Genomic DNA, 54,948 nt, shown 5'->3' with positions numbered 1-54,948 from the left:
GTCCATCACACCGGGCGTCGGCAAAACGCATGCTCGCCAGCCCGAAGGCGGCACCCACGCTAAGAGCCAGACACCCAGTGATCAGGAGCCAACCACCGCAACGCGGCAATGTCACCCTGACACTGACTCCACGCTAGAAGCGCGCCCGCCTTCCGGCCTATGGAACAACGGACAGCGACCGCGGAACTCCCGCCAGTACGCTCGACCGGGTGACCGACGAGACGCCGCCGAAGCGCCGCCGGTTCGTCGACACCACTCCCCTGCGCGTCTCACCCGCGTTCGCGCGGCTCTGGTTCGGCGGCGCGATCTCGGGCATCGGCGCACAGCTCACGATCGTCGCGGTGGGTCTGCAGATCTACGACATCACCGGGTCGACCTTCGCGGTCTCGCTCGTCGGCGGCATCGGTCTCGTGCCGATGATCATTGCGGGCCTCTGGGGCGGCATGATCGCGGACGCCTTCGACCGCAAGCTGGTGCTGCTCGTGAGCGCCCTCGTCGGCTGGAGCTCGACGATCGGTCTCGCGCTGATCGCCTGGTACGACACCGGTCTCGCCGAGGGCGACGTGCCGGTCTGGCCGCTCTACCTGCTCGCGACCCTCGGCTCGGTCGCCTCGACGGTGCAGATGACGACCCGGCAGTCGGTCACTCCCCGGCTCCTCCCCGGCGAGCTGGTGCCCGCGGCGAGCGCGCTGAACGGCATCGCGTTCGGCATCCAGCTCACCCTCGGCCCGGCGCTCGCGGGCGTGCTCGTCGCGAGTGTCGGCTTCGGCTGGACCTACCTCGTCGACGTGCTGCTGTTCTCGACGATGTTCCTCGGCATCATCACGCTGCCGCGCATGTCGCCCTCCGAAGGGGCCGAGCGCCCCGGGTGGAAGTCGCTCAAGCAGGGCGTCGAGTTCCTGCGCAGCGCCCCCAACATCCGCATGTCGTTCATCGTCGACATCGTCGCGATGGCGTTCGGGCGACCGCACGTGTTGTTCCCCGCCCTCGGCGTGCTCGTGTTCGGCGGCGGGCCGGTGACGGTCGGCGTGCTCACCGCGGCGATGGCGGTGGGCACCTTCCTCGCGAGCTTGTTCAGCGGGCCGGTCGGGCACGTGCACCGGCACGGTCTCGCCGTCGGGCGCGCGATCACCGTCTACGGCGGCTTCGCGCTGCTGTTCGGTCTCACGGTGCTCGGCATGCAGATCGGCCTCGCTCAGGGATGGGTCGCCGACGTCGGCGAGGACTTCGGCGAGGTCAACCCGGTCGCCCTCGGCCTCGCGGCGCTCGCCCTGCTCGGCATGGGGGCGAGCGACGAGATCAGCGCGATCTTCCGCGGCACGATGCTGCTCATGGCCTCCCCTGACGAGATGCGCGGGCGACTGCAGGGCATCTTCATCGTCGTCGTCACGGGTGGCCCGCGCATCGGCGACCTCTACATCGGGGTGTTCGCGGCCGCGGTGGCGCTGTGGTTCCCGCCGGTGCTCGGCGGCATCCTGATCATCGGGCTGATCGCGGTGCTCGTGCGGGCCCAGAGTTCGTTCCGCGACTACGACGCCCGGCATCCGACGCCGTAGCGCGCGTATTCTGCAGACCATGGCCGATCGGCGCACCCGAGCGTGGCTCTTCCCCGCGATCGCCGGGGTCGCCGCGGTGGCGTTCGGCCTCGGCGTCGCGGAGCTCGTCGCCGGCCTGCTCGCCCCGCGGGCGAGCCCGCTGCTCGTGGTCGGCGCGCTGCTCATCGATCTCGCCCCGCCGTGGGCGAAGGATGCCGCCATCGCCCTCTTCGGCACGGCCGACAAGGTGGCGCTGTTGGTGGGGATCGGGCTGGTGCTGCTCGTGCTCGCCGCAGCCGCCGGGGTGCTGCAGAGCCGGAACCCGTTGCTCGCGCGGCTGCTCATCGCCGCCGGCGGGGTGTTCGGCATCGTCGCGGCGGTGACGCGGGCGGGCGCATCCGTCGTGGATGCCGTTCCCGCCACGGTCGCGACCGTCGCGGCCACCCTGGTGCTCACCGCCCTGCTCGGGCAGCTGCCCGCGCCGCAGCCGCGCGAGGGTGACCTGAGCCGGCGGCGGTTCCTCACCTGGGCCGGCGGGGTGGGTGCGGTCGGCGCGCTCGCGGCGATCGGCGGATACGCGCTGGCGTCCGGGGCCCGGGTGGTCACCGCGGTGCGCGAGACCTTCGCCCTGCCGCAGCCCGAGGTCGCGGCCGCCCCGGTACCGGCGGGGGCCGAGCTCGACGTCGACGGCCTCACCCCGGTGATCACGCCGAACGCCGACTTCTACCGCATCGACACGGCGCTCCAGGTGCCCAATCTCGACCCCGCCCAGTGGAGCCTGCGCATCCACGGTCTCGTCGAGAACGAGGTCGAACTCACCTGGGACGAGCTCATCGCGCTGCCGCTCGAGGAGAGCTACACGACGCTGATGTGCGTCTCGAACCCGGTCGGCGGCGACCTGGTGGGCACGGCTCTGTGGCTGGGCTACCCGATCCGCGAACTGCTCGCCCGCGCGAAGCCGACGAGCGGCGCCGACATGGTGCTCTCGGTGAGTTCCGACGGGTTCACCGCATCCAGCCCGATCGAGGCGCTCACCGATGACCGCAACGCGATCCTCGCGGTCGGCATGAACGGCGAGCCGCTGCCCCTCGAACACGGCTTCCCGGTGCGCATGGTCGTGCCCGGGCTCTACGGCTATGTCTCGGCGACGAAGTGGGTGACCGAGCTGAAGGTCACCCGGTTCGACGAGGCCCGCGGCTACTGGACCGACCGCGGCTGGAGCGCCCGCGGCCCGGTGAAGATCTCGTCGCGCATCGACGTGCCGCGCGGTCAGGTCGCCGTGGGCGAGGTCGTCGTCGCGGGCGTCGCCTGGCACCAGCACACCGGCATCGCCGCGGTCGAGGTCTCGGTCGACGACGGGCCGTGGCGGGATGCCGAACTGGCGTCGGCGATCTCCGACGACACCTGGGTGCAGTGGCGCTATGTCTGGGATGCCGCCCCCGGGGATCACGTGCTGAAGGTGCGCGCCACGAGCGCCGACGGCGAGGTGCAGACCGCGGACCTCGCCGGCGTCGCCCCCGACGGCGCCACCGGCCACCACACGGTGTCCGTCTCGGTGGTCGAGTAGCGCCCTACTCCTTCGCTCCCGTCACGGCGAGCACGCCGCCGAGCCCGATCATCATCACGCCGCCGGTCGCGCCGAGCCGCTCGATGCGTTTCGGCGACCGCGCGAACCAGTCGCGTGCCGAGCCGGCGGCGAGCGCCCATGCGCCGTCGCTGAGCAGCGCGAGCACGAGGAAGATGCCGCCGAGCAGCAGCATCTGCCCGGGCACCCAGCCGGCTTCGGGCGCGACGAACTGCGGCAGCACGGCCACGAAGAACGCGATCGTCTTCGGGTTGGTGATGCCGACGACGAAGCCTTCGCCGAGCATCCGCCGGGTCGACTTGGGCGCGACCCCCGCCGTCATGTTCTCGGCGGTGCGCTTGCGATGCCGGATCGCCTGGATGCCGAGGAAGACGATGTAGGCCGCCCCGGCGAACTTCAGGATCGTGAAGAGCACGAGCGACTGGGTGATGAGCGCCCCGACGCCGAACGACACCGCGACGATGATCGGCACGATGCCGATCGCGTTGCCGAGCACGCTGAGCAACCCACCGCGGCGCCCGAGCGCGAGCGATCGCCCCACGACGAACAGCACCGTCGGGCCGGGCATGATCACGAGCACGACCGCGGCTGCCAGGAATGCGAGGAGGTTGGGCAGGGGAAGCATGGCGCCACGGTACTCCGCCCGGAAACGACCGAGGAGATGCCAAGCTGAAGGTATGACGAATAAGGGACTTCGCTGGGGCATCCTCGGAGCGGGCTGGATCGCCGGTATGCAGGTCAGCGACATGCAACGGCACGGCTTCACGATCACCGCAGTCGGGGCTCGTGACCTCGCGAAGGCGCAGGCGTTCGCCGCCGAATTCGGGATCTCCACCGCGTACGGCAGCTACCAGGAACTGGCGGCCGACCCGAACGTCGATGCGATCTACGTCGCGACGGTGCACCCGGCCCACGCAGCGAGTGCACGCATCGCGCTCGAGAGCGGCAAGCACGTGCTGGTCGAGAAGCCGTTCACGATGGATGCCGCCGAGGCACGCGAACTCGTCGACCTCGCCGCCTCGAAGAACCTCGTCGTGCTCGAAGCGATGTGGACACGCTGGCTGCCGCACATGGTGCGCATCCGCGAGATCCTCGCCGAAGGCCTGCTCGGTGACGTGCGCACCGTGCTCGCGGACCACGACCAGAAGAACGAGCACGTCGAGCGAATGCACAAGCCCGAGCTCGGCGGCGGCGCCCTGCTCGACCTCGGCATCTACCCCGTGTCGTTCGCCTGGGACGTCTTCGGTGCCCCCGACACCGTCATCGCCCATGCCACCATGACGGCGGCCGGTGTCGACCGAGAGACTGCGGTCATCCTCGGCTACCCGTCGGGCGCCCATGCCGTGCTGCACACCCAGATGAGCGGCACCGGCCCGAACCGCGCGGCGATCGTCGGCACCGACGGCCGCATCGAGATCGACTCGGTCTGGTACAACCAGGTGGCGTTCACCCGCTACGACCGGGATGGCCAGGTCGTCGAGCGCTTCGACGAGCGTGCCGAGGGGCGCGGCATGAACTTCCAGGCGGCCGAACTGGAGCGCATCGTCGCCTCGGGGAAGCTCGCCGGCGACATCCTGCCGCCGTCGGAAACCGTCGCGATCATGGAGACCCTCGACGAGATCCGCCGACAGATCGGGCTCACCTACCCGAGCTGAGCCCGCCGACGCCTGCGGGTCAGACCATCGTCGCGACGTCGATCACGAAGCGGTAGCGCACGTCGGACTTCAACACGCGCAGCCACGCCTCGGTGATCTGGTCGGCCGCGATCAGCTCCGTCTCGGGCACGACGCCGTGCTCGGCGCAGAAGTCGAGCATCTCCTGGGTCTCGGCGATGCCGCCGATGCTCGAGCCGGCGAACGAGCGCCGGTTGGTGAACAGCGCGAACACGGGCACCGGCAGCGGCTCGGGCGGGGCCCCGACGTTGACGAGTACACCGTCGAGCCGCAGCAGCGAGAGGTACGCCCTCATGTCGATCTCGGCCGAGACGGTGTTGATGATGAGGTCGAACTCGTTCGTGAGCTCGCTGAACGTGGCGGGGTCGCTCGTCGCGAAGTAGCGCGTCGCGCCGAACGCGCGCCCGTCGGCCTCCTTCGACAGCGTCTGCGAGAGCACCGTCACCTCGGCGCCGAGCGCGTGGGCGAGCTTCACCGCCATGTGGCCGAGCCCGCCCATCCCGACGACGGCGACCTTGCGGCCGGGCGCCGCGTTCCAGTGCCGCAGTGGCGAGTAGGTCGTGATGCCCGCGCAGAGCAGGGGCGCCGCCACGGCGAGGTCGATCGCCTCGGGGATGCGCAGCACGAAGTCCTGGTCGACGACGATGTGGGTCGAGTAGCCGCCCTGCGTCACCGTGCCGTCGCGGTCGATGCTGCCGTAGGTGCCGACGTTGCCGCCCTCGCAGTACTGCTCGAGGCCCGCGCGGCAGTTGGCGCACTCCCGGCAGGAGTTCACCATGCACCCCACGCCAACTGAGGTGCCGACCGCCCACTTCGTGACCGCCGACCCGACCTCCGCCACGACACCCGCGATCTCGTGACCGACGGTGAGCGGGTAGGTCTGCGCGCCCCAATCCCCGCGCACGGTGTGGATGTCGGAGTGGCAGATGCCGGCGTACTTGATCTCGATGAGCACGTCGTCGGGGCCGACATCGCGACGCTCGATCGTGGTGGGCAGGATGTCGGCGGTGGGGGATGCGGCGGCGTAGGCCGTGACGTTCAGCACCTGACCACGTTAGATGCTCGCTGTCGACCGGCCGCTCTGCCACGATGTGCGCATGTCAGCGTTGACAACCATCGGCCTCCCGGTCGCCCTCGGCATCATCATGTTCGGGCTCGGCCTCTCGCTCACGCCCGCCGACTTCGCCCGGGTGGGGAAGCATCCCAAGGCGGTGCTCGTCGCGCTCGCCTGCCAGCTCGTGCTGCTGCCCGCGCTGTGCTTCGGGCTGGTGGTGCTGTTCCGGTTGCCGCCGATCCTCGCGGTCGGCATGGTGCTGCTCGCGGCGTCGCCGGGCGGCACGACGGCAAACCTCTACTCGCACCTGTTCCGCGGGGATGTCGCACTCAACGTGACCCTGACGGCGATCAACTCGATCGTGGCGCTGTTCACGCTGCCGCTGCTGACGAACCTCGCGATCTCGATCTTCCTGCCCGAGTCCGAGGGGCTCGGCATCCAGTTCAACAAAGCCGTCGAGGTCTTCCTCATCGTGCTCGTACCGGTGCTGCTCGGCATGCTCGTGCGCCGGCTCTGGCCGCGCTTCGCCGACCGCATGAACACGCCGGTGCGCATCGGGTCGATGATCATCCTCGCGATCGTCATCGTCGGGGCGCTCGTCGCCAACCGCGACCTGTTCTTCCCCAACCTCGGCGCGCTCGCCGGCATCACGGTCCTGTTCTGCGCTCTCAGCCTGACGATCGGGTTCTTCGTGCCGCGGCTGTTCCGCGTCGAACCCCGGCAGGCGGTCGCGAGCGCGTTCGAGATCGGCATCCACAACGCCACCCTCGCGATCGTCATCGCGCAGACCGTCATCGGCAGCGTCGAGATGTCGCTGCCCGCCGCGATCTACGGGGTGCTGATGTTCTTCGTCGCCCTCGCGTTCGGCTTCCTCATCCGCGGTCGCGTGCCGGTGACGAAGGACGCGCCCGCCGCTACGGCGTGATCTCACCGGCCGGAGGCAGGTGCTCCCGCCGACGGTTCGCCGCCCGCACGGCGCCTATCGAGGCGACGACGACGAGTGCGATCGCGACCAGATCCCAGACCTCCAGAGTCTGGTGCAGCACCACGAACCCGGCGCCGGCCGCGAGCGCGGGGGCCAGGCTCAACAGGATCGAGAAGGCGTCGGCGGGCAACCGGCGCAGGGCGAGCAGCTCGAGCCCATAGGGAATCGCCGAGGACAGCACGGCGACCCCGAGCCCGAACAGCAGCACCGACGGATCGAGGAACGCCGAACCGGCCGTCGCGATGCCGAACGGCAGCACCCCGAGCCCGCCGATCGCCGCCGCGATGGCGAGGCCGTCGAGGCGGGCGAAGCGTTTGCCGGTGCGCGCCGACATCAGGATGTAGCCGACCCACAGCACCCCGGCGGCGGCGGCGAACCCGACCCCGATCGGATCGAGGTGGTCGAACCCGCCGCGTCCGAGCAACGCCACCCCGGCGAACGCGAGGGCCGCCCAGAGCCAGGCCGAGGCGCGGCGTGCGACCAGGACCGAGAGCACGAGCGGGCCGAGGTATTCGATCGTGACCGTCGGCCCGAGCGGCAGCCGGTCGAGGGCGAGGTAGAAGAGCACGTTCATCGCGCCGAGTACGACTCCGAACCCGGCAACCGTGAGCCAGTCCGCGCGCGTTCTGCCTCGAAAGCGCGGGCGGAAGATCGCGAGCAGCAGCACCGCCGAAAAGACCAGGCGCAGCGTCACCGTGCCAACGGGTCCGGTCGACGGGAACAGCAGCACGGCAACCCCGGCGCCGACCTCCTGGCAGATCAGCCCCGCGACCACCATCCCCGAGGCGACGGCTGTCCCGCCGAATCGGTCCGAGGCGCGCATGGGGCTCAGCCTAGGTCGACCCGCCGACGTTACTGAGGCAACGGAAAGGGCCCGGACGGAGCCGGGGCCTTCGTGTGCGCGAGGGGGTGTCCAGTTTCAGGACATAGGAAACTCTCGGCCACGCTCTGAGGGGTGTCGAAGGCTCGTCTGCGCGAGGGTGATGCGGCGTTCCAGCCACGTTCGCGGCCGCGGTCCAGCCCGAATTGCCTCGCACCCTCGATGGTCGAGCTGATCCTCGAGTTGCGTCACCGGCCCACCGCGAAGCGGCTCGACGCCGGGGACCCACAATCGCCTGGCACCTGCAGCACCACCACCACGTCACGGTCTCCGCGTCGAGCATCTGGCGCACCTTGAAGCGCGCCGGCCTGGTCGAGCCCGAGCCGAAGAAGCGGCCGAAGTCCTCCTACAATCACTTCGAAGCTGACCTGCCGAACGAGTGCTGGCAGTCCGACTTCAGCCACAACAGACTCGACGACGGCACCAACACCGAGATCCTGACTTCCTCGACGACTGCACCCGATACGCCATCAGCGTCACAGCACACCGAGCCGTGACCACCCGATCGTCGTCACCACCTTCCGCGCAGAAACCCACGGAAACCCTTCTCGACGCTGACCGACAACGGCATCGTGTTCACCGTCAAGCACATGTCGGGACGTTCTGTGGGCATCCTTTGGTTTCATGCACCCACGACGGCGTACGCACGGCCTGGGCCGCCAGACGATCGCGCAACTTTAACAGGTGCGAACATGAAGATGCTCGGAACGTCGAGAATGAGGTCGAGATTTGCCAGGCACTCGACGAAGACCATGCCGCGCCCAAGCCCGGCGAGGTGGGTGGGTGCGGCATCATGCGCCGCACCCATGCTCGGGGCATCGGTGCCGACGCACCGAACACCCGAGTCCGCAAGGTAACCCATGGCGGCGGGTGTGAAGGCGGGCCAAGCTGGTTCTGTCAACGAGACGATCGAGTTGTGAACATAGCTTCTTCCCGCGGGTCCCCGTACGTATCGCTTATCCCAGCCTGTCAACAGAAGAACGACGTCACCTCCCTCGAGGCTACGAGTTTCCCTCTCCCACTCCACCACCCGGCCTAGGTCCACCTCAACACTTTCTCCAGGGTGCTCGGACAACTTGATATGCCGTGCGTCAAGGATGCGCGATCTTCCCCGGAATTGATCGAGGGGCACAACCTCACCTGACACGTCCCCGAAATGCGAGGCATTCGGAAGGCCCGACCTCGAAGGCGGAACAAAGTGCGCAGGCGCGTCGAAGTGAGTCCCAGAGTGTTCGTCGAGGATCATTAGGTGGGACCGATATGGGCCGCCGTCATTGCAGAGCACTATCTGGCTCTCGTTGGACTCCTCCTTGAACCAATGTTCCGTAAAGTGGCGGAACGGGACGGCACCGGGCCAGCTGGCCGGCAGTTCTGAGGCTAAGGTCAGCGATAAGTCAACGACATCGCCATTCGCAAGGGATGGCTTTTCCATTGAGGGCTCCGGTCGTTTGGGTGGATCAAGTGAGACTATGACCCAGCTCAGGCGAGATCGTCCTCTATTGCCGCTATCTTCGCGGCAGACGGCGAATCGGGGTCAAACTGATAGCCCAGCCATTCACGCACCAGGCGTCGCGCAACCTCGAGGCCGATGACGCGCTGTCCGATGCACAGTACCTGAGCGTTGTTGGACAATACGCTTCGCTCAACGGAGTAGGAGTCATGCGCGGTGACGGCGCGAACCCTTTGGAGCTTGTTCGCCGCGATTGCCATCCCAAGGCCGGTCCCGCAGATGAGCAAAGCACGATCAGCCTGGTTCGTCTGTATCAACCTTCCAGCCGCTGAAGCCACGTGGGGATATGCAGTGTGCTCGTTCGCGCGAACTCCTAGGTCCACCACCAACCCGACCCGCGAGTCCTCATCCAAGTCACTGAGGATTCGCGTCTTGTACTCAAAACCTGCGTCGTCACTTCCGACCGCCACTCGCCAACCCAATACGCTCAACTTTCGGCTCCTATCTCCACATCGGCCAGCGCGGATACGGCGAGCGCGAACGAAACTGCTCCCGGATCTGCTGTCCCAACACTGCGCTCTGCGAGAGTTCGTGCCCTTCCCCGGCGCGCTCGGAGAGGAGCGGTCGACTGTGCCGCTTGGGTTGCGGCATCGCTCGCATCTCGCCACGTTGCTGCGGCACCATCCGCGGAGGTTCGCGCGAGTGCCTCACAGAAGGGAACGATCGCGTCGACGAAGGTCTTGTCGCCTACCCCGGCTCCACCGAGCTGAACCACGGCATCTGCGAAAGCGGAGACCGCTTCTTGGACGGACTGATCGTCGTATCGATCTCGACTGTCGCCCAGAGCGTCAGCCGCAGCTTCCAGGCCAGCCCCCCAAAGGACGCCAGATGTACCACCAGCACGCGTCGCCCAGGCACGACCGGCCGTTCGAAGCAAGAGAGCGACGCCGGTGGAACTCGGAAGGAGGTTAAGCGCCTCTACCGCGGCCGAGGCCCCGCGAACCATCCCGCGTCCGTGGTCACCGTCACCTGCCACTGCATCGAGTCGGCCTAACTCATCTTCATGACCTCGCAGAGTGTCAAGAACTGCAGACGCTCCGCGGCGCACAACACCCGAGGCAGCGAGCGAAGCAGTACTTGCCGGTTCTACGACTGTGAGGGGATCCTGTGACACGCGTGCAAGTGACTCTTGCAACCCCTCGATAGGCGCGCGCAGTTTGCGATAACCGGGTGCATATGCATCAGCGCACCACAGCCTTTCAAGCTCATCATCTAGCCACATGACGGTGAGCGAGCACCCGCCCATGTCCAAGCTAGTCACCAACTCTCCGACCTCAGGTGCCACGACCTCCAACCCGCGATCAGCCAGGTACCGCGCGACGTGTCGGTAGAGCAAGAAGAGTTCCTCATGCTTGGTCGTGCCGAGGCCGTTGAGGATGACAGCTACGCGCCGAGAAGCATGGTGCGGCGCTTCGGCCAGGACTGCATCGACTAGCACCGCGGCCAGCGCGGAAGCAGGCAGACGGTCAACATCACGCAGCCCGGGTTCGCCATGAATCCCTAATCCGACGCTCATCTGCCCTGAAGGTACGACAAACAAGGGACTAGGTGCCCCAGGCAGCGTGCATCCTGAGAACGCGACGCCGTGAGAGTACGTTGCCGCGTTCGCTTGCCGGCCCATTCGTTCGACATGGTCGATGTCAAGTCCTTCGGCGGCGGCCGCGGTGAGTACCTTGAACACAGCGAAGTCACCGGCAATACCGCGTCGATCCTCCACCGCCCCGGCGGACGCGACATCATCTGTGACGACGACAATGCGCGTGTCGATGCCTTCACTCCGAAGGCGCTGGGCAGCGATGCCAAAATTCAGGACGTCCCCCGCGTAGTTGCCAAAGGAAAGGACGACACCTCTGCCTTGCTCAGCAGCTTTCGCGACGGAGTACACATCGGCAGCAGACGGTGAAGTGAAGATGTTTCCGACAACCGCGCCAGAGGCGAAGCCCGGACCCACCAGACCCGCGAACGCCGGGTAATGACCCGAGCCGCCGCCGACCACAACAGCTACTTGAGGGGTCTCAGATCTGTGTGCCACGACGCCGCCGGGTACTCTGCTGAGTCGGTCGCTGTAGAGAGAGCAGAAACCCTCCAGTTGATCATCCGCGAAGTCAGCAGCATCGTCGTAGATGACAGTCATTTTCCTCCCACCCTTCCAACGCCTCTCCCACTTTGGTCAGCAAGCAGCTTCACGATCACCGAGTCATCCTCAGCTCCACGGCCAGCGACCTCCCCCGCTCGATACAGTTGCTCAGCAGCGGCCGCTACCGGGGTGAAGACCTTTGACCTTCTCGCGGTTGCACCCACGATTCCCATGTCTTTGCTGATTACATCGAGCCTGGACCGAAGACCGGGGCTCTGGCCTCGCAACTGCTCGGCGATGCGCGGGCCGCGGTCGGCGAACATGAATGACGCAGCGGCGCCCGCACTCAGGGTCTCGAGCACGAGATCGAGGTCCAAGCCCATCGAGTGTGCTAGAGCAAGGGCCTCTGCGGCCGCGGCCGTGTGTATTCCACAGAGGAGTTGATTGACGGTCTTCAGTTGTTGGCCTTGCCCAACCGCTTCGCCGACAATGCAGAGAGTGCTTGCTAACGCGTCAAGGACCGGCTGCGCCCTGTTGCGCGCCTCAATCGGACCACCGACCATGACAAGCAGGTCGCCACTGCGCGCGCGTATCGGCCCCCCCGACAGGGCGGCATCAACACAGTGCACTCCTTGTAGTTGCAAGCGAGCCTGGGCATCCAACAGGGGGCCCTCCCCAACCGTGGAGGTGATCACAACCACGGAACCGCGCGGGAGTGTCTCCGCAGCCCCGGCTGAACCGAACAGAGCCATGTCGAGTTGAGCCGCGTCACGAACGATCAGTACCGCTATTTCCGCTCGCGCGGCGGCAACTGCCGCGGTCGCTGCCGTGTCGATGCCGCTCTCAGTAGCTCTACCCATCGCGTCCGGATTGACGTCGTGAGCTGAGACTGAGAACTCTTCAGCCAATCGTTGAGCCATGGGTAGACCCATAGCTCCAAGCCCGATGACAGCAACCCTCATGATCCTTTCGCCACCCTCTCGTTCACACGCCGGTACGCCTCGCCCATGGCGACAGCAATCATCCGCTGCAGGTACTCGCGATTGCGCGCGGCGACAGAGAGTCCATCGCCCCCGTAGTGCTCGACGCAGAACGGGCCCGAGAACCCGCCGCTTATTGCCGAGGCTATTGCCGCGCGATAGTTCATGGAGCCGTACTCCATCGGCGCAGGAACTGTCGTGATGAGGTCACGCGTCCGGTCCACGTCGCGGAAATAGCTCTTGACGTGCCAATAATTTGCTCGGGGCGCACACCGAGCGGACGATTCGAGGAAGTCCTCGACATCTCGATGCAACCGATAGAGGTTGGCTAAGTCCGGATTGATGCCAACGTTCGGTAGATCAACGTCATCGACCAGCCGCAGTGCGCCGTCCACCGTGCCAATCAGGGTATCTTCGTACATTTCCAAGGACAGCTGAATTCCCAACTCCTCTGCGTGCCGACCCAACTCACGGATTCGCATCGCGGCGAGTCGCCAAGTCTCAGGTGACGTGTCGTCTGAGGGTCCGGGTTCCGTCCAGAACCAGTGGGCATCACGCTGGGCGGGTGTGAGTGCACGGTGAAGTCCGATGCTCATCACGCGGATTCCCAGTGCAGCTGCCGCATCAATCGTGCGATGGCTATAGCGAAGGTTCTCGACCCCCTCAACCGGGTGGATGACGCTGCGCCTGATCACTGAGATGGCAATCGGTCGCAATCCCACGGATGCGAGGCATTCATCCATACTGCTGAGCCGGTGCGAATCGAGATCCCCGACTTGAACCCACGAATCTGTGAGATCGACCTCTGTGAACCCCTCGTAGGCAACCTGAGCGAGCTGTTGTGTCCACGTCTCACCGGAAGCGTCCTGGCTGGATGGAAAAGGCAGCATCGCTGCCGCGATCGGCCAGTTCTGAGCGGTGTGAGGTGTCACGTGCGATCCGCCTTCTTGGGGTTGATTGCGAACGGGCGGGCAGGGCATTCCCGAGCGATACGCAAGCGCGCCCGGCCAACCCGCCCCGCGCAGACTTGGGACTGTTATTTCGTGATAAGCATAACCACGTTTCACACTCTTGGGAAGCGAGAGCTACTGCCGCGCAAACGCAAGGAAGGGGTTCTTGGTCCAGATTTGGTGTACAAGGTCGTCGTCGAACCCGCTGCGCCGCATGAGCGGAATCAGCTGATCGTGAACTCGCGTGTACGGCCCATTGACTAGACCCCCGCCGGGATCTCCTGGGTTGTACCAACCAGCGTCTTGCGACACGAGAATGCGATCCGCAAACCCGTCGTCAGCTAGATCGCTGATGAGACTGACGTACTCCTCCAGGCGTGGCCATACCCCGACCCCGTCGTACTCGATCCAGCACCCTCGCTGGGCAAGAGCCCGGTGACGATTGCGATCTGGCTCCAACTGAGCATGAATCCAGATGAATCGATCCGCGGGAAACCCTTCGCTCTCAAGTAGATCAAGTTGAGCCTCCACCAAGTCCGCACCTGTCGAATGGCTTCCGATCGCTGCCCCCGCAAGCTGGCCAGCCCTTGCGGCAGCTCGAAGGATGCGTCGCTCCTCGGGAGCCATTCCGTCATCACTGGCGCTCAGCTTGATCCAGCCTGCCGGGACGCTGCCTCCTACGACTCGGTCCGTAAGCTCGGTCATCAGCCAGTCGACCAATTCCGTGTAACTCAAGTCCCGTATCCATCCCGGGATCCAAGGTTCGCGGTATACGCCAGTTGCCATGCAGAACGGCATGCCGGTTGCGGTCGAGATCGCCTCGACTGCGTCGGGCCGCCGACCGATTCCAACTGGCGTTGCGTCGACGATCGCGGTGACACCGCGCGAAAGAGCTTGAAGGACCTCCGGTTCGATGAGCGAGCTGATGGCCCTCACAGGATGAGCCGACCTCGGCTCCCGCTCCCTCAAAGCCCGGAAATCTGCGACGACGTGTTCATGGGGCAACACCTGTCCGAGGTCGTCCATAGCAAGTCCACCCAGCGTCGTCACCAAGTTCATGAGGTCAGTTTTCGCTTTCGCTGGTGTGCCATTGCTTAGTGGCTCCTGACGTCACACGGCGCGGAGACCGGGGCGACTGTCGAGTCGCGTCAGCGGTACGGGCGCCGGCCGCTCCACACTGGTCGCAATCTGCACCACGCGGCCTGCCGTAGCCGATGCGAGCAGTCCTTCCATCACCTCGAGCACGTGAAGGGCAAGTCGACCCCCCGTCCGCGGCTCGACGCCGGTCGGAGTCTCGGCGAAGTCCAGGAGACCGATCCCCCGCTGGCCGTCGATGTATCCGGCGGACGGTTCGTGAGTTGTCCAATCGTCGTCGCCAAGAGTGAAGATCTCGACAGGCCCGTCGAAGCGGTTCGGGTCAGGCACGACCATGGAGCCGAGTTCGCCGTGCACCTCAATGTGCGGTGCTCGGGTGCGGACGGCATCAAAACTCATCACCATGGTGGTGACCGCGCCACCGCGATGGTGGAGGATGCCTGAAACATGAGTGTCCACGTCCACTGGGATCACCTCTCCGCGGCGGGGGCCGCTGAAAATATGGCGATCGCCTCGCATTCGCGTCCCGACTCCCAAGACCGAGGTCACGGTCCCGAGCAGACTGACGAGCGCCGTCACGTAGTACGGCCCCATGTCGAAGAGGGGACCACCGCCACGCCGATAGTAGAAATCGGGATTGGGATGCCAGAGTTCGTGGCCAGGCGTGACCATGGTCGCGGTCGCGGAGATCGGCCTGCCGACGTGTCCCGCGTCGAGGGCCTGGCGTGCGGTTTGTAGGCCGGTGCCGAGAACCGTGTCGGGCGCACATCCGATTCGCACGCCCGCCATCCCCGCTGCGTCGAGAATCCGCTGGCCGTCGACCGTAGTTGTCGCCAGTGGTTTCTCCCCGTAGACCGCCTTCCCCGCCTCGATAGCGGCCAGCGCAACGTTAGCGTGAGCCGCAGGGAGTGTGAGGTTGAGTACCACGTCAACGGCGTCGTCGGCGAGCAACTCCGGCACGGTAACGGCGCGGACCCCCTGTCGGTCGTCTGCAGCCTGCTCGGCGCGCGCCCGGTCGAGATCGGCCACCGCCACCAGACGAAGACCGGAGAGCGAGTCGAGCGTCTTCAGGTACTGTGCGGAGATCGCCCCCGCGCCGATCATCCCCACGCCTAGCGGCTCGCCCACAGCATCCCTCGCTCGATGATCGTTCGGACGTTGGGGTCATCCAGAACCTCCACCCGATGCCCCGCAGTGCACACGAAGATGCGGCCCTTTCCCCACTGCCTCGTCCAGACGGCCGGGCAGCGCACTTCTGTGCGCCACGCGTCGAATGGCCGACTCGCGACAGTTGTTGTTGCGAGAACATCGTTGTAGCTGTCACTCAGAACCCAGTACTGCTCGGTGGTCAGGCGAAAATCGTGAAGTCCGCGAACGATGGGGTGATCTCTTCGCTCGGAGACAATGTTCACGTCGTAATCCAGGTAGTGGTCGGACTGCTCACCGGTCCGCAACGCGGGATCGATTGCTGGGTGATGAGCAAACTGGCCCCCGATCAAATGCAGATAGTCGGCGCTATTGCGATACGAGTCAGCGATCCCACCGTGCCAGCCTGCTAGCCCCGCGCCGGCCACGACCGCGGCGACCAGTCCGGCCATTTCGCCGGCGAGGATCGTGTTCATGGTGTTCGCCTGGACGATGAGATCCACTTCCCCGAGGAAGGCGGCATCGGAGTAAACCCGAGTGGACTCCTCGATTCGAACCTCGTAACCACTGCGCTCAAGGAATGGCACGAAGCGGTTTGTGGCTTCGATGGGCTGATGCCCCTCCCACCCGCCACGGACGATCAGGGCGAGTTTGGGCTCCGATCCCAGATCATGGATCGGCCGCTCCCCCTCGTTTGGAATCTCAGAACCAGAACTGGCCTTGATCGTCGTCAGAACGCCAGCCCCTCAGGTTCCTTGCCGAGGGGCGCTTCTCGTGGCTCTAACAGCGCGAAGCCGTTCTCGCGGTAGCTCTCATAGTCGAATGCTTCACACTCGTCATAGCCAATCTTGTGGTACTCGTAGAACCCATCCCACGCCTCGTAGCCATCGCCGAGCGAATTCTCGAGAAAGGCATCAGCCATGGCCATCGCCAAGCGGGGGGCGGTGAAGAACGCGCCCATTGCCAGCACGTTCGCGTTGTTGGCGGTGGCAGCGCGTCGGGCTGCGGACACGCTTTCACACACTGCCGCATGGACATGCGGGCACTTGCTCGCCGCGATGTGAATTCCCATTCCAGATCCGCAGAAGATGAGTGCCTTCTCAAAGAGCCGTTCCGAGATCTGTGAGCCAACCAAGAACCCCACGCGGTGATACATCGGAAGGTTGTCGTTGGCGGGGGTGAGATCGGTTACCGTCCACCCACGCTTCTCGAGGTGGTGTTTGACCGCTTCTTTGAGCGGAAACCCCGCGAAGTCGGCTCCGACCACCACCTGCTTTTCGTGCGTCGCTTTCATCACTGCTCCATCTGTCCTTCTGGGTAGAACTGGTTGCTGGCCAACCTTGACGGTATCTCTGTGGCCCAACTCAACGCAGGAACGCCGCCGCCACCCCGGCATCCACGGGGATGTGGAGTCCGGTAGTGTGCGACAGCTCGGGTCCGGTGAGCACGTATACGGCGTTGGCGACGTTCTCTGGGAGCACCTCGCGTTTGAGGATGGTGCGTTGCGCGTAGAACATGCTGAGTTCCTCCTCCTTGATCCCGTAGGTGTTGGCACGGTTAGCGCCCCAGCCAGCGGCAAATATCCCGGAGCCGCGCACGACGCCATCCGGGTTGATGCCGTTGACCTTCACGCCGTGCTTCCCGAGCTCAACCGCGAGGAGGCGCACCTGGTGGGCCTGGTCCGCTTTCGTCGCCGAGTAGGCGATGTTGTTGGGGCCAGCGAACACCGAGTTTTTCGACGAAATGTAGATCACGTCGCCGCCGAGCTGCTGGTCGATGAGGACGCGCGCCGCAGCCTTTGAAACGAGGAACGACCCCTTCGCCATGACGTCGTGTTGCAGGTCCCAGTCCTCCGCGGTGGTGTCGAGCAGAGGCTTGGACAGGGCCAGGCCCGCGTTGTTCACGACGAGGTCGAGCCCGCCGAAGGCGAGCACGGTCACCTCGATCGCTGCCTGCACCTGCGCCTCGTCGGTGACGTTTGCCTGCACCCCGATCGCGACGTCGGTGCTGCCCAGCTCTGCCGCGGCGGCCTGCGCCTTCTCGAGGTCGAGGTCCGCGATCACGACGCATGCGCCCTCGGCCGCGAGCCGGCTGGCGATCGCCTTGCCGATCCCGGAGGCGGCGCCCGTGACGAGCGCGACGCGGGAGGCGTGCGACTTCGGTTTCGGCATCCGCTGAAGCTTGGCTTCCTCGAGCGCCCAGTACTCGATGCGGAACTTCTCCTCATCCGAGATGGGCGCGTACGTGGAGAGCGACTCGGCGCCGCGCATGACGTTGATCGCGTCCACGTAGAACTCGCCGGCGACCCGGGCAGTCTGCTTGTCGGCGCCGTAGCTGAACATCCCGACGCCGGGGACGAGCACGATGAGCGGGTCGGCGCCACGCATGACAGGGGAGTCCGGGGTCGCGTAGCGGTCGTAGTACTCCTGGTAGTCGGCGCGGTACGCCTTGTGCAGCTCCTTCAGCCGTGCGACGGACTGCTCAACGGACGCGTTCGCCGGGAGGTCGAGCAGCATCGGCTTGACCTTAGTGCGCAGGATATGGTCGGGGCAGCTGGTTCCGAGGGCGGCGAGGCGAGGGAGCTCGGCGGAGGCCAGGAAGTCGAGAACGACGTCCGCGTCGGTGAAATGCCCGACCACGCGCCGGTCCGTCGAGGCGAGCCCGCGGATGATCGGCGCCAGCGCGGCCGCCTTGGCGCGGCGCGGCTCGTCGGGAAGGGGCTCGAAGCCGGCGAGCGGGGCGCCGAAGGGGTCATTCCGACCGTGCTCGGCGATGTACTTCTCGGCCTTCGCGATGATCTCCAGTGAGTTGGCCTCCGCCTCGTCGCTCGTGTCGCCCCACGCGGTGATGCCGTGGCCACCGAGGATCGCACCGATCGCACCGGGGTTCGCCTCCGTGATGGCGGCGATGTCCAGGCCCAGCTGGAAGCCGGGACGACGCCAGGGCACCCACACCGCCTTGCCGCCGTAAATCTCCTTCGTCAGCGCCTCCCCGTCGGTCGCAGTCGCGATCGCGATACCGGAGCTGGGGTGCAGGTGGTCGACGTGGGCCGCGTCGACGAGGCCATGCATCGCCGTGTCGATCGACGGGGCCGCGCCGCCCCTACCGTGCAGCGTGTAGTCGAGCGCGGCGATCATCTCGTCCTCGCTGTCGACGCCCTGGTACACGCCCTTCAGCGCGAGAAGCCGGTCGACGCGCAGCACCGCGAGCCCCGACTCCTTCAAGGTGCCGAGGTCTCCGCCGGAGCCCTTCACCCAGAGTAGCTCGACCTGCTCACCCGTCGCCGGGTCGGTCTCGGTGCCCTTCGCGGATGTGTTGCCGCCCGCGTAGTTCGTGTTCTTCGGGTTCGAGCCGAGCCGGTTCGAACGGGCCAGCAGAGCGGCGACGGTCGGATTGGTCATGGGGAGTTGAACCACCCTGCCATCGGACGATGGTGCACGTTCGGCGCCTCCCTCAACTCCCCCGGCGCGAGCCAGCGCACCGCGTTCGAGATGATTCGCTTCACACCGGGCTGGTGATAGGTCGGGAAATCCTGATCCCCTGGACGGAAATAGAAGACGCGTCCGCGGCCTCGCCGGTAAGCGCAGCCCGAACGGAACACCTCGCCCCCACCGAACGAGCTAATGAACACGAGCTCGTCGGGCTGGGGCACGTCGAAATGCTCGCCGTACATCTCCTCGCGCTCGATGACGAGAGGGTGCGGCACCCCCTCGGCGATCGGGTGGCCGGGTGCGACAGTCCAGATCAGCTCCTGGTCATCCGCGCTGCGCCAGTCCAGCGAACAGGTCGTGCCCATCAGCCGGATGAAGATCTTTGAGAAGTGGCCGGAGTGGAGGACGAGGAGCCCCATGCCGGACAGCACCGCCTGGTGCACCCGGGCCACGACCTCGTCCGAGACTTCATCGTGGGCCGCGTGCCCCCACCAGGTGAGGACGTCGGTCTCGGCGAGGACCTCCTCGGTGAGCCCGTGCTCAGGCTGCTGCAACCACGCGGTCCTCACCTCGGTCTGCTCTCCCAGATGCTCCCGGATGCCCGCGGCGATCGTCTCGTGCATCGTGTCCGGGTATATCTCCCGGACACTCGCCTCCCGGTCCTCGTGGACGTTTTCGCCCCACACCGTCACCCGGATCGGCGTCTGCATGATCTCCTCCATCTATCTCAGCCGCTTACGGCGAACTCGTAACGCCCGGATCCGAGCTGGACCCGAACTCCGTTGCCTTCGGCGGACACGTGGCGCACGCCGGGGACCGGCTCGCCCGGCCGCCCATCACGCCACACCACCGCGTCGCCCTCGCGGACCTCGGTTACCGCATCCTCTCCGGCGCGCGGGAGGAGGACGGAGGCGTGGGCGTTCGGCGGAACCACAACGGTGAAGCGCACCCCGCCATCGGTCCGGCGCCACGCGGACCGGAGAAGACCACGCGGGGTCTTAAGCTCGACCTCGGCCTCGCTCAGTCCCTCGGGTACCAGCGGCTCAATCAGAATGGTGCCGAACCCGGGCTCCTCCGGCAGAGGCGTCAGTCCGCCGAGATACCGATAGAACCACGCGTCGACCGCCCCATACATGGGGTGGTTGTGCGACCCCATGCCGGCGAGGACCCCGCCGGTGACGTGTTCCCAGCGTTCCCAGATCGTGGTCGCGCCCATCTCGACCATAAACCCCCAGCTGGGGTAGGTCCGCTGCGTGAGCAGCTTCATCGCGACGTCGGCGCGGCCGAAGCGGGCGAGGACGTCCATGGCGTACTTGGTACACAGATTGCCGGTCGTGAGGTGGTAGTCGTGCTCCTCGATGTCCCGAACGAGGTTCGCGAAGACCCGCTCCTCGTGCTCCTCGGGCACGATGCCCAGGTACAGCGGGAACGCATTGGAGGACTGGTTCCCCGGGCCATAACGCGACAGCTCGGGATCGTAGAAGCGGGTGTTGATCGCGTCGCGGACCTCGCGCGCTCTCTGCTCGTAGTCGGCTACGTCCTCGGTGCGGCCCAGCGCCGAAGCGATGTCGGCCATCAGGCGGAGATTGAGGTAGAGGAAGCCGGTGGAAATGAGCCCGCCGGGAGTCACCGCCGACATGGCACCTGAACCAGCACTGCCCTCGACCGCCTCGCTGACGGGCGGCGCCCAATCCCCGATCTCCGACTGCTCGATGATCCCGTCCACACGGAGGGAGTCGAGGTAGGCGACCCACCTGCCGAGGTCCCCAAAATTGCGCTCGATCTGACGGCGCTCCCCGTAGTGCAGGTGGAGCAGCCACGGCACGAGCAAGAAGCTGCTCACCACCGGGTCGGCAGGACGATGACCGTACCGGACATGGGGCGCTGTGTCGGCGATGACGCCTGTCGCGGCGCCCTGGGTGTCGAGGATGTCGAGGAACCACTTGCTATAGAGCCTCGCGAGGCCGAAGTTGTGGACCGCCTCCTCGCCTCGGACCGTCATGTCGTTGAGCCAGGCGAGGCGCTCGTCGCGCTGAGGGCAGTCGGTGGGCAGGCCATGCAGGTTGCTACCTTCCGTCCACACCACGTTGCGATGGATCCGCTCGAGCAGCTCGTTGTCGCAGCGGAAGGTCCCGATCGGCTCGACGGCGGACCGGACGACGCACCCGCGTACGTCCTCGAGTGATAGATCCGCCGCATACCCGTCGACCTGCACGTAGCGGAAGCCGTGATACGTGAAGTGCGGCTCAAACCACCGGGCCTCGCCGCCCGGAAGGATGTAGCGGTCCGTCGCCTCGGCCGTTCTCAGGTTGACGGTGTTGACCGTGCCATCCTCGTGGACCATCTCGGCATGACGGAGCGCTACGGTCGTCCCCTCCGCGCCGCTGAGCCGAACTCGGACCCAGCCGGCGAAGTTCTGCCCGAAGTCGAGAACCTGGGACTCGGGTCCCACGCGATGGACCGCGACCGGGCGGAGCTCGTCTACGATGCGGATGGGCTCCAGCTGCTGAGCCTGAAGAACGCCGCCCGGCGGCTCCACCGGGATCGCCCGCTTCCACCGGGCACCCGACGCCGCGACATCGAGGCCCGCTTCCGCCCAGCCCGCGATCTCCCGTCGGGCGTCGTAGGTCTCGCCCCCGTAGATGCTGTGGCCGAGGATCGGCCCGTCGATGGTGGTGAGCCACTCCGAGTTCCGGTCGGTGACGATCGCCAACGTTCGCCCGTCGGCGAAGTCGACGTGCAGCTCGAGGATGACCTGGGGCTGCAGCTGGCTCGGCAAGGCCGAGGGCATGGGCTCGAACCAGCCGTTGCCGAGAGCAACCCCGACTGCGTTGGCGCCGTTCACGAGGTGCTCGGTCACGTCGTATGTCGCATAGAGGGCCCTGGATCGGAAGTCCGTCCACGCGGGGTCCAACACAGAATCTCCGATGCGGGCGCCGTTGACGTAGAGCTCGTAGTACCCAAGTCCGCTGACGTACACGCGGGCGCGTTCGATCGCGCCAGCGAGATCGAACTCGCGGCGCATTAGGGGCGCGACCACTCTGGGCGTCATCGAGACGCACGCCAGCCACTCACCGCGCCACTGCTCCGGGGACAAGAAGGCCGTCTCGAAGCGCGCAGTCGTGCTCTCTGCCTCGGAGCCGTCAGCGGTGCGGACCCGCACCTGCCAGGAATACGCGGTTCGGCTCGTGAGGGGAGCACCCCCGTACTCGACCCCCAGCTGGTCAGCGCTCTCAGTCCAGCCAGAGTCCCAGCACTCCGCTCCCGCGTCCTCGCCGGATTCGGTACGGACAGTGACGCGGTAGGCAGTCTGACGGACGTCGCGCAGCGTGCTCTCCAGCCGCCAGGAGAACCGGGGCCGGGGCTCGTCGATGCCGAGCGGCTCTGGTGCGTGGTCGGTCAGCAGGCCGGTCACTACGAGGCCGGTCTGCCGCGCCTGCGCCCCGACGCTCACCGCCGGACTCCGACCAGAGGACGAAGGGTGTCCCGCGCGATCTCGAGACCGCGCTTCACGCGGTCGGCGGACCCGGTCCAGACGGGGTCGCGGAACTCTGTCGTGATGCGGTCCGCTGCACCGGCGTCCAGCTGTGCCGCATCGATATGGGCCAGGCCCGGTCCGCCTGGCAGCCGAGCCGACACCTCAAGGGTGTCGAAGCCGCTCCGCGCTGCCCGCCCGATCACGTCCGCGAGCGGCACGTCGGACATGCAGCCGGAGACGAATCCGAGTTTCATCGGTTCCTCACTTTCACGCCTCCGTGAGGCGGACGACTAGCTCCCTGGCAGCCGCCTGCAGCCGTCTCGGCGGGAGCCCGCGCGCCAGCATCTCGAGGTCGTCCACCACGAGAGTGCCGAGGTCCCACATGCCTTCCCGTACCGATCCTGCGCGGTGCGCCGAGAGCACCACCGTCTCGAGGGAACGTATCGGGTGGTCGGCGGGGAGCGGTTCTTCGGGGAAGACATCGATGCCCGCACGGAACCGGCCGGCCGCGAGGAGGTCGGTGAGCGCCTCGAAGTCGACCACGTGTGCGCGACTGATCAGCAGGAGAACCGCGTCCGGTGCGATCAGCTCGAGCAGGTGCCGATCCAGGACGGCACGATTCTCCGAGCTCGGTGCCGCGAGCACGAAGATCACCTTCGACTCGGAGATGAGCTGCTCGAGCCCGACCGGCGTTACGCCGCAGGATCGCAGGTACCCGTCGCCGAGCCACGGATCATGGGCAGAGATCGGTCCTCCGAAGGGTTCGAGAAGCGGACGCAGTGCCTGCGCGATCCCGCCGTAACCGATGATCCCGATCGGCTTGTCGAACAGCATGAACGTCGTCTCGTTCCCAAGATGCATGTACTGCTCGGTGCCCGCCCGCATCGCGCGATCGCCGATCGTGATCTCGCGGCACGCGGCGAGCGCGAGACCCAGCGCCATCTCGGCGACCTGGCGGCCGAAGCCCGGGGCGGCCGTCAGCACGTGGATCCCGCGCGTGAAGGCCTCCTCGTAGTCGAGGCCCCGAGGAAGGCCTCCGCCGACGTCGATGATCGCGCGAAGTCTCGGGAAGCGCCCTTTCAGGTCGCCGTAGCGCCACTGCGAACAGATCAGGATGTCGGCGGACTCCAGCGCCGCGCCCGCGGCGTCAGCGGGCATCGCTTCATCCCTCGCCCAGACCACGTCGACCGTTTCGCGCAGCCGACCCAGGTCGGCTGCCGAGAAGACCTCATCGACCCGACGACCGAAGATGTCGACGACGGCTCGTGGCAGTGCGGTCATGATTCTCTTTCCCTCGTTGCGGAGCCCGGTCAGCCTCGACCCGATCAGCCCTTGACGGAGCCGCTCGCGAGCCCTTCGACGAAATTGCGTTGGAACAACAGGAACAGCACGACGACGGGCGCGGAGAGGATCAGTACTGAAGAAGAGAGCAAGCCGTAATCAGTGGTGAAGCGGCCGGTCAGAAGGAGCATGCCCACCGGAAGGGTTCGGACGCTATCGGTGGTGAGAAACACCAGGGGCAGGATCAGGTTGTTCCACGACCAGAGGAACTCCAAGAGAGCCACAGTGAGCACCCCGGGCCGCACGAGCGGCAGCATGACGTTCCAGAACACCCGGATCTCCGAGCACCCGTCGACACGGGCGGCGTCCTCCAGCTCCGGTGGGAGCCGCAGGAAGAACGCCCGCATGATGAACGCGAAGAACGGCGCCCCAATCGCCACATGGGCGATGATCACGGAACCGTAGCCGTTGAGCAGACCGAAGTCCCGCATCACGGTGTAGAGCGGGAGGATGATCGCGGTGATCGGGATGGTCAGTCCGATCAGCAGGACCACGATGACCACCCGGCGTCCCCAGAATCGCATGCGCGCCAAGCCGTAGCCGGCTAGCGGCGCCACGACGATCATCGCGAGGACGGAGACGACCGAGATGATGACGCTGTTCAGGAAGTACTCGCTGAATCGACCGCTGATCCACGCGGTCTCGAGATTGTCGAGCGCCGGCGGGATTGGTGGACCGTACGGGTTCGTGACCACTTGGGCGCGGTCCTTGAACGCAGTCGACCACGCGAGCAGGAGCGGAATGATGGAGAAGGCCGCCACGACCGTGAGGTAGAAGTACAACAGCCCGCGGGTGGTGCGGCGTCGCCCGGTCAGCTTGCGCGGCCGCGGGCCGCGCTCGATCGCGCGGGTGCGGCGGGCGGGAAGTATCGATGAGCTGGCCACGAGAATCAGTCCTCTCCCCGCTCGCGGAGGATGATCGAGATGACCGCCGCCACGAGCACGATCACCATGAATGTCACCGCGATCGCGGCCCCGTATCCGTACTGCCCCTCGGTGAATCCTCGCTTGAACATATAGGTGGCGAGCACCTCGGTGGAGTTCACAGGTCCGCCTCGGGTCGTCGCCCAGATGATGTCGAACGCCTGGAACGCGCCGATCATCTCGAGCAGGAGGACGACGGTGATGACCGGTCTCAACTGCGGGATGGTGACGGCGAAGAAGGTCTGACGCACATTCGCTCCATCGACTTTCGCCGCGTCGTACAGGCTCCGGTCGATCCCCTGGATGCCCGCGAGGAAGAGCACCACCGCGAGTCCGAAGCCCGACCAAGCCGCCGCGAGCGCCAAGGCGGGAAGGGCCGTATTCGGGTCGCCAAGCCATCCTTTGGTAAAGGCGCCGAGCCCGATCGTCTTCAGGAAGCTGTTGATCAGACCGCCGGGCTGATAGATCCACTCCCAGACCAGCGCGGTGACGATCGACGCCTGCACCACGGGGAGAAAGAAGATCAGTTGGTAGATCAATCGACCCCGGGTCGCCCGAGCGAGCGCTGAGGCCGTGATCAGCCCCACGACGAGGTTGAACGTCACGAGCAGCAACACGAAGAGCAGGTTGTTTCCGAGGGCCTTCCAGAACAGGCGATCCTCGAAGAGTCGACCGTAGTTGTCGAACCCCACGAACTCACGGGTCGGTGAGACGCCGTTCCATTCGAAGAGCGACAGCCCGAACAGGCCGAGCGTGGGTCGCAACACGAACACCAAGAAGAGAATCAGTGCCGGCGCAAGGAAGAGGTACGCAGTCAGGGTGCGCTTTCCCCCGCGCCGCATTTCGCGCAGGCGAGGACCCCGCCGCGTCGGCACTTTGCTCGCAATCGAGACCACGCGCTCTTCCCTTCCTTCCGATTCGATGGGGTCTGGGCGCCCCATGCGCCCAGACCCCACGTTGCCGAGAATCTGCTCCGTGTTAGCAGACGGGCGGGGATCCCGCCTTCAACGTGTTGCCGTTCTCCTTCTCGGTCTCCCAGGTCTGCTGGATCGTCGCGAGTAGCTGCTCGGCGTTGACCGAGCCGGCCAGGACTCCCTGGCTGCCATCCATCATGTTCTCGAAGATCGATCCGGGGGTGACGGCCTCGATGAACGCAGGAACTGTTCCGTTGTCGCGGTACTTGGCCATCTCAGCCAGGAGCTTCTCAAGCACCGAAGGCAGTTCGACCTCGTCCAGCGCCACCTCACCGACGGGAACCAGCCCGCCTTCGAGGATCACTGTCCGGTTCTCCTCGTCGAAGAAGAGGTAGTCGATCAGACTCGCCGCATCGTCCGCGACGTCCGAGTTCGCGTTGACATACCAGCCCTCGCCCGGACTTGCGTTGGCGTAGGTCGGGGCTCCGTTCGGGCTCGGCAGCGCGAAGACTCCGATGTCGTCGAAGCTCTCACCCGCGTCCTCTTGGGCGCCCGGGATCACGAAGCCACCCGTGTAGGTCATCGGGACTACTCCGGTGTAGAACTCCGCCATCGTCGCCTGGTAGGTGTACGAGAGCGGGTCCGGTCCGAAGTAGCCGGCCTCCTGCAGGGCGACGAACGCCTCGGTCGCCTCGCGGAACGGCTGGTCGGTCCAACTGCCGTCGCCGTACAGCGTCTCAGCGATCCCGTCGGGGCCTGCCGCCCCGCCCCACGCCGCACTGAGGATCTGGGTGACCGGCCACGCATCCTGGCCGGCGGCGCCGAGCGGCGTGTTGTAGCCCGCATCCATCAGGTCGTCCATGAGACCCGTGAATTCATCCCAGGTCGTCGGAATGGCCAGGCCCAGCTCCTCGAAGATCGACTCGCGGTAGAAGACCCCGGTCGATTCGATGCTGTTGGGAACCGCCCACAGCTTGCCATCCGACGAGACGAGAGCCGCCAGGTCCTCGGGCAGGGTGTCTCCCCACCCGTTGTCGCAGTACTGCGACGTGAGGTCGAGCACCAGACCGGCGTTGATGTACGACCACGAGGCCGACAGGTCGCCGGCCCAGAGGTCGGGGCCGTCGCCGGACGTCAGCGCCGGCAGCAAAGCGGGAGGATTGATGTCGGGTCCCATCGCGGTGACCTCGACCCTGATGTCCGTGTTCTCCTCGTCCCATTGCTCGATGAGCCCGGTGATCGCGTCCACCTGTCCGGGCTCGAAGCCGTACCAGATGTTGAGGACTCTTTCTCCGGTGTCGCCATCACCGCTGGTGCATGCAGTCAGCGTGAGCGTCGCGGCTCCCAGCGCGGCAACCGCAGCGAGAACCGGACGTCGGAGGTGCTGTGGGGTCATGCGAATACCTCTCTTCATCGAGTCGCCTCCGTCGGTCGACGTGAGGGATTGCGAGAATAGTCGCATAAGTTAACATAGGTTGGCAAGCAGTCGGGCCCGCCCCGTCGGCACAGCCGTCAGCAGGGTTCATATCGAACGGATCACGAATGAACGTCGAACAGAGGCCCGGAGCTCGCTCGGGTCTCCGTGGATCATCCCGATCGTCCGTGCCTGAACGAGGCAACTTCTCCTGGGCCGAGATGCTCGCGGAGAAGATTCCGGAGCGGTCTGGACACACCCGAATTGTGAAGGTCGGCCGGTCAGCACGCCAGGAGGAACACCATGAAGAACTGGGCTGAGAACATCGAGTACACGGCGACGCGCGTCGCTCGCCCGCGCAACCTCGACGAGCTCGGTGAGCTGGTGCTCGCGAACAGTCGGGTGAAGGCTTTAGGCAGTCGCCATTCGTTCAACCTCTGCGGGGATACGACCGGAACGCTGCTCGACATGAGCGCCTTCGACTCGACGGTCGAAGTGCATGGTGAAACCGTCAGGGTCGCTGCCGGCGGGACATTTTCCCATGTCGTGGAGGCCCTCGCCCGGACTGAGCTGGCACTGCCGAACCTCGCATCGCTGCCACATATTTCGGTGGCAGGCGCGGTTCAGACGGGCACCCATGGTTCGGGCGTGCGCAACCCAGCGCTGAGCGCCTCAGTCACGGCGTTCGAGATGATGCGGTCCGACGGCACCATCGGGCGGTTCACCCGTGGAACGAGCGAGTTCGACGCGTGCGTGGTCGGCATCGGCGCCCTCGGAATCGTGACCGCGCTCGAGCTGCACTGCGTCCCCGGCTTCAGCATCGCCCAGTCCGTGTATCTAGACATGCCGTGGGAGGCGGCTCTCGGGAGCTGGGACGAGCTGTCGGAGTGTGCATACAGCGTCAGTGTCTTCACCAAGTATGTGGGAGACACCATTCCTCAGGTCTGGGCGAAGCGTCGAGTGGGCGACCCGGAGGGGCTGGATCCGGCAGCGCTTGGGGCCCGGCAGGCTCAGGAGGCTCTTCATCCCCTGCCGGGAGTCCGACCGGACAACGTGACGGTTCAGTTTGGCGAAGCCGGCCCCTGGTACGAGCGGTTGCCGCATTTCCGCTCCAACTTCAAGCCCGGCCGGGGGGACGAGATCCAATCCGAGTACCTCGTTCCATCGTCGGCGGCTCGTGATGCGACGGAGGCGCTCCGTCGCATCGGCGACAGGATTTCGCCGCTGCTCCATGTGTCCGAGATACGGACCGTGGCTCCGGACGCGGCATGGCTGAGCCCCAGCGGCGACCGCCAGAGTACGGCGTTCCACTTCACCTGGCAATCCAAGCCCCGGGAGGTCGCGCATGTCGTGCCTCTCGTGGAGCAGGCACTTGCTCCTTTCGCACCCCGACCGCATTGGGGCAAGGTTTTCGCAATGTCGGGAGCCGAACTGCGTGAGGTCTTTCCCCGTCTAGCGGAGTTCTCCATCCTGGCGCGCCAGCTGGACCCGACCAGCAAGTTCAGCAACGAGTACCTCGACGGCGTGCTCTGACGTCCGGCGCGAGTCCGGGGATCGCCTGTCCTCGTCGACTGCTCATCCTGTCCGGGCGGTCAACGCGGGTCGTAGCGGGTCAGCGGGAACGATCCGCGCACGACCTCGCGGAGCTCGGCCAGCCCTCCGTGCACAAGTCCCATGGCGCGGGCCTGAACGAGGACGTTGCCGATCACGGAGGCCTCAACCGGCCCCGCGATTACTGGCTTCCCCATCCTGTCCGCCGTCGCCTGGCACAGCAGCTGATTCTGCGAGCCGCCGCCCACGATGTGGACCGACGGCACCGGCTCACCCGTGATGTCCTCGAGCGCCCGCACCGCTGCGGCGAAGGCCTCGGCAAGGCTCTCGAGCACGCAGCGCACCATGGCGGGGATGGTTGCCGGTGCGCCGATTCCCCGCAGGCGGAACCACTCACGCATTGCGCCGGAGGTGGGGCCCGGGCGCAGGAACAGCGGGTCGGCGGGATCGATCAGCTGATCCGACCGGAGGCGCACCTCCGCTGCAGCGGCGAGGATCGCCGGAAGCTCGAGCTCGGGCGCCTCGCTGACCAAATCGTTCACCATGCCGAGGCCCATCAGGTTCTTCTGAAAGAGCACCCGTCCATCCGGTCCCGCCTCGTTGGTGAAGCGCTCGACCCGCGCTCGTTCGGTCAGCAGGGGGGCGCGCATCTCGACGCCGAGGAGCGCCCACGTGCCGCAGGAGAGATAGGCCGCACCCCGCTCCGCGAGCGGCGTCCCGATGACGGCGGCGGCGGTGTCGTGGGAGGCGACCTTCCGGACCAGCAGGCCGTCTGCGCGGCCGACCGCGTACGCGCACGGCCCGACCAGCGGGCCAAGCTCCTCGCCCGGCTCCAAGATCGGGGGCAGCAGCCCCTCGGGCAGCTCCAGAGTCCGCACGAGCTCGCGATCCCAGGATCGGGTTCGCGCGTCCAGAAGGCCGCTCGTCGACGCGATGGTCGGCTCCGTTGCAATCCGACCGGTGAGCCAGTAGCCGATGGTGTCGGGTGTGAACAGCAGCGCGTCGGCGACGGCCGTGATCCCCTCATCACGGTCCACGGCGAGCTGGTACAGCGAGTTGAAGGGGAGCGACTCGAGGCCGTTCCGCCGGTACAGCTCCTCCGGTCGAACGGTGCCATGGGTGAGGGCGGCACCCCGCTCCCCCCGCAGGTCTCGGTAGGTGAACGGGAGCCCGAGAAGCCGCCCCGATCGAAAGAGGCTGTAGTCGGCGCCCCAGGTGTCGATCCCCACCGACTGGAGCGCGTCGCTCCGCCGGTTCGCCATTCGCAGCCCGCCGACGACCTCGGCCCAGATCGCGGTGATGTTCCAGTGGAACCCGTCGGCCATCGCCAAGGGCACATTGGCGAACCGGGTGACGGGCTCCACACGGATCCGGCCGCCCTCGACTGTGCCGATAAAGACGCGCCCTGTCGCAGCGCCCAGGTCGACAGCTGCGACCGTTCCCCTCATGGTGCGAGTCCCTCTCCGTCATGCGACGCGATTCAGCGTCCCGGTGATCACATGTCTAGCGGACCTCGGCGGTCGTGCTCGGGCGCACGGTGACGGGGCCGACGGCCACCCGCCCCTCCTCGCACAGAAGAGCGATGCCGCCGTACTCTAGCGGGGCCACGTCAGTGACCTCGAAGAGCGCTGTGCCATCTGCGAATGCGCTGATCGTGGCCCCTAGGGCCTTCAGTCTCAGCTGAACCTCCCGGTACAGCTCGAAGCGGAACGGCGCCTCTCCAAGCACGCGCTCGTCCCCGTCCACCGACTTCACCAGACTGATGATCCCCGAGTTCCGCATCACCAGCGAGTAGTGCCTGCGCAGTCCCTGCGTGCGGATGGCAAGACCCGTCGCCACGGCCATGTGGGGAGTGAAGCCGGCGCTCACCTCAATGTCCCGCCAGTCCTCGGACCCGTGCAGGACCATGCCCCGTCCGGTGTTCTGGATCAGCCGGTAGGGCTCGGGCCAGCCGGTGCCCCACCCCTCTCCGAACATGTCCATGGCGTCGACCCAGGCCCGGCGCCACGCCGTGCCGCCCTTCGGGTTTGGGAACGGTCGCCACGTGGGCGGGACGGGGCGAGTGAGGACCACCTCGGGCTGACCGTGCCAGTCCATTCGATCGAGGACGACGTCCGCCGAGCCCTCGACCTGCCCCTCGACCACAAGGCCGACGCTCGCGATGGGGTACCCGCCGGTGTCGGCCACGACCCAGGTCATATCGGTCCACTCCCCCGCCGTCGCGACCTGGGCAGGACCGGTGACGGTCTGAACACCGTCCTCCTCGTCGTACACCTGGATCGCGAGCCGGAGCGTAGTGTCGGCGCTCTCCGCGCGGACTGCGGCCGTGACCGTCTGCCCAGAATGGAGGCGCGGGGTGCCCTGGAGCCCGTACCCGGGGGCGTTGAGGATCTCGGGCGGGACGAACGTCGGCGTGGCGACGTGGACCTGCGCGCCGGTCGTCACCCGGATTCGCAGCCCACGGTCACCGTCCCTGCCGAGCTCGGCAGTGTTGGTGAGCTCAGCCGTCCCGGCGACCACCTCGAAGCCCTGCACCGATCCCGGGAAGTGGAAGCCGAACTTGGCGCCGTCCTTCAAAGCAAGCGGCTCCTCGCCGCGGATGCGCCGGGCGATGTTTGTGATGACGAGAGCTTCGGTCACCGCATCCGTCGTGGTCCGGGCACCATCCGCGGTCGGGAGGAACAGCCTGTCCGCTACGGGCGTTCGCCAATCGTGCCGTCCGTCGAACCCGGACAGCCCGTTGCGGATGCCGAGAAGGCAGCCGAGGTTGCCCGAGTTACAGTCGGTGTCCCACCCGCAGGTGTTGACGATCATCATGGACCGACCCCAGTCGCCCTCGCCGTAGAGGAGCGCCAGGATGATGACCCCGTGGTTGGGCACGACGTGCACGTTGCCGCCGAACTTGTCGTACCCGTACTCCGCCTCTAGTCGCTCACGTGCCGCACGCCAGTCCGGCTCGGTGCTGTGCCATTCGCGCAGGTCGCGAATGAGGCGGGCGGTGGTCGAGTCCGCGGGGATCACCGAGAGCCCCGTGTCGAGGAGGGCGTCGATGTCGGACTCGACGAAGGCCTGGGCCTCCATCGCCGCAATCACCTGGGCGGCGTAGATGGCTTCACCGTCGTGGCTGACCGCCGCCGCCCGCCGGGCGAGGTCGGCGGCGAGGTCCGGCTGCCCGGGCAGCAGCATCGCCCAGCCGTCGATGAAGATCTGCGAGCCGATCTGCTCGGCGACCTGGGGACCGTTCAGTTCGATCGATCCGCTTCGCGGAGCCGCGATCCCATTCTTCATCCGCAAGTAGGCCGTGTGCTCCGTGGAGTTGCCCATGCCGCCCCACCAGAAGATCGTGCGCTCCTCGATGGCGTAGTTGAGCCACGCCTTGCCGATCTGCTCCGAGGTGAGGGACACGTCGTAGCCGTTGTCGCGAAAGGCCGCCAGGAACGCGAGAGTCCCCGAGATGTCGTCGTCGACCACGATCAGCGGAACGCCGACCTTGTCGTGCACGTAGTACTCGATGTCACCGACTCGCTCCTGGATCTTGGAATAAAGCCACCCCTCCACCGGCCTGCCCACGTATACGCCGAGAATCTTGCCGAGCACGCCAGAGTACACGCGCTCCGCGTAGTCCTCAGGCAGCTGATTGGGGGCGGTCATGTCAAGCATCCGTTCTGTTGTGGCGCCAGCTGTGGCGGGGCTCGTAGCCGAGGTCGCGTCGCGCGTTGTCGATGGACAGGAGGGTGTCATGCTCCCCGACGTCTCGCACCGCGGGAACTCCCGGGAACTGAGCATCGAGGAGCTCTCGGTTGGGGCGTGCGGAGACGGTGTCGGCCGCAGCGATGATGTAGACGTCAGTTCCCGTGCGGTCGACGGTGAGGGCCCGCTCCACCGCCTGTGCGGCGTCCCGCGCGTCCACATATCCCCAGAGGTTCCACCGCCGAATGGCGGTGTCCTCGTCGAAACCGGGGAACTCCGCGTAGCCCTCCTCGTGGATGATGTTGGAGAATCGCAGCCCGATCATGGTCAGTTCCGGGTCCCACCGGCAGAAATGCGCGGCCATCTGCTCCTCGAGGGCCTTCACCATGGCGTATGTCGACTCCGGACGAGCGGGAACCGACTCGTCGATGGGAACCTGCGACGGCGGGATGTCGAACGGTATGCCCAGAGTGGTCTCGCTCGACGCCCAGACGACACGCTTGATCCCGTTCAGCTTCGCCGCGAGGAACACGTTGTGTGTCGCGCGAATGTTGTTGTCGAACGTCGCACTGCTCGTGGTGATGCCGGGAGCGGGAATCGCTCCGAGGTGAACGATTGCGTCCACGCCGCCCGAGTATTGCCAGTCGATGTAGTTCATGACCTCGACCACGTTGCCGAGGTTCGTAAGGTCCGCACGGACGAACCGTCCGCCCGTCACCTCCTCGCCGCGCTGATCGACCGCGATGACATCCCAGCCCGCTTCGACGAGGTGTTTTACACAAGCGCGGCCGAAGTCTCCGCTGCCTCCCGTGACCAGTACCCGCGTCATGTTCCTCCTCCAACTCGCGGCCATCCGGCCCTGTGTTGTTTCTTGTGAAAGTGTGTGGAGCCCCACTGGCCGTCAAATCCGCGAGCGTTCGCCGGAGCTGTGTGCGCCCGTCGCGCGGCGCGGGCCCGGTACTTGTTGCCGTCCACCGTCAGCGCCTCGACGATGTACCTGTGCGAACAGGGGGTTACGTTCAGCGGAAGGCAGACCACCACGACGCTAGCGAGGAGAAGCTGCTACTGCAATTGGTACCGGCCCGCCGAAAACGCACTCATCCCTGTCTACGTCCCGAACAGGTGCAGCGCACGGAGAGAGAAACACCGCCACCGCCGCGGCGGCGAGCCGCCCGGCCTCGTTGTCGCTGTGAGTTCACGTCAGGTTCTCCTCTCCATCGAGATGCGTCGACCCGGCGGGCCGAGAACATTGAGTGAATTGTTGCACAACTTCACAGCAATGAGCTACGCTGTTCCGAGAGGTCCGGGCGAGCCGGGCACCCCCAGGGGTCTTCGCGCGGCGCACAGAGCCAGCGTGCAACGCGCTGGTGCGTGCGCATCGGTGGACCCGGCGAGATGCGTTGCACGTCGTGTGTGGGAGCCAGTTCTCATGGATCCCACCCTGCTGGGATTTGATCGAAGCGACCGGCAAGGCCGAGCGCGGTCGCATCCCCTTCTCTGCGAAAGGACCACCACATGCCCCTTGAGGACCGCTTTTCTCTCCACGGCCGGGTCGCAGTGGTGACCGGTGGGACACGGGGGCTGGGCGAGGGTTTCGCTCGAGCACTCGCGCAGGCAGGTGCACAAGTGGCGATCATCGGACGCGACGACGAAAAGGGACAACGCGTCTCGGAATCGATCGCCGCGACCGAAGCTGCTCCCCTGTACCTTCACGCCGACATCACACAGCCCGATGAGGTGCGCTCAGTGCTCTCGTCGGTCCTCGACCACTTCGGCAGGGCAGACATCCTCGTCAACAACGCTGGCACCTGCATCCACTCGCCGGCCCTCGACGTCACAGTTGAGCAGTGGAGGCAAGTGATGGACCTCAACCTCGACGCGCTCTGGTCGTGCTCCCAAACGTTCGGCCGCCACTTCGTCGAGCAGGGTTCGGGGAACATCGTCAACATCGGATCGATGTCCGGGTTCATCGTGAACCGGCCCCAGTGGCAGCCTGCGTACAACGCCTCGAAGGCGGCCGTCCACCATCTCACCCGCAGCCTCGCCGCGGAATGGGCCCCGTTCGGCGTGCGGGTGAACGCCGTGGCACCCGGGTACATCAAGACCGAGATGTCGCCGGTCGACGACCCGCGCTATCGCCGCAACTGGATCGAGGACGCCCCCATGCAGCGCGTTGGCACTGTGGAAGAGCTCGCGCCCGCCGTGGTGTTTCTCGCGAGTGACGCGTCGTCCTTCGTCACGGGCTCAGTCCTCGTCGCAGACGGCGGTTACTCCGTCTTCTGAGGACTCATGGGCCGCGCGACCGTCAGATGATCTCCGCACAGAAACCAAAATCGATGCCCCTCCAATCACTGCCCCCCGTCGTTTCGTCGGCAACTTGAACGTCGACATCACGGCGGTCGCCGAGCGGCTTCCCGGTCCGCGAGACACGGTCCAGACCGCGGCTCTCGTGCCCGGACACGAAGGCAAGGGGGCCAACCAGGCAGGGGCGGTGGCCGCTTCCCCGCTTGTCGCGCCCCTACGTGCAGGCCTCACGCCTCCCGCCGCGTTCACCATGGTGTGCCGCGCAGGACCCGTGGCGGTAACCGAGCGGGCCTCGCAGCCAGCAATCATCCATCTGCGCGACTACATCCCGGCCCCCCTGCCGGCCGAGCAGTTCGCGCGCCGGGAGTCCACGAGATGACCCTCTTCACACCTGTCTCGTCGCCCAACCGGCCGATCCGCTTCCTGGTCGTCGGCGCAGGGCAGATGGGCCGCGCCTGGCTGCAGGTGCTGAACGAGTCCCCCGACGTTGAGGTGGCGGGCATCGTCGACCTCGACCTGGAGCTCGCCCGGGGGGCTGCTGAGAGCGCGGGGGGAGAGACGTCCGTCGACACCAGCGTCTCCCGCCTGGCGAAGCGGACAGGGGCGGTCGCCGCCGTCAACGTGACCATCCCCGAGGCGCATCATCTGGTCAACTCCGAGGCGCTGGAGAGCGGGCTGCACGTCCTGTGCGAGAAGCCCCTGGCCCCGACCGTGAGCATGGCGCTGCGCACCGCGGCCGTCGCCAGGAGTAGTTCCCGGTTGCTCATGGTGAGCCAGTCCCGCCGGTACCTGCACGCCCTGTCGGCCTTCCGCGGTCAGTTGGCCGAGATGGGAGAGGTGGGCTTCCTCGTCGCGGAGATGTACCGTGGCCCTCACTTCGGCGGCTTCCGGGAACGGATGCCGCACGTCCTCCTCGTTGACATGGCGATCCATACCTTCGACGCCGCGCGCTTTCTCCTCGACGGGGATGCGGTCTCCGTGTACTGCGAGGAGTTCAACCCGAAATGGAGCTGGTACGCGGGCGCCTCTGCGGCCACGGCCGTCTTCGAAATGAGCGGCGGGCGCCGCTTTACCTATTCGGGGAGCTGGTGCAGCGCGGGGTTCGAGACGTCATGGAACGGCCGTTGGCGGGCGAGCGGCGCTCGTGGAACAGCCCTGTGGGACGGCGAAGGCGCCCCACAGCTGGATCTCGACGACGGTGGCGTCCTTGTGCCTGACCTGGCGAGAACCGGCCCGGAGGGTATCGCGGGCGCCCTGGCCGAGTTCGTCACCGCGCTTCGCAGCGGCATCTCGCCGAGCGGCGAGGCCTCGCGGAACATCGGAAGTCTCGCCATGGTGGAGGCTGCCGTGCGATCCGCCCAGCAAGGTAAGCGAGTGCGTATCGCCGACGTTTTGTCGAGTGCTTTGACTCGCGCGATGGCTGACGAGCCCGACGGGGAGCAGCACGACCTGCTTGCTAGCGTGCTGCTCAACTGATCCTCGCGGGGGCCGAGACCGCACTGAGGACGGGTGACCGAAGCCGACTCCGACTCCTTTTGGAGCGAACAGCCCGATGGCGGGGATCTAAAGCACGCTGACCTGAGCGCGAAGTTCGTCAAGGCGCGGATCGTTGGGGTCGAGTTCCGTTACCACGATGTCGATGGAAGAGAGGGGCAAGGCCCTCACCATGGCCTTCGCGCCGATCTTCGTCGAGTCGACCGCAAGCACAACCATTCTCGACGAACCGGCCATCGCACGCTTGATCTCCATCTCCCCAACGGTGGATTCGCTGGAGCCGCTATGGACGTCGAGGCTCATCGCTGAGACAAAGCAGGCGTCGTAAGCAAACCCTTGAATCGCATTGACCGCGATCGACCCCACGAGGCTCACGTTCTGCTCCTCCGACTCTCCCCCGGAAAGCAGAGCTTTGATCCCTGGTCGCCCCTTTAACTCATCGAATGCCGCCAGCCCGTTTGTCACGACCGAAAGGCGTTCGACATCTCTCAACACCTCAGCCAGCTGGAAGATCGTGGTGGACGCGTCCATCGCAATCGACGAACAATCGCGCGCCAACGGAAGCAGTTTCTGCGCGATTCGTCTCTTGGACAAGAGGTTCTTGCCTTGGCGCTGTCGGAAGTCCTCTGCGCCGACAAACACTACTCCACCACGCACTCGACGTGCGGTCCCATCACTCTCTAACACGAGCATGTCGCGCCGAATCGTCATCGGATGCACATCAAGCAGCCGTGACGCGTCTTCGTAAGTGAGGAAACTCGCCTCGCGGAGCGCCTCCGTGAGTCGCTTTCGACGCACCTCGACCGACATCGTCCCAGTCATCCTCTCCATGGCCTCCGTGAGTCGTCCCTGTCATCCTGGGCTGGCCAAAACTTACTACGTCCTCGCCGGGAAGCAGTGTTGATGATTGCCCAATCTGGGAATCTCCGCTACTTTTCACAGAGGATATCTAGTCTCGGAGCAAATCATTGCCAGAATCAAAGAACGCGCACCTCGTTGAGCTTGCGCGTGCACTGGGCGATGCGTCGCTCAACTTCGTCGTGCTGGCAGAAGGCAATGTCTCGCAACGTTCGAGCGATTCCACGCTGTTGGTCAAAGCGTCCGGCCGTAGGATGGCGAGCGCGGACGAGACCGACATCGTTGAGGTGAACGAGACTCCACTCCTGGAACTCCTGGACGATCCGAGCGCGGATGACGGAGCAGTGTTTACTGCCCTTTCAGGTTCGCGGATCGATCCGACGGCGCCGATGCCCTCCGTGGAGACACTCCTTCACGTGGTGTGCCAACAACTGGCGGGCGTTCGATTCGTCGCTCATACGCACCCCGTCGAAGTTAATGCAGTTCTCTGCTCAGTTCGACCAACCGCGCTTGTGGATGGAGCGCTCTTCCCTGATCAGGTGGTGGTGCTGGGGCGGCACCAGCTTCTCGTGCCGTATGCGGACCCTGGACTTGCACTTGCGCGACTCGCTCGGCAGGCGCTTGACGAGCACGTGCTGGCGCATTCGTCCTACCCCAAGGCCGTCTATCTCCAGAATCATGGGCTTTTCGCGCTGGGAGAGAGCGCTCAGGAAGTCATCAACATCACCGTCATGGCCCAGAAAGTGGCGCAGATCACGTTGGGTGCGCTTGCCTTGGGCGGGCCGGCATTCTTGACTCACGACCAAGCGATGAGGATCGACTCGCGGCCTGATGAGGTGACGAGGCGCGCTGAGCTCGTGCGGACTCCGAAGTGAGACGCCGGCCCACCGTGCAGTCGGCCCGCATCATGGCAAACCGGAGACTCGGCCGCTCCGGTCTATCGGTGAGCGAGCTTGCGCTCGGAACGATGACATTCGGGGCAGAAACTCCCGCCCGTGAAGCGCACGCGATGCTCGACATGTTCGCCGAAGCCGGGGGGAACTTCATCGACACCGCCGACGCCTACGGCCTGGGCGCGAGCGAGGAGATCGTCGGCTCCTGGCTGCGGAGCAACCCCGAGTTGGCCGACCGCATGATCGTCGCAACCAAGGCCCGCTTTGCGATGAGTCCTGACATCAATGACCGAGGCGCCTCCCGCCGCCACTTGACACGGGCGATTGATGCGTCGCTTCGGCGGCTTCAGGTCGACACGATCGATCTCTTTCAATTGCATGCGTGGGATCCACGGACCGAGGTGGAAGAGACACTCTCGACTCTCGAGCGTGCCATGTCGGCGGGCAAGATTCTGTACTACGGTCTCTCGAACTTCGACGGGTGGCAGATCTCCAAGACCGTGATGACGGCGGTGCTGCGGGGCGCGCCGCCGCCCGTCAGTGTTCAGCCCCAGTACAGCCTCGTCGCACGTGAAGTGGAGTGGGAGATTCTGCCTGCTGCCCGTGACGCCGGCCTCGCAATCCTGCCCTGGAGTCCGCTGGGGGGAGGTCTCTTGACGGGCAAGTATGATGCGGGCTCCTCGATCCTGCCGACGACGCGCCTGGGTCGGCTGACACCGAGTTCCGCAGACAGCCGAATGAACGCCGTACCCGCGCGCTCGTGGAAGGTACTCGAAGCGGTGCGGGCGATCTCGTCGGAGTCTGCGACGTCGATAACGGGCGTAGCCCTAGCGTGGCTTCTCAACCAAGGCGCGGTGAGCAGCGTGATCGTGGGCGCGCGCGAGGCTGAGTCCCGGGGAGTGGTGGACTTTCGGGCCGAGGGCGTCGTAGCGACGTCGTGAGGGGCCACCGTGCGATGGAGTGAGAACGGACTAAGTACCTCACGACAGGAGATCGCACGATGGCCCTTGATCAGTTTGCCTTGCTCGAGTTGCTCGCCGAGCTGAACTCACCGACACGACTGACCGGATCCGGCAGATGACGGAGCGGCTCTATCAGGAGCTCATCGATGCCGAGGCTGCCGCGGTCATCGGTGCCGGCCCTTACGAGCGCACCGCGGAGCGCACGGCGACTCGGAACGGGGCGAGGCTGCGCACGCTCTCGACCACGGCCGGGGATCTGGAGCTTCGGATCCCGAAGCTGCGGGCTGGCTCGTTCTTCCCGAGCCTGTTGGAACGACGCCGCCGGATCGATCAGGCTCTGTTCGCCGTGGTGATGGAGGCGTACCTGCACGGGGTGTCCACTCGGAAGGTCGATGACCTGGTCAAGGCGCTCGGGGCCGACACGGGCATCTCGAAGTCCGAGGTGTCCCGCATCTGCGCCGGGCTCGATGCTCAGGTGGCAGCGTTCCGCGATCGGTCGCTGGCCGAGATCGCCTACCCCTACGTGTTCCTCGACGCGACCTACTGCAAGGTCCGCATCGATGACCGGGTCGTGTCCCAAGCGATCGTCGTCGCGATCGGTGTCGCCGCCGACGGACGACGCCACGTCCTGGGTTTCGATGTCGGTGACAGCGAGACCGAGGAGTTCTGGAAGGCGTTCCTGCGCTCTCTCAAGGCCCGCGGCCTGCACGGGGTCAAGCTCGTGATCTCCGACGCTCACGCCGGGTTGAAGGCCGCCGCGCAGGTCGTGCTGCAAGGCGCGAGCTGGCAGCGTTGCCGGGTCCACTTCATGCGCAACGTCCTCACCGCACTGCCCAAAGGCCGTCAGGAGATGGTCGCCTCGATCATCCGCACGATCTTCACCCAGCCCGACGCCGAGCACATCGATGCACAGTTCGACGAGGTCGCCCGGATGATCGAGCGCGTCCATCCGAAAGCCGCCGATATGCTCCACGACGCGAGGGCCGACATCCTCGCCTTCGCCGCATTCCCGACCCGGCACTGGCGGCAGATCTGGTCAACCAACCCGCTGGAACGCCTCAACCGCGAGATCAAACGCCGCACCGACGTCGTCGGCATCTTCCCCAACGTCGCCGCCCTACTACGCCTGACCGGCAGCATCCTGGTCGAGCAGCACGACGAATGGGAAGCCGGCGACCGCCGCTACTTCTCCGAAGCCTCGATGGCCGAACTCACCGCCACCCTCACCCCGGTCGACGAGGGGGTGATCCTCACCGAGATTCACCGCCGCCTAAACTACAACCAGCTGATCATCGCAACGAAGCGAAAGACCACCACTCAGAGGGACTCAGCCGCGCGCGACTGCGTCCAGCTGGCCGAGAACCTGAGCGCTCCACGTCACATTCCGCCCGAACTGCTCGAGTCGCTCAGCGTCGAGAGTGCACCAGAGGCTGCAGATTATCCCTACGGTTCGCGGGGACGTGAACAACACAACAGGTAGCGGTCGTCGCACGGGGACCCGCGAGTACGTCGGGACGATGAAATCACGCGAGGACGAACGTGGTTGCAGTTCGGCCTGCGTCATCCGGGAGGGGGCAGTGTGGATGTCGCGGTACGCGTCGCGGGCAACGTCCGGTCCGGCTTCGCCGAAGTCGGAAAACTTCTCGTCCCATGGCGCAGCGCAGCGCCGCCGGGTGGCGGTGGCCCCGTAGCCGTGGAACAGGTCCTCGAAAGTACACGTGGTACCCCCTTGGCTCGCCAGAAGCGTCACTTCGACCGCAGCAGACCCACTCCCGGTCGGCGGCGTCCATTGTGCATGTCAGCGGACGGTTGATGCCCGCACCACGAGCTCTGGTTGGAACACGACCTGGCGTGGCTCGAGCGCGACATCCGCCGCCTCCTCCAGGAGGATCTGTACCGCGGTCTCGCCTATCTCACGACTAGGCTGTCGAATCGACGACAGCGGGACGACTGCCGCGGCCGCGAAGTCGATATCGTCGTAGCCGATCAGAGCAATATCGTCAGGCACGTCAACATCGCCCTGCATGACAAGCGCCTGCAGCACGCCCACGGCGACGAGGTCGTTGGCGGCGAATACCGCATCGGGACGGACGGCGGGCGGCCGAGCGGCAAGGGCCGCTCCGGCCTCGCGGCCGGAGAGAACTGTCAGGCTGGGGATCTCAACGATCTCCAAAGTTGCCCCGCCGTGCTCTGCCACTGCGGCACTTGCACCGGCAAGTCGGTCGGAAACCTGACGGATCGTCAGCGCGCCCGCAACGAATGCAATACGACGGCGGCCGACCGAGAGGAGGTGCTCTACCGCCATACGGCCGCCGGCGACGTCGTCGAGGGAGACAGAACTCACCGACGCCCCCTCCGATCTGCGGTCAACGATTACGACCGGAATCCCTCGCGCTCTCAGGCGCTCAAGTCGGCCGATAATGTCGGATTGCGGGGTGATTAGCACGCCGTGCATTCGTTGCTCTTCGAACAAGTCGAGATACGCCGACTCACGCGCGGGACTGTCGCTGTTGCCGATCAGCACGGTGAGTCCTTCGTCGCTCGCGCGATCCTCGACGCCGCGAGCGAGATCGGTGAAGAAGGGATTGCCAACGTCGTAGACGACTAGACCGATGGAGCGGCTCCGCCCTGCCCTCAGCTGGCGTGCCGCGTCATTGCGACTGAAATCCAAGGCGTCGATCGAGGCTTGAACTCTCGCAACAGTAGCTGGGGCGACTTTTCCGGGGTGATTGAGCACGTTGGAGACGGTGCCGACTGACACGCCAGCGTGCTGGGCAACATCGCGAACACTTGCAGTTGACATGGCTCCCTCCAGATGACTAAGCCGCAATCCCTGACGCAACCTCGCTCTCGTGAGCTCGTGTCGTTGCCACTCATCGACGAAAGCCAGATCCTGCCGCTAACGAATGGCTGACACGTCCCACGTGAGCGAGCCCGCTGAATGCGGTCGATCCCGGTGTCCCGCTGGTGCTAGCGGAATCCCATGCCTTAGCGACCTCGTAGTTTTCGCCGAGGAGAGATCGCGTGATAACGCAGGTCCTGCACGTCGACGATCGTATCGCGGGAGGTTGCCAGGGTATCGTATTGCCCTACGCCCGCCGCGCCCAAGGTCCTGGCGGAAGTTGCCGCCGCGGCAGCGTCGCTCGCCGCGCCCATAGCCTGAAGCTACGTGCTTGCAGGCGGTGCTAACGCTCGCCGATCGCATCGAGCGGGACAAGTACCGCGCGAGCAGGCGCTGCCTCCGAGCCCAAGAGACGCAAGGGCAGGCAGTAGAGAACGTAGCGGCCCGGAGGAACCTGGCGCAGGTCAATCCCCTCAAGGATGGCGACACGGGCTCCAAGGAGTGTCCGATGCGCTGGAAAACCCTCGGCGCCGTAAACCTCGATCGCGATGTAGTCGATCCCGATCAGGCTCGCCCCCGCCTCGACAAGCGCTGCCGCACCCGAAACGGTTACGGCAACGTAGCTTGGATCGAACTCAGTTCGCTCAAGGCGGTGGCCAGAGTTTGAGGTTTTGAACAAGACGCGTCCTGCGGGCCGCGGCAGCGATAGGGCTTCCACCACCTCTCGAGTGATTGCCTTCGCGCTCTCGGGGATTTCAACCACGATCGATGGTCCGATTAGTCGGTCGAGAGCTATGTGAGAAACGTCATCCCCGTCGGCAAAGAAGTGCGACGGGCCTTCGACGTGCGTGCCGCAATGGGAGCCAAGAATCCAGTTGCTCGCATTGGACTCTTCCGACCGATCCAGCCGAGTGTCCCAGCCCTGCACCGGAGTAGTGCTGCCGGGCCAATGGAGCATCCGCTCGTGCACCTCCATCGAGATATCGAACAGGTCCAACTTAATCTCCTCATCCTAGGGTTGCTTCCACCGGGCCCCGGCACTCATTAGCTGTCGACAGCGGGCGACTGCGGTATCGTTCCGGGCCCAAGGTGGCCAAGTCGCTCGAGGATCGTCCTGACCACCCGGTCTGGCCCCACCCCAACTGCAACAGTGAACGCGGCCTCATCCGGTTGAGGGGGTTCAAGCACGGAATACTGGGACCCCAAGAGCTCGACTGGCATGAAGTCGTGTGAGCGTGACATTGTTCGTTTCAGCACTACTCGGCGATCGCCCTTCAGGTAGACAAACTGAGCGTCAGGCACCCAGTCTCGAATTCGGTCTCGGTACGTTCGACGGAGAGCCGAGCATGCGACAACAGATCGGGGCGCCAGCGCGAGTGTCTCGCCAAGACGATCCAGCCACGGCATCCGATCCTCGTCGGATAACGGGCGACCTGAAGCCATTTTGATCCGGCCTGCCTTCGAGTGGAACTCGTCGCCTTCGATGAAGGCCATGCCTAGCTCGGATGCCAGTCGAACGCCGATTGTTGACTTGCCGCACCCTGAGACGCCCATCAAGACGATGGGGAGTTGGACCCCGCGTTCGTTCACAAACTGCCTGCTCAGGATCCCATTCCCGCCAGCTCGTAGGCGCGGTTCGGCATCTGCGTGGAGAACTTTCCGCCACTCACTTCGACGAGGGTTCCTGTGATGTAGGAAGCAGCGTCACTGGCAAGAAAGCAGACGAGGTCGCCGATATCACCAAAGTGGCCCCAGCGACGTATCGACAAAGTATCGAGCAGTCGCTCCTGCGAAGGTGTGTCCATCGTCGCGAAATTGTTGATTGCGGTGGGGACCATGCCAGGCGCGTACGCATTAACCGTCACGTTCCACGGTCCGAGCTCGCTCGCTAGGACCCTCGTAAACTGGACGACCGCCGACTTGGACGCTGCGTAGGCTGCACTCCCAACGCTCGGAATCACAGCAGCAAAAGATGACGCGTTGATGATTCTGCCCGAGCGCTGCGCCTTCATGACGGGAATCACTGCCTGACTCGCCAAGAAGACGCCGCCCACGTTCACGTCGAAGCACCTCCTCCACTGTTCGTGGTCTAGGTCCTCCACCGCACCCTCGACATTGATCCCGGCGTTGTTGACGAGAACATCGATCCGGCCATGGGAGTGCGTGACCTGGCCGACCGCCGCCATCACGGACGCCGGATCGCTGATGTCGCATGGCAGTAACGTCAGGGCCTCATGCTCGACGAGGTCGCCAAATGACAGGTCAAGCGCTGCCACGCGACAGCCCTCTTCTAAGAATCGATCCACCAGCGCCCGGCCGATCCCGCGCGCGCCGCCTGTTACAACCACAACTCGCGAACTCAGGTCTATGTGCATCACGTCTTCCTTTCTCGGTCGGATTCGTATGTGAATAAGCATACTATTGAGAACCACAAGGCCGAGAGTGGGAGTGAGAACAATTGACTGAAGTTGCAGCGAGCCGGGTGCTTTGGGTGACGGGCGCTGGTAGCGGAGTTGGGCGCGCCACTGCGATTGCGGCGGCGCGGGATGGCTGGTGGGTTGTCGCGAGCGGTCGCCGAGTTGAGGCGCTTGAACGTACGGTGTTTGAGATCGAATCCGCCGGAGGTCGAGGGCAAGTTCTGCCGCTCGACGTCCGAGATGGGGCCGCCGTTAGGTTGGCCAGCAAGGTCGTCCGGGAGAGATGGGGTCGCGTCGATGCCTTGGTACTCTCGGCTGGCCTCAATGCTCGTCGACGTCGTTGGGCAGACCAATCAATGGATGAGTTTCGTGAGATCGTAGACACCAATCTCACCTCGACCGCGACAGTGATCGATGCTGCCCTTTCAGACCTCCGCTCAAGCCGCGGGTCGGTGGTCGTCGTCTCGTCGCAGTCGGCTTGGCAGTTCAATGCTGGAGCTGGCGTTGCCTACAGCGCCAGCAAAGCCGGGCTCGCGGCACTCTGTCGGACTCTGAACAATCAAGAAAGGTCAGCCGGTGTGCGAGCGTGCTGCCTGTACCCTGGCGACATCGCTACTGAGTTCTTGCGGCACCGACCAGCGGTGCCTGACGAAGCGTCGCAAAAGCTGATGCTGATGCCTGAGGACGTTGCTCGCGTAGTCTGCTTCGTCATCAACTCGCCGCCGCACGTTCGCATTGACGAACTCGTGCTTACGCCGGTCTCCCAAGCGTGAGTGCGTCGCTTCCGGGCGGAGTATTCGAGAGGGTGCTCAACGAGTTGGGCTCGGCCATCCTTTCCGGAGAGATGGACGAAGGTCACCGCGAGACGGTTGATTCTCTCGTGTGGAAGACCGGAGCGTCCAGAAGCGTCGTTCGCGAAGCAACGCGCGTTCTCGTATCCCTCGGTCTTCTGAAGGCCGGCCGCCGAGTCGGTCTGCGCGTGCTTGGGCACCACGAATGGAACACTCTTCACCCTCGTGTCGTTCGGTGGCGGCTCGCTTCACCCGACCGGGCAAGGCAGCTCTCGGAACTTCGTGATCTGCGGCATGCGGTCGAGCCTGAAGCCGCGCGCCTCGCAGCGCTTCGGCGGGGCGACGGGCAGGTCACAGCGCTCCTACGTGCGACCGCCGAGCTAGGCGACGCCCGTGACGATCCGGAACGGTTCCTTCACGCCGATCGTAAGGTCCATGGGCTCGTCCTGGCGAGCTCTGGCAACCTCATGTTCGCCAGGCTGCAGGGTGTCGTCGATGAAGCGCTAAGGGATAGAGCTTTCGGGCCGAACGCAGTCGCCGAGGTAGCTCACCATGACCTCACTCTCCACTATCTGCTTGTCGAGGCGATCAAGGATCAGGATGCGCCCCGTGCTCATGCCACCTCAAGGGAGATCGTGGAGCGGGCGTTCCTCGACTAGTTCCTCTGACAGCCGGCCGAGCCGCTTCTCCCGATTAGCCCTTGAGCGCGCCGGTCATTCCAGCAACAATCTGCCGGTTGAAGAGGATAAACATCACGAGCGGGGGGATGGTGATGAGCAAGATGTTCATGAAGAGCAGGTTCCACTCGGTCTTGAACTGGCTCTGGAAGTTGAAAAGGGTCAACTGCACCGTTGCGTTGGCATCTCCGGGAAGGAAGTAGAGGGGATTAGTGAAGTCGTTGAACACCGCGACGGACTGCACCACGATCACGGTAACGATGACAGGGCGGAGCAGGGGGAACACGACCTGAAAGAAGAGTCGGATGGGACCGGCGCCATCGAGGAGGGCTGCCTCGTCGAGTTCGCGGGGCACAGTTGAAATGAATGCGCGAAAAAGAAGCACGGCAAACGAAAGCCCAAAGGCAATCTCGATCAGTATCAGGCCGTGCAGTGTCTTGAAGATCCCGAGTTCTTGCATTACCCAAATCGTCGGGACTACCGCCGGCGGAATGATCAATCCGGATAGTACGACAAAATCGATGACCCTTCCCCAGCGCCCTTGTCGGCGTTCAGCGACCCAGGCTGCCATCGCACCGAGGATCACCATTCCAGCGACGCTGGCTACGGTAAGCAGGGTGCTGTTGATGAAGGCAGTAAGGAGCATGTAGTCGCGGGCTTGGATCACCTCCACAACGTTGTCCCACAGCCGAATCTCGGAAGGCCAGGTGAACTCGAGGAGGGAGGCTTCTTGCGGACCCTTCACGGCAGTGACGATGATAAAGATGAAGGGAATGACGAAGATGACGAAGGTCACGACGATCGCGACAACACCAAGCCACGATCGACGGATTGCGCGACGCATTAGTGAGTCACCTTTCGGTTGAGAACCCAAGTTAGCGGCAGGATTATTGCCGTGACAAGCAAGAACAGAATGACGTTTCCTGCCGTTGAAAGGCCGTAGAATCCGGCCTGGTACTGCTTGTAGATCACGGAGGCGATAACGTCAGAGGTGAAGCCTGGGCCCCCACGGGTCATGGCCCAGATCAGATCGAAGGACCGAAGTCCGCCGATGAGTGACAAAATGATCACCGTCACCGTCGCTGGGCGTGCAAGCGGCAAGATGATATTCACAAAGGTCGTCCATGGTCCAGCTCCATCGACCCGCGAGGCCTCAAAGTACTCTTGCGGAATCGAGACGATACCCGCGACGTAGATCACGGTCGCAAGACCTACCCCCTTCCATACGTCCACGAGAGCGACAGAGATGAGAGCCAAGGTCGGATCAGTGAGCCAGTAGGGGCCTTGAATTCCAACCAGCGCTAGCACCTGATTGATAAGGCCTTCCGTTGGGTGCATCAAGACCGAGAAGGTGATGCCAACCCCGATCGTGCTCACCAGCACTGGGAAGAAAACGACGGAGCGCAGCCAACCTCGCGCAATGATCCTCGAGGTGAGCAGCACGCCGAGCGCCATTCCGATGACGACCTTCAGGCCCGATGTGACCGCCGCGTACACAAACGTGTTCACCAAACCTTGCACGAGGTTGGGTTCCCGAAAGAACTGAACAAAATTCGCGAACCCGATGAAGGTCGAGGTGAATAGCGTCCATCGTGTGAGGCTGAAGTAGAAACTTGCAAACGTCGGCACGAGAAACAGCACGGCGTAGATCAGGGCAGGGGCGATGAAGAACCAGTATGGGTAAGCGCTGTGAACTCGGCGCCGGGCTGAATGCGACCGGCGACTTGCCGCGGGGGTGTTCGCGCGGATCCGGGCTGTGGCCATGATTAGTCTCCATCAAGGGGAAGGTCCGGCCCCGCCGCGTCGGCGGGGCCGGACTCGTCGTCAGTCTTCTTGCGGGTTCAGGCCGTTACCAGCCCTCAAGGCCGAGTTGCTGGGCTTGCTTCTCGACATCGACGTCGTACTGCGCCGCGCCATCCGCCGCCGACGTGATACCCGAGCCCACCGCAACGGTGATCTGCTCAAGTCCCGGTCCCTTGATCGGGCTGAGGAACTCGAGAGCAGGGTACGCGCCACCCTCCACCTGGAAGTAGGGCAGAAGGTCGCTCACGACCCTGGGGACGTCATTCGGAAGCGTGCAGCCCTCCACGAAGTAGGGCCCGCCCGCTCCGACCGCATCGGTCAGCGCATCGCACCCGTCCACGGATGCGATGAACGCCAGGAACTTCTTCGCCGCCTCGAGCTTTGCACCCTCGGTGGTAACCGGGATGTACGCGCCCGCGCTCAACCAGGTGGTGAGAGGGTTCGTCCCCGCGTCATTGCCCGGAAGAGCAAAGAATCCGACATCGTTGAGCTGGTCCGGGTAGTTGGCCTCGAGGGTTGTGACCGCGAAGGTCAGCATCGGGTAGTGGGCTCCCTCCCCGGTGGCGACCATCCGCACTCCGTCGTCGAAGGTCGCGGAACCGAAGTCTGCGTTCAGCAACCCCTTCTCAAACACCTCCTGCAGGTGCTCGAACCCGGCGCGAGCGGAATCATCGGTGGCGTACTTCACCTCGTTGGCCGTGTACCGATCTGCCCACTCGGGGTTGTCGGCCAGCACGTTGGCGAAGTCGCCAAGAACAAACAGTTGGGAAGTCCAAGTGTCCGCGTACGTCTGGATGATCGCGGTCTTCCCCGCCTCCTGGATCGCTTCGCTGTTGGCGATGAACTCATCCCAAGTCTTCGGAACGCTGAGCCCGAGCTCTTCATAGATGGGAATGTTATAGAGGACCCCGCCGCCCATGGCAGTGCCTACCGGGACACCGTAGACGTTGCCTCCTGCCGTGACGCCGGCCTTGAAACTATCGACCACATTGCCGACGATCGTGTCATCAAGCGGGACGAGGGTTTGCTCAGGCGAGAGGGCCTGGAACAACGATCCTGCGTTGTACCAGAAGACGTCAGACATATCTCCGGTCGCAAGGCGGGTCTTGACCACATTGTCGCCGTCGGCGCCCTGCGGGCGCGTTTCTACCGTCACCGTGATGTCCGGGTTTTCCGCATTGAACGCGTCGACGAGCGCTTCCGAGCGCTGGACCGTCGGATCGCCGTTGTCGACGAGGAACGTGATTTCGACCGGCCCGGACTCAGCGGCGGGAGTGCAACCCGCCAGGGCGAGTCCCAGGATGCCGGCTCCAGCGGCTGCCACCACCATCGCCCGTCGTGCTTTGTGAACAAGCATTCTCTAACCTCCATGTTTGTGAGCACGAGCGCCAGTGCCCGCGGCTCAAAGTTGAAACGGTTCAACATGGGCAAGATAGGACGGGGGTCCGAACTTGTCAAACGTTTTCTCGTAACGATAGAGTAACGCGCACTTGGGAGTTGAAACGTTTCTCACGTTGATGATCCAGCGAAACGAAAGAAGGTCTGTCACATGAAATCACAGAGCCCGGATGGGGCGTTCGACTTTTCGACGCGAGTCGTGATCGTGACAGGACCTACCCCGCTTGGACTCCTCGGCGTGCCCACAGGCCCCCAACGTGTCTCGTGGAAAGTGGAATCATCCACCGCCGGGACGCGCCAGCTGGCTTACGAGATCGAGAGCGCTGTTGACTTGGACTTCAACCATCAGCCGACATCGAGCGGCGAGATCGAGTCGTCGCTTTCTATCGGTGTGGACGTGCCCGGCCTCGCGCTGAAGAGTCGCGAGACTCGGCACGTTAGGGTCCGAATCCGAACACAGCTTGGTTGGACGGAATGGAGTCCACCCCTCCGCCTTGAAGCCGGACTGGGCTCACCGAGCGACTGGAGTGCCGTCGCCGTCGGCGTCCCTTCTCAGGAGCTAGGTCCGTCGCCGCTCCTTCGCCACGAGTTCAGCCTGCGCGACGCCCCCGCCCGGGCCCGGCTCTACGTCACCTCGCTCGGACTAAACGACGTCGAGATCAATGGACAACGCGCCAGCGACACGCTCCTTGCGCCGGGCTGGACGCCGTACCACAAGCGGTTGCTTGTGGCCACCTACGACGTCACCGGCCTACTAACGGAAGGGCCGAATGCGATCGGGGCGACGTTGTCCGACGGGTGGTATCGGGGCACGTTGGGGTGGGAAGGAAAAAGTGCCTTCTACGGCGAGGAACTTGCCTTACTCGCTCAGCTGGAGCTGGACCACTACGACGGTACCAGCGAGCGAATCGTCACAGGCACACACTGGCGTGGGTCGTTCGGATCGGTGCGTGCTTCAGGCATCTACCACGGCAGTGACATCGACCTACGCGCTCACCCGGCTGGCTGGAGCACCCCAGGATTTGATGACACAGGCTGGGACGCCGCCCACGAGGTCCCTCTCGATCGCGCCATCTTGGAGCCCCAAACCGCCCCCCCCGTGCGTCGGGTGGCGGACTTCCCGATGACGCCATTGGATCTCCCGCAGGGGGCGGTCTTCGATGCTGGCCAAAACGTCTCCGGATGGGTACGACTCGTTGTCGATGGTCGTGAGGGGCAGACGGTTACGGTCCGACACGCAGAAGTCCTCGAGCTCGACGGATCGCTCCATACTCGATCGCTGCGCAAAGCACGCGCCACTGACACGTATATCCTCGCGGCAGACGGCATTCAGGCGTTGGAGCCGGCGTTCACGTTTCACGGCTTCCGGTTTGCCGATGTAGTCAGTCAAGCGCGCGTTGTGTCCGCGACCGCGATCGCAATCAGCAGTGATCTCCCAATACGAGGTGATCTAGAGACCGCTGAACCCGCGCTCAACCAACTCCACGCTAACGTCCGCTGGTCGCAGCGCGACAACTTTGTCTCCGTTCCGACCGACTGTCCGCAGCGAGACGAGCGTCTCGGCTGGACCGGCGACGCTCAGGCATTCGCGGCCACTGCAAACACCCTGTTCGACTCGCAGTCATTTTGGCTGTCGTGGCTGCGCGATCTGGAGCTCGAGCAGGCGCCTGATGGTGGCGTCGCCTCCGTCGTGCCCAACGTCCTGAGTAACGAGTCGTTCAGGGTCAACGGCGAAGGTCGCGACCTCTTTGGCCGAGCGGGCTGGGCTGACGCGGCATCCATTGTGCCTTGGAGCGTGTACGAGTCCTACGGTGACCTGGCGCCGCTGCGCCAGCAGCTCATTAGTATGCGCCGATGGGTCGATCATCTCGATGCGCGCCGGGGCAAAGCGCCTTTGCTTCCGACTCAGTTCCAGTTCGGCGATTGGCTTGACCCCGATGCTCCAAGCGAGGAGCCGTGGGCTTCCAAGGTCGATTCGGACTTCGTAGCTAACGCGTTCTTCTCTCGGGTCGCTCGCATCCAGTCGTGGACCGAGCACTTGGTGGGTGATCCATTGCTCGCGGATCACTACGCAGCGATGGCAGACATGATCGCGAGTGCCGCGTGGTCGAAGTGGGGGGAACGGGCGACCACGACCCAGACCGGCTGCGCGCTTGCGCTAGAGTTTGGCATCGCGCCCCCCGAAGATCGCCACCGGGTAGGGGCCGCTCTCGCGGAAAACGTTCGGACGAACCGCGGCCGAATCTCGACGGGCTTCCTTGGTACGCCTCTCGTGCTGCACGCGCTTTCCTCCGCCGGTCACATCGACGAGGCGTACCTGATGCTGCTTTGTCGCGAAGCCCCTTCATGGCTGTATCAGGTCGACCGCGGCGCTACCACCGTATGGGAGCGCTGGGATGCCCTTCGCCCGGACGGGTCGATCCACCCAGGCAACATGGCCAACCACGAGGACGCCCAGATGCTCTCCTTCAATCACTACGCCTACGGGTCGGTGGTTGACTGGCTCTACCGCACAGTGGCGGGCCTTGCGCCTGATCCCGGCGCACCCGGGTACCGGCGCATCCGTGTCGCCCCAAGGCCTGCTGCGAGCGTTCCATGGGCTCGCGCTTCTATTGAAACTCGCCTCGGCGCAGCCTCAATTGACTGGTCGCTAGTCTCGGGCGGCGCCCTCGAAATCACTCTCAGGATCCCGTTCGGGGCCGAAGCCGTGCTCGATCTGCCTCTGACAAGCCGGTCCACGGTCTCAACCGATCTCGTACTTGAGCACGGGACCCACCACATTCGCGTAACGGAACCCGCAGTTTCAGGCACCTGAGACTGCACGCGGCCAGCCGACCGGCGTGAGGCTTGTGTTGCGAAAGTCTGGGACGTAGGGTGCTTTGAAACGATTCATAGCCGAAGGATACGAGTTGTTGAACTTTCCGTTGCTCGCCGATCAAGCCATCGAGCTGCCCTCCTGGGCGTTCGGTAACTCCGGCACCCGCTTCCGCGTGTTCACCACCCGCGGCACGGCGCGCACTCCCGAAGAGAAGATCGCGGATGCCGCTCAGGTGAACAAGTTCACCGGGCTCGCCCCATCGGTGGCCCTCCACATCCCGTGGGACAAGGTCGACGACTACGCTGCCCTCAGCGTCTACGCCGGCGAGCACGGTGTCGCCCTCGGCACGATCAATTCGAACACCTTCCAAGACGAGGAGTACAAGTTCGGCAGCCTCGCGTCGACGGATGCCGCAGCCCGCCGGCGTGCGATCAATCACCACCTCGAGTGCATCGAAATCATGCATGCGACAGGATCACGCGATCTCAAGATCTGGCTCGCCGACGGCACCAACTACCCCGGGCAGGACGACTTCCGCCGCCGTCAGGACCACCTCTCGGAGTCGCTCGCCGAGATCTACGCCCGCATCGGCGAGAACCAGCGCCTGGTGCTCGAGTACAAGTTCTTCGAGCCCGCGTTCTACCACACGGACGTTCCTGATTGGGGCACCGCCTACGCTCAGGTCGCCGCCCTCGGTGAGCGGGCGGTTGTATGCCTGGACACCGGGCACCACGCGCCNCGACCTCATTGTCGGGGCGGCCGACCCATTCCAGCTGTTCCGCATCATGACCGAGGTCGTGCGCGGGGGCGGCTACGGCCCCGACTCCGATGTTGCCTTCATGCTCGACCAGTGCCACAACGTCGAGGAGAAGATACCCGGTCAGATCCGGTCGGTGCTCAACGTGCAGGAGATGACGGCCCGTGCGCTGCTCATCGACCGAGATGCACTCGACGCCGCTCAACGCTCGAACGACGTGCTGCTAGCCAATGCGATTCTCATGGACGCGTTCTACACCGATGTGCGCCCGGCCCTCGCAGCCTGGCGTGAGTCGCGCGGACTGCCAGCCGACCCGGTCGCCGCCTTCTGGGGCAGCGGCTACCAAGAACGCATCGTCGCCGAACGCGTCGGCGGTACACCATCGGGATGGGGAGCGTGACGATGGTCAACCCCGACGGTGTGGCGCATCCCATGGCCGTTGGTGGCGGCCGCGTTCCTGCGGTGGGCGGCACCCGAAGCTGATCGCCAAGATTGCGTTGACGGCGCCGGTGCCGGTGCCGGTGTCCGACGCCAATGACCCGCGCTTCCTTGCGCTGGAGACCCGCCCGCCCCCGACCCGCTGCATCATCGAATCCTTCGCCAGTTCACTCGCACGCGGTGCACACGGCGAGTGAACTGAGCGGGCGACGCGCGTGAGCCATCATCATCGGACGAAGCTTTCAGAACGACTCTGCCAGCTCACCGACGACCGCTTTCAGCCGCCGATCTCGGCGTCGAGAGCTGCAGCCTTCACTTTGAGTCGACGTGCCTAGACCCGGCGGAGGCGTTGTCGGTGCCCTTCGTGATGAGGCCCAACCCGCCAGGCTGGTACGGATCGCGAAAAGCCGAGTTGCGTGCCACCAAGGACCCGAGCACGAGCCACCGTTGGAGACGATCCTCGGGGACGAGTACCACCCGCCACCATTGCAGCCGCCGGGCGCCCGTAGGAGCGGGTTTCCATCGACGCGGACGGTTCCGCCAGCGCGCGGATCGACGCCGACGAGGGCGCGGGCTATCTCACTCCGACCCGCGCCGACCAGGCCGGGCAAGCACGACGACCCTTTCGCAGGCGGGCGCTTCGAAGATCACGCGGTGAAGGCTCGGGGGTGGGCGAGCCCCTCGGGAAAAGCTTCGTCTCGTGCGACCGTCTGAGGATGGCAGCTCTCATCCCGTAACGCACGGGTAGGCCGCGAAGCCCGGGTCATCGAGCACGGCTACGCTGACGCCCATGGCGACCCTTCTCGGCGAGGAACGACGAGCGCGACTGCTCGAGATCCTCACCCGCGACGGTGCGCTGCGCCTCGACCCGGTCGCCGAGGAGCTCGGCGTCTCGGCGATGACGGTTCGGCGCGACCTCGACGATCTCGAAGCGGAGGGGCTCGCGCGGCGGGTGCGCGGCGGTGCGGTCGCACCCGTGCTGCCTCGCCCGTTCGGCGAGCGGATGTCGACCCGCTCCTCGTCGAAGTCGATCATCGCGCGCAAGGCGCTCGACCTGGTGCCGACGACCGGCGCGGTCGCGTTCGACGCCTCGACGACGAGCGGGGTGCTGGTCGGCGAGATCACGGCGCGCGACCTCGTGGTCGCCACGAACTCGATCGACAACGCGGCAACCGCCCGACGCCGCCCGGGGGTGCGCTCGGTGCTCATCGGCGGGGAACTCGACGAGCGCTCGGGCAGCTTCGTCGGCCCGGTCGCCTGCCGGGCCGCGGCCGCACTCGGCTACGCGCGCTTCTTCACTTCGGCGTCGGCGGTCTCGGAGAGCGGAACGAGCGAAGTGTCGCTCGAGGAAGCGCAGCTCAAAGGGGTCTTCGCCGACTGCGCCGAGGAGACGATCCTGTTGCTCGACGCCTCGAAACTCGGACGTGTTGCGGTGGCTCATGCGTTCGATTGGGCGCGCATCGACGTGCTCGTCACCGACCTCGACCCGGGCGACGATCGCCTGGACCCCTACCGCAATCTCACCGAGGTACGCTAGAGTCACGTCTTGTTCGATCTAACAAAATCTTACAAGGACGTTTTGACATGGCTTCCACCCCCCACGACCTCATCGCCCGCAGCAACAAACTCGGGTCCGACCCGCGCGTCACCAACTACGGCGGCGGCAACACATCGGCCAAGGGCACCGCGACCGACCCGGTCACGGGAGAGCCCGTCGAGCTGCTGTGGGTCAAGGGATCCGGCGGCGACCTCGGCACGCTGACCGAGGCGGGGCTCGGCGTGCTCAACCTCGCGCGTATCGAAGCCCTCAAGGCCACCTACCCCGGCGTCGACCGCGAAGACGAGATGGTCGCGGCGCTCGACTACTGCCGGCACGGCCTCGGCGGAGCGGCTCCGAGCATCGACACCTTCATGCACGCGTTCGTCGATGCCGCGCACGTCGACCACCTTCATCCCGACTCCGGCATCGCGTTCGCTACCGCGAAAGACGGCGAGAAGCTGACGAAGAGGGCTTTCGGCGACAAGGTCGTCTGGGTGCCGTGGCGTCGCCCCGGCTTCCAGCTCGGGCTCGACATCGCCGCCATCAAGGCCGCCAACCCGGGCGCGATCGGCTGCATCCTCGGCGGCCACGGCATCACCGCGTGGGGCCGCACGAGTGCCGAGGCGCAGAAGAACAGCCTCTGGATCATCACGACCGCCGAGGATTACATCGCGGCGAAGGGCAAGAAGTCCCCGTTCGGCACGACGGTCGCGAAGAACAAGGCCCTGCCGCCCGCCGAGCGTC

General features: G+C 65.3%; 46 protein-coding genes and 2 pseudogenes. 17 read left to right on the top strand and 31 right to left on the bottom strand.

Going from position 1 to position 54,948, the window contains the following annotated elements:
- The first annotated feature begins 209 nt into the window (after positions 1-209).
- Both IE173_RS14935 and IE173_RS14930 read left to right on the top strand, forming a co-directional pair.
- A complete protein-coding gene (locus IE173_RS14935) occupies positions 210-1,556 on the top strand; it encodes an MFS transporter (RefSeq protein WP_191284319.1) in 1,347 nt (448 codons plus the stop codon).
- A gap of 19 nt (positions 1,557-1,575) precedes the next feature.
- Positions 1,576-3,102: a molybdopterin-dependent oxidoreductase gene (locus tag IE173_RS14930; RefSeq protein WP_191284318.1), complete on the top strand. Its 1,527-nt coding sequence runs from the start codon at positions 1,576-1,578 to the stop codon at positions 3,100-3,102.
- Positions 3,103-3,106: 4 nt separating this feature from the next.
- On the opposite strand, the gene IE173_RS14925 is transcribed toward IE173_RS14930, so the two are convergent.
- Complete coding sequence (locus IE173_RS14925; protein WP_191284317.1) at positions 3,107-3,745, bottom strand: LysE family translocator; 639 nt, start codon at positions 3,743-3,745, stop codon at positions 3,107-3,109.
- Between the two features lie 52 nt (positions 3,746-3,797).
- Here IE173_RS14925 and IE173_RS14920 point away from each other — a divergent pair, with 52 nt between their 5' ends.
- Positions 3,798-4,775 carry a Gfo/Idh/MocA family protein gene (locus IE173_RS14920; protein WP_191284316.1) on the top strand — a complete coding sequence of 326 codons (978 nt, stop codon included), beginning with the start codon at positions 3,798-3,800 and terminating at the stop codon, positions 4,773-4,775.
- Between the two features lie 19 nt (positions 4,776-4,794).
- On the opposite strand, the gene IE173_RS14915 is transcribed toward IE173_RS14920, so the two are convergent.
- The gene (locus IE173_RS14915) at positions 4,795-5,838 is read right to left on the bottom strand and encodes an NAD(P)-dependent alcohol dehydrogenase (RefSeq protein WP_191284315.1); all 1,044 of its coding nucleotides are present in this window, start codon (positions 5,836-5,838) and stop codon (positions 4,795-4,797) included.
- Between the two features lie 52 nt (positions 5,839-5,890).
- Here IE173_RS14915 and IE173_RS14910 point away from each other — a divergent pair, with 52 nt between their 5' ends.
- On the top strand, positions 5,891-6,772 hold the full coding sequence (locus IE173_RS14910; RefSeq protein WP_191284314.1) for a bile acid:sodium symporter family protein: 882 nt from the start codon (positions 5,891-5,893) through the stop codon (positions 6,770-6,772).
- Here IE173_RS14910 and IE173_RS14905 read toward each other — a convergent pair.
- Positions 6,762-7,655, bottom strand: a complete 894-nt coding sequence (locus IE173_RS14905; RefSeq protein ID WP_191284313.1) for an EamA family transporter — start codon at positions 7,653-7,655, stop codon at positions 6,762-6,764. The genes IE173_RS14910 and IE173_RS14905 overlap by 11 nt on opposite strands.
- Before the next feature lie 350 nt (positions 7,656-8,005).
- Between IE173_RS14905 and IE173_RS14900 the strand changes: the two genes are divergently transcribed.
- Positions 8,006-8,209: a hypothetical protein gene (locus IE173_RS14900; protein WP_191284312.1), complete on the top strand. Its 204-nt coding sequence runs from the start codon at positions 8,006-8,008 to the stop codon at positions 8,207-8,209.
- Positions 8,210-8,334: 125 nt separating this feature from the next.
- Here the strand turns inward: IE173_RS14900 and IE173_RS15700 are convergent, their stop codons facing one another.
- From IE173_RS15700 to IE173_RS14815, 17 genes are all read right to left on the bottom strand, one after another.
- The gene (locus IE173_RS15700) at positions 8,335-9,144 is read right to left on the bottom strand and encodes a cyclase family protein (RefSeq protein ID WP_191284311.1); all 810 of its coding nucleotides are present in this window, start codon (positions 9,142-9,144) and stop codon (positions 8,335-8,337) included.
- Positions 9,145-9,191: 47 nt separating this feature from the next.
- Positions 9,192-9,653 (bottom strand): ribose-5-phosphate isomerase, encoded by a 462-nt coding sequence (locus IE173_RS14890; RefSeq protein ID WP_308433110.1) that lies wholly within the window; start codon positions 9,651-9,653, stop codon positions 9,192-9,194.
- On the bottom strand, positions 9,650-11,356 hold the full coding sequence (locus tag IE173_RS14885; protein WP_191284310.1) for a dihydroxyacetone kinase family protein: 1,707 nt from the start codon (positions 11,354-11,356) through the stop codon (positions 9,650-9,652). Before IE173_RS14885 ends, IE173_RS14890 begins: the two co-directional genes overlap by 4 nt.
- A complete protein-coding gene (locus IE173_RS14880) occupies positions 11,353-12,261 on the bottom strand; it encodes an NAD(P)-dependent oxidoreductase (RefSeq protein WP_191284309.1) in 909 nt (302 codons plus the stop codon). The genes IE173_RS14885 and IE173_RS14880 overlap by 4 nt, the downstream gene beginning before the upstream one ends.
- Entirely contained in the window at positions 12,258-13,211 is a 954-nt protein-coding gene (locus IE173_RS14875) for a sugar phosphate isomerase/epimerase family protein (protein ID WP_229842141.1), read from the bottom strand. Before IE173_RS14875 ends, IE173_RS14880 begins: the two co-directional genes overlap by 4 nt.
- Positions 13,212-13,364: 153 nt before the next feature.
- Positions 13,365-14,288, bottom strand: coding sequence for a phosphotriesterase family protein (locus IE173_RS14870; protein ID WP_191284307.1), 924 nt, complete (start codon positions 14,286-14,288; stop codon positions 13,365-13,367).
- Positions 14,289-14,339: 51 nt separating this feature from the next.
- Positions 14,340-15,428: a Gfo/Idh/MocA family protein gene (locus IE173_RS14865; protein ID WP_229842140.1), complete on the bottom strand. Its 1,089-nt coding sequence runs from the start codon at positions 15,426-15,428 to the stop codon at positions 14,340-14,342.
- 8 nt (positions 15,429-15,436) lie between these two features.
- Positions 15,437-16,138: a ThuA domain-containing protein gene (locus tag IE173_RS14860; protein ID WP_191284324.1), complete on the bottom strand. Its 702-nt coding sequence runs from the start codon at positions 16,136-16,138 to the stop codon at positions 15,437-15,439.
- Between the two features lie 62 nt (positions 16,139-16,200).
- Complete coding sequence (locus IE173_RS14855; RefSeq protein WP_191284305.1) at positions 16,201-16,764, bottom strand: RpiB/LacA/LacB family sugar-phosphate isomerase; 564 nt, start codon at positions 16,762-16,764, stop codon at positions 16,201-16,203.
- A 70-nt stretch (positions 16,765-16,834) separates the two neighbouring features.
- Positions 16,835-18,871: a bifunctional aldolase/short-chain dehydrogenase gene (locus tag IE173_RS14850; protein WP_191284322.1), complete on the bottom strand. Its 2,037-nt coding sequence runs from the start codon at positions 18,869-18,871 to the stop codon at positions 16,835-16,837.
- Positions 18,868-19,623, bottom strand: coding sequence for a ThuA domain-containing protein (locus tag IE173_RS14845; RefSeq protein WP_229842139.1), 756 nt, complete (start codon positions 19,621-19,623; stop codon positions 18,868-18,870). Before IE173_RS14845 ends, IE173_RS14850 begins: the two co-directional genes overlap by 4 nt.
- Before the next feature lie 5 nt (positions 19,624-19,628).
- Positions 19,629-22,355 (bottom strand): alpha-L-rhamnosidase, encoded by a 2,727-nt coding sequence (locus tag IE173_RS14840; RefSeq protein WP_191284304.1) that lies wholly within the window; start codon positions 22,353-22,355, stop codon positions 19,629-19,631.
- Entirely contained in the window at positions 22,352-22,633 is a 282-nt protein-coding gene (locus tag IE173_RS14835; protein ID WP_191284303.1) for a hypothetical protein, read from the bottom strand. Before IE173_RS14835 ends, IE173_RS14840 begins: the two co-directional genes overlap by 4 nt.
- Before the next feature lie 13 nt (positions 22,634-22,646).
- Positions 22,647-23,660: an NAD(P)-dependent oxidoreductase gene (locus IE173_RS14830; RefSeq protein WP_191284302.1), complete on the bottom strand. Its 1,014-nt coding sequence runs from the start codon at positions 23,658-23,660 to the stop codon at positions 22,647-22,649.
- Between the two features lie 44 nt (positions 23,661-23,704).
- Positions 23,705-24,604 carry a carbohydrate ABC transporter permease gene (locus tag IE173_RS14825; protein ID WP_191284301.1) on the bottom strand — a complete coding sequence of 300 codons (900 nt, stop codon included), beginning with the start codon at positions 24,602-24,604 and terminating at the stop codon, positions 23,705-23,707.
- A 5-nt stretch (positions 24,605-24,609) separates the two neighbouring features.
- Complete coding sequence (locus tag IE173_RS14820) at positions 24,610-25,410, bottom strand: carbohydrate ABC transporter permease (protein ID WP_229842138.1); 801 nt, start codon at positions 25,408-25,410, stop codon at positions 24,610-24,612.
- A 211-nt stretch (positions 25,411-25,621) separates the two neighbouring features.
- A complete protein-coding gene (locus tag IE173_RS14815; protein WP_191284299.1) occupies positions 25,622-26,953 on the bottom strand; it encodes an ABC transporter substrate-binding protein in 1,332 nt (443 codons plus the stop codon).
- A 321-nt stretch (positions 26,954-27,274) separates the two neighbouring features.
- On the opposite strand from IE173_RS14815, the gene IE173_RS14810 reads away from it, so the two are divergent.
- Positions 27,275-28,504 carry a D-arabinono-1,4-lactone oxidase gene (locus IE173_RS14810; RefSeq protein ID WP_191284298.1) on the top strand — a complete coding sequence of 410 codons (1,230 nt, stop codon included), beginning with the start codon at positions 27,275-27,277 and terminating at the stop codon, positions 28,502-28,504.
- 59 nt (positions 28,505-28,563) lie between these two features.
- Here IE173_RS14810 and IE173_RS14805 read toward each other — a convergent pair whose 3' ends face one another.
- Genes IE173_RS14805 through IE173_RS14795 form a run of 3 tightly spaced genes read right to left on the bottom strand, consistent with a single transcriptional unit; the run spans position 28,564 to position 33,041 of the window.
- A complete protein-coding gene (locus IE173_RS14805) occupies positions 28,564-29,970 on the bottom strand; it encodes a rhamnulokinase (protein ID WP_191284297.1) in 1,407 nt (468 codons plus the stop codon).
- A gap of 55 nt (positions 29,971-30,025) precedes the next feature.
- On the bottom strand, positions 30,026-32,173 hold the full coding sequence (locus IE173_RS14800; RefSeq protein WP_191284296.1) for an ADP-ribosylglycohydrolase family protein: 2,148 nt from the start codon (positions 32,171-32,173) through the stop codon (positions 30,026-30,028).
- 1 nt (position 32,174) lies between these two features.
- Positions 32,175-33,041 carry an NAD-dependent epimerase/dehydratase family protein gene (locus IE173_RS14795; RefSeq protein ID WP_191284295.1) on the bottom strand — a complete coding sequence of 289 codons (867 nt, stop codon included), beginning with the start codon at positions 33,039-33,041 and terminating at the stop codon, positions 32,175-32,177.
- 686 nt (positions 33,042-33,727) lie between these two features.
- Here IE173_RS14795 and IE173_RS14790 point away from each other — a divergent pair.
- Both IE173_RS14790 and IE173_RS14785 read left to right on the top strand, forming a co-directional pair.
- Entirely contained in the window at positions 33,728-34,495 is a 768-nt protein-coding gene (locus IE173_RS14790; RefSeq protein WP_191284294.1) for an SDR family NAD(P)-dependent oxidoreductase, read from the top strand.
- A gap of 396 nt (positions 34,496-34,891) precedes the next feature.
- Positions 34,892-35,992, top strand: coding sequence for a Gfo/Idh/MocA family protein (locus IE173_RS14785; protein WP_191284293.1), 1,101 nt, complete (start codon positions 34,892-34,894; stop codon positions 35,990-35,992).
- A gap of 87 nt (positions 35,993-36,079) precedes the next feature.
- On the opposite strand, the gene IE173_RS14780 is transcribed toward IE173_RS14785, so the two are convergent.
- The gene (locus tag IE173_RS14780) at positions 36,080-36,820 is read right to left on the bottom strand and encodes a DeoR/GlpR family DNA-binding transcription regulator (RefSeq protein WP_191284292.1); all 741 of its coding nucleotides are present in this window, start codon (positions 36,818-36,820) and stop codon (positions 36,080-36,082) included.
- A 158-nt stretch (positions 36,821-36,978) separates the two neighbouring features.
- On the opposite strand from IE173_RS14780, the gene IE173_RS14775 reads away from it, so the two are divergent.
- From IE173_RS14775 to IE173_RS14765, 3 genes and pseudogenes are all read left to right on the top strand, one after another.
- Positions 36,979-37,743: a class II aldolase/adducin family protein gene (locus IE173_RS14775; protein WP_191284291.1), complete on the top strand. Its 765-nt coding sequence runs from the start codon at positions 36,979-36,981 to the stop codon at positions 37,741-37,743.
- A gap of 68 nt (positions 37,744-37,811) precedes the next feature.
- Entirely contained in the window at positions 37,812-38,702 is an 891-nt protein-coding gene (locus IE173_RS14770) for an aldo/keto reductase (protein WP_191284290.1), read from the top strand.
- 127 nt (positions 38,703-38,829) lie between these two features.
- Positions 38,830-39,939: pseudogene (locus IE173_RS14765) on the top strand (IS256 family transposase); the annotation flags it as partial.
- 582 nt (positions 39,940-40,521) lie between these two features.
- Here the strand turns inward: IE173_RS14765 and IE173_RS14760 are convergent.
- The 4 genes from IE173_RS14760 to IE173_RS14745 form a co-directional block, all read right to left on the bottom strand.
- Positions 40,522-41,526 carry a LacI family DNA-binding transcriptional regulator gene (locus tag IE173_RS14760; protein WP_191284289.1) on the bottom strand — a complete coding sequence of 335 codons (1,005 nt, stop codon included), beginning with the start codon at positions 41,524-41,526 and terminating at the stop codon, positions 40,522-40,524.
- Positions 41,527-41,908: 382 nt separating this feature from the next.
- Entirely contained in the window at positions 41,909-42,562 is a 654-nt protein-coding gene (locus tag IE173_RS14755) for a cyclase family protein (RefSeq protein WP_191284288.1), read from the bottom strand.
- A gap of 47 nt (positions 42,563-42,609) precedes the next feature.
- A complete protein-coding gene (locus tag IE173_RS15695; protein ID WP_373298481.1) occupies positions 42,610-43,119 on the bottom strand; it encodes a gluconokinase in 510 nt (169 codons plus the stop codon).
- A gap of 47 nt (positions 43,120-43,166) precedes the next feature.
- Positions 43,167-43,940 (bottom strand): SDR family NAD(P)-dependent oxidoreductase, encoded by a 774-nt coding sequence (locus IE173_RS14745; RefSeq protein WP_191284286.1) that lies wholly within the window; start codon positions 43,938-43,940, stop codon positions 43,167-43,169.
- Positions 43,941-44,047: 107 nt separating this feature from the next.
- Between IE173_RS14745 and IE173_RS14740 the strand changes: the two genes are divergently transcribed.
- Positions 44,048-44,755, top strand: coding sequence for an SDR family oxidoreductase (locus tag IE173_RS14740; protein ID WP_191284321.1), 708 nt, complete (start codon positions 44,048-44,050; stop codon positions 44,753-44,755).
- Positions 44,756-44,787: 32 nt separating this feature from the next.
- A complete protein-coding gene (locus IE173_RS14735; protein ID WP_191284285.1) occupies positions 44,788-45,432 on the top strand; it encodes a FadR/GntR family transcriptional regulator in 645 nt (214 codons plus the stop codon).
- Positions 45,433-45,466: 34 nt separating this feature from the next.
- On the opposite strand, the gene IE173_RS14730 is transcribed toward IE173_RS14735, so the two are convergent.
- From IE173_RS14730 to IE173_RS14720, 3 genes are all read right to left on the bottom strand, one after another.
- Positions 45,467-46,246 carry a carbohydrate ABC transporter permease gene (locus IE173_RS14730; RefSeq protein ID WP_308433109.1) on the bottom strand — a complete coding sequence of 260 codons (780 nt, stop codon included), beginning with the start codon at positions 46,244-46,246 and terminating at the stop codon, positions 45,467-45,469.
- Positions 46,247-46,293: 47 nt separating this feature from the next.
- Positions 46,294-47,214: a carbohydrate ABC transporter permease gene (locus IE173_RS14725; protein ID WP_191284283.1), complete on the bottom strand. Its 921-nt coding sequence runs from the start codon at positions 47,212-47,214 to the stop codon at positions 46,294-46,296.
- An 85-nt stretch (positions 47,215-47,299) separates the two neighbouring features.
- Positions 47,300-48,610, bottom strand: a complete 1,311-nt coding sequence (locus tag IE173_RS14720) for an ABC transporter substrate-binding protein (protein ID WP_229842137.1) — start codon at positions 48,608-48,610, stop codon at positions 47,300-47,302.
- 192 nt (positions 48,611-48,802) lie between these two features.
- On the opposite strand from IE173_RS14720, the gene IE173_RS14715 reads away from it, so the two are divergent.
- From IE173_RS14715 to IE173_RS14700, 4 genes and pseudogenes are all read left to right on the top strand, one after another.
- Positions 48,803-51,466 carry a family 78 glycoside hydrolase catalytic domain gene (locus tag IE173_RS14715; RefSeq protein ID WP_461786907.1) on the top strand — a complete coding sequence of 888 codons (2,664 nt, stop codon included), beginning with the start codon at positions 48,803-48,805 and terminating at the stop codon, positions 51,464-51,466.
- 94 nt (positions 51,467-51,560) lie between these two features.
- Positions 51,561-52,626, top strand: a pseudogene (locus tag IE173_RS14710) (L-rhamnose isomerase).
- An 828-nt stretch (positions 52,627-53,454) separates the two neighbouring features.
- On the top strand, positions 53,455-54,201 hold the full coding sequence (locus IE173_RS14705) for a DeoR/GlpR family DNA-binding transcription regulator (RefSeq protein ID WP_191284281.1): 747 nt from the start codon (positions 53,455-53,457) through the stop codon (positions 54,199-54,201).
- A gap of 47 nt (positions 54,202-54,248) precedes the next feature.
- Positions 54,249-54,948 (top strand): class II aldolase/adducin family protein (locus IE173_RS14700; RefSeq protein WP_191284280.1); only part of this gene is annotated, 700 nt, incomplete at its 3' end.

The sequence above is a fragment of the Pseudolysinimonas yzui genome (assembly GCF_014653215.1).
In the GTDB taxonomy this organism is placed as follows: domain Bacteria; phylum Actinomycetota; class Actinomycetes; order Actinomycetales; family Microbacteriaceae; genus Pseudolysinimonas_A; species Pseudolysinimonas_A yzui.
The sequence above is the reverse complement of the archived record's forward strand: the minus strand, read 5'-3'. Positions and strand labels throughout refer to the sequence as shown.

What these genes read in the sequence shown, in the direction of transcription:
- IE173_RS14930 (WP_191284318.1), top strand. Translation starts at nt 1,576, where the DNA reads ATGGCCGATCGGCGCACCCGAGCGTGGCTCTTCCCCGCGATCGCCGGG.
- IE173_RS14925 (WP_191284317.1), bottom strand. Translation starts at nt 3,745, where the DNA reads ATGCTTCCCCTGCCCAACCTCCTCGCATTCCTGGCAGCCGCGGTCGTG.
- IE173_RS14920 (WP_191284316.1), top strand. Translation starts at nt 3,798, where the DNA reads ATGACGAATAAGGGACTTCGCTGGGGCATCCTCGGAGCGGGCTGGATC.
- IE173_RS14910 (WP_191284314.1), top strand. Translation starts at nt 5,891, where the DNA reads ATGTCAGCGTTGACAACCATCGGCCTCCCGGTCGCCCTCGGCATCATC.
- IE173_RS14905 (WP_191284313.1), bottom strand. Translation starts at nt 7,655, where the DNA reads ATGCGCGCCTCGGACCGATTCGGCGGGACAGCCGTCGCCTCGGGGATG.
- IE173_RS15700 (WP_191284311.1), bottom strand. Translation starts at nt 9,144, where the DNA reads ATGGAAAAGCCATCCCTTGCGAATGGCGATGTCGTTGACTTATCGCTG.
- IE173_RS14885 (WP_191284310.1), bottom strand. Translation starts at nt 11,356, where the DNA reads ATGACTGTCATCTACGACGATGCTGCTGACTTCGCGGATGATCAACTG.
- IE173_RS14880 (WP_191284309.1), bottom strand. Translation starts at nt 12,261, where the DNA reads ATGAGGGTTGCTGTCATCGGGCTTGGAGCTATGGGTCTACCCATGGCT.
- IE173_RS14870 (WP_191284307.1), bottom strand. Translation starts at nt 14,288, where the DNA reads ATGAACTTGGTGACGACGCTGGGTGGACTTGCTATGGACGACCTCGGA.
- IE173_RS14865 (WP_229842140.1), bottom strand. Translation starts at nt 15,428, where the DNA reads ATGATCGGCGCGGGGGCGATCTCCGCACAGTACCTGAAGACGCTCGAC.
- IE173_RS14855 (WP_191284305.1), bottom strand. Translation starts at nt 16,764, where the DNA reads ATGAAAGCGACGCACGAAAAGCAGGTGGTGGTCGGAGCCGACTTCGCG.
- IE173_RS14850 (WP_191284322.1), bottom strand. Translation starts at nt 18,871, where the DNA reads ATGACCAATCCGACCGTCGCCGCTCTGCTGGCCCGTTCGAACCGGCTC.
- IE173_RS14845 (WP_229842139.1), bottom strand. Translation starts at nt 19,623, where the DNA reads ATGGAGGAGATCATGCAGACGCCGATCCGGGTGACGGTGTGGGGCGAA.
- IE173_RS14835 (WP_191284303.1), bottom strand. Translation starts at nt 22,633, where the DNA reads ATGAAACTCGGATTCGTCTCCGGCTGCATGTCCGACGTGCCGCTCGCG.
- IE173_RS14830 (WP_191284302.1), bottom strand. Translation starts at nt 23,660, where the DNA reads ATGACCGCACTGCCACGAGCCGTCGTCGACATCTTCGGTCGTCGGGTC.
- IE173_RS14815 (WP_191284299.1), bottom strand. Translation starts at nt 26,953, where the DNA reads ATGACCCCACAGCACCTCCGACGTCCGGTTCTCGCTGCGGTTGCCGCG.
- IE173_RS14810 (WP_191284298.1), top strand. Translation starts at nt 27,275, where the DNA reads ATGAAGAACTGGGCTGAGAACATCGAGTACACGGCGACGCGCGTCGCT.
- IE173_RS14805 (WP_191284297.1), bottom strand. Translation starts at nt 29,970, where the DNA reads ATGAGGGGAACGGTCGCAGCTGTCGACCTGGGCGCTGCGACAGGGCGC.
- IE173_RS14800 (WP_191284296.1), bottom strand. Translation starts at nt 32,173, where the DNA reads ATGACCGCCCCCAATCAGCTGCCTGAGGACTACGCGGAGCGCGTGTAC.
- IE173_RS14795 (WP_191284295.1), bottom strand. Translation starts at nt 33,041, where the DNA reads ATGACGCGGGTACTGGTCACGGGAGGCAGCGGAGACTTCGGCCGCGCT.
- IE173_RS14790 (WP_191284294.1), top strand. Translation starts at nt 33,728, where the DNA reads ATGCCCCTTGAGGACCGCTTTTCTCTCCACGGCCGGGTCGCAGTGGTG.
- IE173_RS14785 (WP_191284293.1), top strand. Translation starts at nt 34,892, where the DNA reads ATGACCCTCTTCACACCTGTCTCGTCGCCCAACCGGCCGATCCGCTTC.
- IE173_RS14780 (WP_191284292.1), bottom strand. Translation starts at nt 36,820, where the DNA reads ATGTCGGTCGAGGTGCGTCGAAAGCGACTCACGGAGGCGCTCCGCGAG.
- IE173_RS14760 (WP_191284289.1), bottom strand. Translation starts at nt 41,526, where the DNA reads ATGTCAACTGCAAGTGTTCGCGATGTTGCCCAGCACGCTGGCGTGTCA.
- IE173_RS15695 (WP_373298481.1), bottom strand. Translation starts at nt 43,119, where the DNA reads ATGGGCGTCTCAGGGTGCGGCAAGTCAACAATCGGCGTTCGACTGGCA.
- IE173_RS14745 (WP_191284286.1), bottom strand. Translation starts at nt 43,940, where the DNA reads ATGCACATAGACCTGAGTTCGCGAGTTGTGGTTGTAACAGGCGGCGCG.
- IE173_RS14725 (WP_191284283.1), bottom strand. Translation starts at nt 47,214, where the DNA reads ATGGCCACAGCCCGGATCCGCGCGAACACCCCCGCGGCAAGTCGCCGG.
- IE173_RS14720 (WP_229842137.1), bottom strand. Translation starts at nt 48,610, where the DNA reads ATGCTTGTTCACAAAGCACGACGGGCGATGGTGGTGGCAGCCGCTGGA.
- IE173_RS14715 (WP_461786907.1), top strand. Translation starts at nt 48,803, where the DNA reads ATGAAATCACAGAGCCCGGATGGGGCGTTCGACTTTTCGACGCGAGTC.
- IE173_RS14705 (WP_191284281.1), top strand. Translation starts at nt 53,455, where the DNA reads ATGGCGACCCTTCTCGGCGAGGAACGACGAGCGCGACTGCTCGAGATC.